At 68.6% G+C, this 57,671-nt stretch carries 48 protein-coding genes and 1 pseudogene (1 of these 49 running past the window's edge); 17 read left to right on the top strand and 32 right to left on the bottom strand.

All coding sequences use genetic code 11. The annotated features are described in order from the left end of the window. The 4 genes in view from EV140_RS11505 to EV140_RS11490 are tightly spaced (at most 19 nt apart) and all read left to right on the top strand, a layout consistent with a single transcriptional unit that may run on beyond the window. A protein-coding gene (locus EV140_RS11505; protein WP_130284077.1) for a DUF4129 domain-containing protein crosses the window boundary here: on the top strand, window positions 1-111 show its 3' portion. It extends 558 nt beyond the left edge of the window; 111 of the gene's 669 nt are visible here — the last part of the coding sequence; its start codon lies off the left edge, out of view; its stop codon occupies window positions 109-111. After that, window positions 108-1,307 (top strand): DUF4350 domain-containing protein, encoded by a 1,200-nt coding sequence (locus EV140_RS11500; protein WP_130284075.1) that lies wholly within the window; start codon window positions 108-110, stop codon window positions 1,305-1,307. Before EV140_RS11505 ends, EV140_RS11500 begins: the two co-directional genes overlap by 4 nt. Then, a complete protein-coding gene (locus EV140_RS11495) occupies window positions 1,304-2,260 on the top strand; it encodes an AAA family ATPase (protein ID WP_130284073.1) in 957 nt (318 codons plus the stop codon). Before EV140_RS11500 ends, EV140_RS11495 begins: the two co-directional genes overlap by 4 nt. A gap of 19 nt (window positions 2,261-2,279) precedes the next feature. Continuing rightward, window positions 2,280-3,623 carry a DUF58 domain-containing protein gene (locus EV140_RS11490; RefSeq protein WP_130284071.1) on the top strand — a complete coding sequence of 448 codons (1,344 nt, stop codon included), beginning with the start codon at window positions 2,280-2,282 and terminating at the stop codon, window positions 3,621-3,623. Window positions 3,624-4,057: 434 nt separating this feature from the next. On the opposite strand, the gene EV140_RS11485 is transcribed toward EV140_RS11490, so the two are convergent. The 3 genes from EV140_RS11485 to EV140_RS11475 form a co-directional block, all read right to left on the bottom strand. After that, window positions 4,058-5,554 carry a catalase gene (locus EV140_RS11485; RefSeq protein WP_130284069.1) on the bottom strand — a complete coding sequence of 499 codons (1,497 nt, stop codon included), beginning with the start codon at window positions 5,552-5,554 and terminating at the stop codon, window positions 4,058-4,060. 14 nt (window positions 5,555-5,568) lie between these two features. Further along, window positions 5,569-5,994 carry a Fur family transcriptional regulator gene (locus EV140_RS11480; protein ID WP_130284067.1) on the bottom strand — a complete coding sequence of 142 codons (426 nt, stop codon included), beginning with the start codon at window positions 5,992-5,994 and terminating at the stop codon, window positions 5,569-5,571. Between the two features lie 89 nt (window positions 5,995-6,083). Then, window positions 6,084-7,079, bottom strand: coding sequence for a stage II sporulation protein M (locus EV140_RS11475; RefSeq protein ID WP_130284065.1), 996 nt, complete (start codon window positions 7,077-7,079; stop codon window positions 6,084-6,086). Between the two features lie 16 nt (window positions 7,080-7,095). Between EV140_RS11475 and EV140_RS11470 the strand changes: the two genes are divergently transcribed. Continuing rightward, window positions 7,096-7,953, top strand: coding sequence for an RDD family protein (locus EV140_RS11470; RefSeq protein ID WP_130284063.1), 858 nt, complete (start codon window positions 7,096-7,098; stop codon window positions 7,951-7,953). Between the two features lie 26 nt (window positions 7,954-7,979). On the opposite strand, the gene ahcY is transcribed toward EV140_RS11470, so the two are convergent. From ahcY to EV140_RS11455, 3 genes are all read right to left on the bottom strand, one after another. Then, window positions 7,980-9,515, bottom strand: coding sequence for an adenosylhomocysteinase (gene ahcY, locus EV140_RS11465; RefSeq protein WP_130284061.1), 1,536 nt, complete (start codon window positions 9,513-9,515; stop codon window positions 7,980-7,982). Window positions 9,516-9,980: 465 nt separating this feature from the next. Continuing rightward, complete coding sequence (locus tag EV140_RS11460) at window positions 9,981-11,417, bottom strand: phosphomannomutase/phosphoglucomutase (RefSeq protein ID WP_130284059.1); 1,437 nt, start codon at window positions 11,415-11,417, stop codon at window positions 9,981-9,983. 73 nt (window positions 11,418-11,490) lie between these two features. Then, the gene (locus EV140_RS11455; RefSeq protein ID WP_096423627.1) at window positions 11,491-11,703 is read right to left on the bottom strand and encodes a DUF3499 family protein; all 213 of its coding nucleotides are present in this window, start codon (window positions 11,701-11,703) and stop codon (window positions 11,491-11,493) included. Window positions 11,704-11,752: 49 nt separating this feature from the next. On the opposite strand from EV140_RS11455, the gene EV140_RS11450 reads away from it, so the two are divergent. After that, window positions 11,753-12,247, top strand: coding sequence for a metallopeptidase family protein (locus EV140_RS11450; protein ID WP_231923931.1), 495 nt, complete (start codon window positions 11,753-11,755; stop codon window positions 12,245-12,247). A gap of 34 nt (window positions 12,248-12,281) precedes the next feature. Here the strand turns inward: EV140_RS11450 and EV140_RS11445 are convergent, their stop codons facing one another. From EV140_RS11445 to manA, 6 genes are all read right to left on the bottom strand, one after another. Next, window positions 12,282-13,772 carry a DUF5719 family protein gene (locus EV140_RS11445; protein ID WP_130284057.1) on the bottom strand — a complete coding sequence of 497 codons (1,491 nt, stop codon included), beginning with the start codon at window positions 13,770-13,772 and terminating at the stop codon, window positions 12,282-12,284. Continuing rightward, a complete protein-coding gene (locus EV140_RS11440) occupies window positions 13,765-16,620 on the bottom strand; it encodes a glycosyltransferase (protein ID WP_130284055.1) in 2,856 nt (951 codons plus the stop codon). Before EV140_RS11440 ends, EV140_RS11445 begins: the two co-directional genes overlap by 8 nt. 62 nt (window positions 16,621-16,682) lie before the next feature. Then, window positions 16,683-17,000, bottom strand: a complete 318-nt coding sequence (locus EV140_RS11435; protein ID WP_130284053.1) for a WhiB family transcriptional regulator — start codon at window positions 16,998-17,000, stop codon at window positions 16,683-16,685. A 177-nt stretch (window positions 17,001-17,177) separates the two neighbouring features. Next, window positions 17,178-18,140 (bottom strand): UDP-glucose 4-epimerase GalE, encoded by a 963-nt coding sequence (gene galE / locus EV140_RS11430; protein ID WP_130284051.1) that lies wholly within the window; start codon window positions 18,138-18,140, stop codon window positions 17,178-17,180. Between the two features lie 39 nt (window positions 18,141-18,179). Then, on the bottom strand, window positions 18,180-20,189 hold the full coding sequence (locus EV140_RS11425; protein WP_130284049.1) for a cell wall-binding repeat-containing protein: 2,010 nt from the start codon (window positions 20,187-20,189) through the stop codon (window positions 18,180-18,182). Window positions 20,190-20,229: 40 nt separating this feature from the next. Continuing rightward, on the bottom strand, window positions 20,230-21,369 hold the full coding sequence (gene manA / locus EV140_RS11420) for a mannose-6-phosphate isomerase, class I (RefSeq protein WP_130284047.1): 1,140 nt from the start codon (window positions 21,367-21,369) through the stop codon (window positions 20,230-20,232). Window positions 21,370-21,487: 118 nt separating this feature from the next. Here manA and EV140_RS11415 point away from each other — a divergent pair, with 118 nt between their 5' ends. Genes EV140_RS11415 through EV140_RS11405 form a run of 3 tightly spaced genes read left to right on the top strand, consistent with a single transcriptional unit; the run spans window position 21,488 to window position 25,301 of the window. Beyond that, window positions 21,488-22,666, top strand: coding sequence for an acyl-CoA dehydrogenase family protein (locus tag EV140_RS11415; protein WP_130284045.1), 1,179 nt, complete (start codon window positions 21,488-21,490; stop codon window positions 22,664-22,666). 35 nt (window positions 22,667-22,701) lie between these two features. Further along, window positions 22,702-24,030, top strand: a complete 1,329-nt coding sequence (locus EV140_RS11410) for an O-antigen ligase family protein (protein ID WP_130284043.1) — start codon at window positions 22,702-22,704, stop codon at window positions 24,028-24,030. Next, window positions 24,027-25,301 carry an O-antigen ligase family protein gene (locus EV140_RS11405; protein WP_130284041.1) on the top strand — a complete coding sequence of 425 codons (1,275 nt, stop codon included), beginning with the start codon at window positions 24,027-24,029 and terminating at the stop codon, window positions 25,299-25,301. The genes EV140_RS11410 and EV140_RS11405 overlap by 4 nt, the downstream gene beginning before the upstream one ends. On the opposite strand, the pseudogene EV140_RS11400 reads toward EV140_RS11405, so the two are convergent. The 14 genes and pseudogenes from EV140_RS11400 to EV140_RS11335 form a co-directional block, all read right to left on the bottom strand. Further along, window positions 25,278-26,207 (bottom strand): annotated as a pseudogene (locus EV140_RS11400) (NAD-dependent epimerase/dehydratase family protein); the annotation flags it as partial. The gene EV140_RS11405 and the pseudogene EV140_RS11400 sit on opposite strands and share 24 nt — an antisense overlap. Before the next feature lie 34 nt (window positions 26,208-26,241). Beyond that, window positions 26,242-28,542, bottom strand: coding sequence for a cell wall-binding repeat-containing protein (locus EV140_RS11395; RefSeq protein ID WP_130284037.1), 2,301 nt, complete (start codon window positions 28,540-28,542; stop codon window positions 26,242-26,244). Window positions 28,543-28,551: 9 nt separating this feature from the next. Further along, on the bottom strand, window positions 28,552-30,276 hold the full coding sequence (locus EV140_RS11390; RefSeq protein ID WP_130284035.1) for a cell wall-binding repeat-containing protein: 1,725 nt from the start codon (window positions 30,274-30,276) through the stop codon (window positions 28,552-28,554). A gap of 113 nt (window positions 30,277-30,389) precedes the next feature. Continuing rightward, window positions 30,390-31,586, bottom strand: a complete 1,197-nt coding sequence (locus EV140_RS11385) for a glycosyltransferase (RefSeq protein WP_130284033.1) — start codon at window positions 31,584-31,586, stop codon at window positions 30,390-30,392. Continuing rightward, complete coding sequence (locus tag EV140_RS11380; RefSeq protein ID WP_157985651.1) at window positions 31,583-32,707, bottom strand: glycosyltransferase family 2 protein; 1,125 nt, start codon at window positions 32,705-32,707, stop codon at window positions 31,583-31,585. Before EV140_RS11380 ends, EV140_RS11385 begins: the two co-directional genes overlap by 4 nt. Beyond that, window positions 32,704-33,843, bottom strand: a complete 1,140-nt coding sequence (locus EV140_RS11375) for a glycosyltransferase family protein (RefSeq protein WP_130284029.1) — start codon at window positions 33,841-33,843, stop codon at window positions 32,704-32,706. The genes EV140_RS11380 and EV140_RS11375 overlap by 4 nt, the downstream gene beginning before the upstream one ends. Then, window positions 33,840-34,973 (bottom strand): glycosyltransferase family protein, encoded by a 1,134-nt coding sequence (locus EV140_RS11370; RefSeq protein ID WP_130284027.1) that lies wholly within the window; start codon window positions 34,971-34,973, stop codon window positions 33,840-33,842. Before EV140_RS11370 ends, EV140_RS11375 begins: the two co-directional genes overlap by 4 nt. Next, the gene (locus EV140_RS11365) at window positions 34,970-36,175 is read right to left on the bottom strand and encodes a glycosyltransferase family protein (RefSeq protein ID WP_130284025.1); all 1,206 of its coding nucleotides are present in this window, start codon (window positions 36,173-36,175) and stop codon (window positions 34,970-34,972) included. The genes EV140_RS11370 and EV140_RS11365 overlap by 4 nt, the downstream gene beginning before the upstream one ends. Then, on the bottom strand, window positions 36,172-37,251 hold the full coding sequence (locus EV140_RS11360) for a glycosyltransferase family A protein (RefSeq protein ID WP_130284023.1): 1,080 nt from the start codon (window positions 37,249-37,251) through the stop codon (window positions 36,172-36,174). Before EV140_RS11360 ends, EV140_RS11365 begins: the two co-directional genes overlap by 4 nt. Continuing rightward, window positions 37,248-39,023 (bottom strand): ABC transporter ATP-binding protein, encoded by a 1,776-nt coding sequence (locus tag EV140_RS11355; protein WP_241971439.1) that lies wholly within the window; start codon window positions 39,021-39,023, stop codon window positions 37,248-37,250. Before EV140_RS11355 ends, EV140_RS11360 begins: the two co-directional genes overlap by 4 nt. Window positions 39,024-39,066: 43 nt before the next feature. Further along, window positions 39,067-40,236: a glycosyltransferase gene (locus EV140_RS11350; RefSeq protein ID WP_130284019.1), complete on the bottom strand. Its 1,170-nt coding sequence runs from the start codon at window positions 40,234-40,236 to the stop codon at window positions 39,067-39,069. A gap of 4 nt (window positions 40,237-40,240) precedes the next feature. After that, on the bottom strand, window positions 40,241-41,230 hold the full coding sequence (locus EV140_RS11345; protein WP_130284017.1) for a Gfo/Idh/MocA family protein: 990 nt from the start codon (window positions 41,228-41,230) through the stop codon (window positions 40,241-40,243). Then, window positions 41,230-42,330, bottom strand: a complete 1,101-nt coding sequence (locus EV140_RS11340) for a DegT/DnrJ/EryC1/StrS family aminotransferase (protein WP_130284015.1) — start codon at window positions 42,328-42,330, stop codon at window positions 41,230-41,232. Before EV140_RS11340 ends, EV140_RS11345 begins: the two co-directional genes overlap by 1 nt. Next, window positions 42,327-42,935 carry an acyltransferase gene (locus tag EV140_RS11335; protein WP_241971430.1) on the bottom strand — a complete coding sequence of 203 codons (609 nt, stop codon included), beginning with the start codon at window positions 42,933-42,935 and terminating at the stop codon, window positions 42,327-42,329. The genes EV140_RS11340 and EV140_RS11335 overlap by 4 nt, the downstream gene beginning before the upstream one ends. An 85-nt stretch (window positions 42,936-43,020) precedes the next feature. Here EV140_RS11335 and EV140_RS11330 point away from each other — a divergent pair, with 85 nt between their 5' ends. Genes EV140_RS11330 through EV140_RS11315 form a run of 4 tightly spaced genes read left to right on the top strand, consistent with a single transcriptional unit; the run spans window position 43,021 to window position 46,578 of the window. Further along, entirely contained in the window at window positions 43,021-43,725 is a 705-nt protein-coding gene (locus EV140_RS11330; RefSeq protein ID WP_241971429.1) for a glycosyltransferase family 2 protein, read from the top strand. Between the two features lie 15 nt (window positions 43,726-43,740). Then, entirely contained in the window at window positions 43,741-44,115 is a 375-nt protein-coding gene (locus EV140_RS11325) for a DUF2304 domain-containing protein (RefSeq protein WP_130284011.1), read from the top strand. A 39-nt stretch (window positions 44,116-44,154) separates the two neighbouring features. Beyond that, window positions 44,155-45,444: a nucleotide sugar dehydrogenase gene (locus EV140_RS11320; protein WP_130284009.1), complete on the top strand. Its 1,290-nt coding sequence runs from the start codon at window positions 44,155-44,157 to the stop codon at window positions 45,442-45,444. Between the two features lie 9 nt (window positions 45,445-45,453). After that, entirely contained in the window at window positions 45,454-46,578 is a 1,125-nt protein-coding gene (locus tag EV140_RS11315) for a glycosyltransferase (RefSeq protein ID WP_130284007.1), read from the top strand. Here the strand turns inward: EV140_RS11315 and EV140_RS11310 are convergent. Genes EV140_RS11310 through EV140_RS11300 form a run of 3 tightly spaced genes read right to left on the bottom strand, consistent with a single transcriptional unit; the run spans window position 46,557 to window position 50,517 of the window. Next, on the bottom strand, window positions 46,557-48,128 hold the full coding sequence (locus tag EV140_RS11310) for a DUF2142 domain-containing protein (RefSeq protein ID WP_130284005.1): 1,572 nt from the start codon (window positions 48,126-48,128) through the stop codon (window positions 46,557-46,559). The genes EV140_RS11315 and EV140_RS11310 overlap by 22 nt on opposite strands. Next, window positions 48,125-49,486 carry a glycosyltransferase gene (locus EV140_RS11305; protein ID WP_130284003.1) on the bottom strand — a complete coding sequence of 454 codons (1,362 nt, stop codon included), beginning with the start codon at window positions 49,484-49,486 and terminating at the stop codon, window positions 48,125-48,127. The genes EV140_RS11310 and EV140_RS11305 overlap by 4 nt, the downstream gene beginning before the upstream one ends. Next, window positions 49,483-50,517 (bottom strand): glycosyltransferase family 2 protein, encoded by a 1,035-nt coding sequence (locus tag EV140_RS11300; RefSeq protein ID WP_241971428.1) that lies wholly within the window; start codon window positions 50,515-50,517, stop codon window positions 49,483-49,485. Before EV140_RS11300 ends, EV140_RS11305 begins: the two co-directional genes overlap by 4 nt. Before the next feature lie 43 nt (window positions 50,518-50,560). Here EV140_RS11300 and EV140_RS11295 point away from each other — a divergent pair, with 43 nt between their 5' ends. Then, window positions 50,561-51,466: a glycosyltransferase family 2 protein gene (locus EV140_RS11295; protein WP_130284001.1), complete on the top strand. Its 906-nt coding sequence runs from the start codon at window positions 50,561-50,563 to the stop codon at window positions 51,464-51,466. Window positions 51,467-51,471: 5 nt separating this feature from the next. Here the strand turns inward: EV140_RS11295 and EV140_RS11290 are convergent, their stop codons facing one another. Together EV140_RS11290 and EV140_RS11285 are read right to left on the bottom strand one after the other, a co-directional pair. Beyond that, entirely contained in the window at window positions 51,472-52,215 is a 744-nt protein-coding gene (locus EV140_RS11290) for an ABC transporter ATP-binding protein (RefSeq protein ID WP_241971427.1), read from the bottom strand. Beyond that, window positions 52,212-53,030: an ABC transporter permease gene (locus EV140_RS11285; protein WP_130283999.1), complete on the bottom strand. Its 819-nt coding sequence runs from the start codon at window positions 53,028-53,030 to the stop codon at window positions 52,212-52,214. The genes EV140_RS11290 and EV140_RS11285 overlap by 4 nt, the downstream gene beginning before the upstream one ends. A gap of 90 nt (window positions 53,031-53,120) precedes the next feature. Between EV140_RS11285 and EV140_RS13655 the strand changes: the two genes are divergently transcribed. From EV140_RS13655 to rfbA, 3 genes are all read left to right on the top strand, one after another. Next, complete coding sequence (locus EV140_RS13655; protein ID WP_130283997.1) at window positions 53,121-54,446, top strand: glycosyltransferase; 1,326 nt, start codon at window positions 53,121-53,123, stop codon at window positions 54,444-54,446. A gap of 377 nt (window positions 54,447-54,823) precedes the next feature. Beyond that, on the top strand, window positions 54,824-55,936 hold the full coding sequence (locus tag EV140_RS11275; protein ID WP_157985650.1) for a rhamnosyltransferase WsaF family glycosyltransferase: 1,113 nt from the start codon (window positions 54,824-54,826) through the stop codon (window positions 55,934-55,936). A gap of 79 nt (window positions 55,937-56,015) precedes the next feature. Then, entirely contained in the window at window positions 56,016-56,897 is an 882-nt protein-coding gene (gene rfbA, locus EV140_RS11270) for a glucose-1-phosphate thymidylyltransferase RfbA (protein WP_130283993.1), read from the top strand. 26 nt (window positions 56,898-56,923) lie between these two features. Here rfbA and EV140_RS11265 read toward each other — a convergent pair. Beyond that, on the bottom strand, window positions 56,924-57,671 hold a 748-nt coding region (locus EV140_RS11265; RefSeq protein WP_130283991.1), incomplete at its 5' end, for an ISL3 family transposase.

Below are 57,671 nucleotides of genomic sequence, written 5' to 3'. Positions count from 1 at the left end.
GACGGCGTGCGCTACCTCGGGCGCGGCGGCGACGAAACGCAGTACCGCACTGTCGCGCGCCTCGACGAAACCCTGGCCGCGGCGCCCTCCCCCGTGGGTCGCGCGCGATGACCGCCACGATCGTCACGCCGACTGCCGGCCGCGCCATCAGGCGCAGCCTGTTCTGGGTCGGGGTCGTCGGCGTCGGCGTCACGGTCGCCGTGCTGATGACGGCACTGAACGGCACCGTGACGGGCAGCGAGCGCTGGGACACGTCGGCCGCCGCCCCGACGGGCAGCCGCGCCCTCGTCACCGTGCTCGGCGAGCAGGGCATCGACGTGACCGTGGCCACCACACGCGCCGCGGTCGACTCCGCGCTGTCTGACGCGCGAGACGCCGGCCAGCGGGTCACGCTGCTCGTCGCTGACGGCCGCGGCATTCTCGACGGCGACAGGGTCGCGGGCCTGACCGGCCTCGCCGACCGTCTCGTGCTCGTCGAGCCCGGCGTCGACACGCTCGACGCGCTCGATTTTCCCTTCGCGACCTCCCGCACCGTCTCCGGGCCGATCGACAGCGATGGATGCGCGCTCGCGGCAGCCACCCGAGCCGGCTCCGTCGACGGCGACGCGATCGTCGTCTACGACACCGACGTCGACGACGCCTGCTTCCGCACGAACGGGGGCGCGGCTGTCCTGACGACCACCGTCGACGGCGCGCCCGTCACCGTTCTCGGCGCCGGCGAGGCGCTCGAGAACGGGGCGATCGAACGCGGCGGAAACGCGGCGCTGGCGCTGGGGCTCGCGGGCGAGCATCCCCGACTGATCTGGTACTCGCCGGGGCCTGCCGATTCCGACGTGGCGAGCCTCGCCGAGTTGACGCCCGGCTGGGTGAATCCGCTCGCGTGGCTGGCGGCCATCACGCTGCTGGTCGCCGCCTTCTGGCGCGGCAGGAGGCTCGGCCCCGTCGTCATCGAGAACCTGCCCGTCGTCGTGAAGACCACCGAAACCATGGAGGGTCGTGCCAGGCTGTACGCGCGTGGCGGCGCCCGCCTGCGGGCACTCGACGCCCTCCGCGTGGGCACTCTGCGCCGCATCGCCCGCACCCTCGCGCTCGGCGCCGGCGCGGGAGTCGACGACATCATCACCTCGGCGGCGGCCACGATCAGCGCCGACGAACGCGCATTGCGAGCCCTGCTCGTCGACACCGAGCCGACCACAGACGCCGAGCTCGTGCGCCTGAGCGACCAGCTGACCGACCTCGAACGGGCCGTCGCGCGCCGCGTGGCGCAGGGCGACGACACAGCCAGCACCGAAAGGATGAACGCATGACCGACACCGCGCTCCGAGAAAAGTTCCTCGCCGTCCGGGGCGAGGTCGGCAAGGCCGTCGTCGGCCAGGACGGGGCCGTCAGCGGGCTGATTGTGGCCCTCCTGTCTGGCGGGCACGTACTGCTGGAAGGCGTGCCGGGCGTCGCGAAGACGCTGCTCGTGCGCACCCTCACCGCTGCGCTCGACCTGAAGACCGCGCGCGTGCAGTTCACCCCCGACCTCATGCCGGGCGACGTGACCGGCTCGGTCGTCTACGACGCGAAAAACGGCGACTTCGAGTTCCGACCGGGGCCGGTCTTCACGAACATCATGCTCGCCGACGAGATCAACCGCACGCCGCCGAAGACGCAGTCGTCGCTGCTCGAGGCCATGGAGGAGCGTCAGGTCACCGTCGACGGCGAGACGCACCTGTTGCCGAAGCCGTTCCTCGTCGCAGCGACCCAGAACCCCGTCGAGTACGAGGGCACGTACACGCTGCCGGAAGCACAGCTCGACCGCTTCCTGTTGAAGCTCGTGCTCGACCTGCCGCCGCGCGACAGCGAGATCGAGGTGCTGAACCGGCACGCCGCCGGCTTCGACCCGCGAGACCTCGCGGCCGCGGGCGTCACGGCGGTCGTCGGGGGCGACGACATCGCCGCCGCGCGCGCCGCCGTGGGCCAGGTTGACGCCTCCAGCGACCTCGTCGCCTACATCGTCGACCTCGCCCGCGCCACGCGCCAGAGCCCGTCGGTCAAGCTCGGCGTCAGCCCCCGCGGCACCACCGCGCTGCTCGCCGCAGCCAAGGCCTGGGCGTGGCTGTCGGGCGCCGACGGCGTCACGCCCGACCACGTGCAGGCCATGCTGTTGCCCGTCTGGCGGCACCGGCTGGCGCTGCGCCCCGAGGCCGAACTCGAGGGCGTCACCGCCGACACGATCCTGCGCTCGATCGTCCAGCAGGTGCAGGTTCCGCTCTAGTGGCGACCTGGGTCTAGTCATGGCTGTCACCGGCTGGTTCGTGCTGCTCGTCGCCGCAGGCGTCGTGCCCGTCGTGCTGCTTGACGAGAGCATCGGTGCCGGCTGGGCGCTGCTCGGCTGGCTCGCGCTGTGCCTGCTGCTCGCCCTCGTCGACCTGGTGCTCGCCGCCTCGCCGCGCGCGGCACGGCTCGAGCGCTCGACCGCCGAACGTGTGCGGCTCACCGAGAGCGCCGACGCCGTGCTGTACGTCACGAACCCCACGACGAAACGGATGCGCGGCATCGTTCGCGACGCCTGGGAACCGTCCGCGGGTGCCCGCCCACCGCGGCAGCGCCTCGACGTGCCCGCCGGGGAACGGCGAGCGGTCCGCACGACGCTCACGCCCTGGCGCCGCGGAGAACGGCGAGCGGCGATGGTGACGATCCGCGCGATCGGGCCGATGCGGCTGGCGGGGCGGCAGGCGAGCATCCAGCTGCCGGGAGCGATCACCGTGCTGCCCGAATTCGCCTCGCGCAAGCACCTGCCCTCGCGGCTCGCGCGCCTGCGCGAGCTCGACGGTCGCACGAGCGTCATGGTGCGCGGCCAGGGCACCGAGTTCGACAGCCTGCGCGAGTACGTGCGCGGCGACGACGTGCGCTCGATCGACTGGCGAGCCACCGCCCGACGCGGCGGCGACCCCGGCGGCGCGGGCGCGATGGGCCCCGCCCAGACCCTCATGGTGCGCACCTGGCGACCCGAGCGCGACCGGCGCGTCATCATGGTCGTCGACTCGGGGCGCACCGCCGCGGCCCGCATCGCCAACGAGACGCGCCTCGACACCGCGTTCGAGTCGACCCTGCTGCTCGCCGCCCTCGCCGACCGGGCCGGCGACCGCGTCGACGTCGCCGTGTACGACCGGCGCGTGCGCGGGCGCGTGCAGGGGGCGCGCGGCGCCGACCTGCTGTCGAAACTCACCGAGACGATGGCGCCCATCGACCCCGAACTGCTCGAGACCGACTGGAGCAGCGTGCCCGCACTCGTGCGCTCGATGACAGCGCAGCGCTCGCTCGTCGTGCTGGCGACGCCGCTTGAATCGCCCGGGGCGACCCGATCGCTGCTCACGATGCTGCCCCAGCTGACCCGCACCCACCTCGTGCTCGTCGCCGCCGTCACCGACCCCGAGCTCGTGACGGCCGCGGCCTCGCGCGGAGACCGGCCGGCCGTGTACCGGGCTGCGGCCGCCGAACGGGCGCTGCTCGACGCCGAACGGGTCGCCGCCGCCGTGAAGCGCCTCGGCGGCGACGTCGTCTCGGCCCCGCCGCTCGAGCTGCCGCCCGCCGTCGCCGACCGCTACCTCGCCTACAAGGCCGCCGGCCGCCTGTAACGCCAGCGAGGGGCCGAGCCCTGCGGCCCCAGCCCCTCCCGGTCAGCTCCCCAACCCCTCCCGGTCAGCTCCCCAGCCCCTCCCGAGCAGCTCCCCAGCCCGAATGAAGGACGGCGGAGCCGAGCCCTCGCGTGTCGGGCGCAACACGCCGGGCAGCGGAGGCAGGAATCCTTCAGACTGCTCGCGGGCCGCCGAGGAGCCGTCGAGGCGCGTCCCGATGCCCACCAGCACCCCCTCTCTCCACGAATGAAGGAACCCGGCCTGTGACCCACCGCGTGTCGGGTGCGACACGCCGGCGCACAGCAACCTGGTTCCTTCATTCGTGCTCTGGCGGCGGGGTCGAGGCGGGTGGGCCCGGGCCGCGGTGAACCGCGCACCGACGGATGGACGCTCATCACCCCACAGAATCGCGGTGAGGGCGGATGCGCCCCCCGCTACTTCGCGGCGGTCGGCTCCGGCACCAGGGTGTCCTGCGCCTCGACGATCGGGTCGAGCTTCGCCGCGACCGCCTCGCCGAGCCAGGCGTCGACGTTCGTCCAGTACTGGATGACCCGCTCGCGCAGTTCGGGGATCGTCACCTTCGAGACGTGACCCGCAATGTTCGCGACGAGACGCTCGCGCTGGGCGTCATCCATCACCTGGTTGACGAGGGTGCGGGCCTGACCGAAGTCGTCGTCCTCCGGGTGCAGCGTCGCCGACGCGCGCACGAGCTCGGTGTCGTTCTGCCAGCCGCCCTCGTCGCCGTACCGCTCGACGTCGGCGTGCGGGCCTCCGAACGAGTTCGGCGCGTACACCGGCTGCGAGGCGGGTGGGAAGGAGTAGGCCATCGCGCCTTCCTTCGAGTAGTGGCCCACCGGGCTCTTCGGCGCGTTCACCGGCAGCTGGTTGTGGTTCGTGCCCACGCGGTAGCGGTGCGCGTCGGCGTAGCTGAAGATGCGGGCCTGCAGCATCTTGTCGGGGCTGGCGGCGATGCCGGGCACGAAGTTCGACGGCGCGAAGGCGGCCTGCTCGATCTCGGCGAAGAAGTTCTCGGGGTTGCGGTTGAGCGTCAGGCGGCCCACCGGAATCAGCGGGTAGTCGCTCTTCGGCCACACCTTTGTCAGGTCGAACGGGTTGAAGCGGTAGCTCTTCGCGTCGTCGTACGGCATGACCTGCACCGACAGATCCCAGGCGGGGTGGTCGCCGCGCTCGATCGCGTCGAACAGGTCGCGGCGGTGGAAGTCGGCGTCCTCGCCGGCGATCTGGTCGGCCTGGGCCTGGGTCAGCGTCTCGTGGCCCTGCGCGGTGCGGAAGTGATACTTCACCCAGAAGCGCTCTCCGTCAGCGTTGATCCACTGGAAGGTGTGCGAGCCGAAGCCGTCCATGTGGCGCCACGAGCTCGGGACGCCCCGGTCGCCCATGAGCCAGGTCACCTGGTGGGCGCTTTCGGGCTTCAGGGTCCAGAAGTCCCACTGCATGTTGTGGTCGCGCAGGCCAGAGCCGGGCAGGCGCTTCTGCGAGCGGATGAAGTCGGGGAACGAGATGCCGTCGCGAATGAAGAAGACGGGTGTGTTGTTGCCGACGAGGTCGTAGTTGCCGTCGGAGGTGTAGAACTTGATCGCGAACCCGCGGGGGTCGCGCCACGTGTCGGGGCTGCCCTGCTCGCCGGCGACCGAGCTGAAGCGCACGAGCGTCTCGGTGGTCACGCCGGGCTGGAACAGCGCCGCCTTTGTGTACTGCGAGACGTCGTGCGTGGTCTCGAAGACGCCGAACGCGCCTCCGCCCTTCGCGTGCACGACGCGCTCGGGCACCCGCTCGCGGTTGAACTGGGCGAGCTTCTCGACCAGGTAGTGGTCGGTCAGGGCGATGGCTCCGTCGCGACCGGCACTGCGCGACTGCTGGTCGCTGGGGGCCGGAGCGCCACTCGTGGTGGTCGTGTGATTCGCGGTCATGCGGATGCTCTCCTTCAGGTGATCGGTGACGTTCGGCATTCGGGGCACAAGCCCCAGAACGTGACCTCGGCCGTCTGGATTGCGTAGCCACCCGTCTCGGACGGCATGAGGCACGGAGCGTGCCCCACAACGCAGTCGATGTCGGTCACCGCCCCGCACCGCGTGCAGACGACGTGGTGGTGGTTGTCACCGATGCGCGTCTCGTAGCGAGCGGGGCTGCGGGCCGGTTCGATGCGCCGAACGAGCCCCGCCTCGGTGAGGTCGGTGAGCACGTTGTGCACGGCCTGCAGCGTGAGGTGCCCCCCGGCGGCCGTCACCATGCGGTGCACGGTATCGGCGTCGGAGTGGGGTGCCTCGGCGAGCCGCTCGAGCACGCGAATGCGTCCGGCGGTGACGCGCAGTCCGGCCGCGCGGAGGCGGCCTTCGGCGGTCGGGGTCATGGTGATCACCCTACCCTCTTTATTTGATTGATTCAAAAAAGCGAGCGGTTCGCGTGTCGGGATGCGCGCATCCCGATCACGACGGATGATCAGTCGGCGACGACCACCCGCGCTCCCCTGCTGATCGGGTCGAGGTCGCCCGTCTCGCCCGCGAGCGCGGCGCGGCGGCCGAGCCCCCACTGCACCCACAAGAACCACGCGAGCGCCACCGTGCCGATGCCGATGCGGATCACGTCGGGCCACTCCTGCCGCGTGACGACGCCCTCGATGACGCCGCTCACGAGCAGCGCGACGACGAGCCCGCCGACCGTCGCGAACAGCGCGCGGCCGTCCTCGGCGAGCGCCTGGATGCGCGTGCGGGCCCCCGGCGCCACCCACGCCCAGAAGATGCGCAGCCCCGCGGCGCACGCGACGAACACGGCGTACAGCTCGAGCTGGCCGTGCGGCAGGATCGAGAGGAAGAACACGTCGAGGCGGTCGAACTCGGCCATGATGCCGGCCGAGATGCCGACGCCCTGCGCGTTCTGGAACAGCACGAAGGCGGGCCACAAGCCCGTAATGCCGAACGCGACGCACTGCGCGGCGATCCACGCGTTGTTCGTGAAGACCTGGGTGGCGAAGACGCCCTCGCTCGACTCGCGGTAGTAGTCGACGAACTCTTGCTCGGCGTAGACCCGCAGCTGCTCGTAGTCGCCGATCGCCGCCACCACGTCGGGGTTCGTCGCGACCCATACCGCGTAGGCGGCGGCGATGGCGACGAAGATCGCCATCACGGCGAGGCTCAGATAGCGGATGCCGTACAGCGCCGCCGGCACCGCTCGCGTCGCGTAGTGCGAGAACTGGGCGACGGGGTCGGCCGCGGCGCCCGTGAAGCGCAGCCGGGCGCGCGACAGCAGGACGCTGAGGCGTGCGGCCTGCGGGGCCTGACCGGCAGCAGTCGTGATCTGCGACAGCTGGGTCGCGCCCGCCTGGTAGCCGTCGATCAACTCGTCGGCGTCGCGCCCATCGAAGCGGCGCTGGCGCGACAGCTCGTCGAGCCGGCGCCATTCGGCGTCGTGGGCGTGTGAGTAGGCGTCGAGATCCATCTGTTTAGATGATGGCATGTCGACCGCGGCGGGAACCCAGAGTCTCAGCCGGCACGACGACGAGCGCGAGCTGCTCACGGGTGAGGCCGTGGCGCTTGAGCTGCGGGCGACGAACGTGATCCTGCGGGCCGCCGGCGCGATCATCGACTACCTCGTGTACGTGCTCGCCACCGTCGGGCTCGTCTGGGCTGCCCTTGTGCTGGCCGCAGGGAGCGGCCTGCCCGACGCCCTGTACCCCGCGCTCGGAATCGCTTGCGCGTTCGTCGGCCTCGTGCTCGTGCCCGCCGTCGTCGAAAGCGCGACGCAGGGCAAGTCGCTCGGACGCTGGGCGCTCGGTTCCCGCATCGTGCGCGATGACGGTGGGGCGATCGGATTCCGGCACGCGTTCATCCGGTCGCTCGTGGGGTTGTTCGAGATCGTGTTCACCGGCGGCGGGCTCGCCATCGTCGTGGGGCTGGTGAACGCGCGCGCCAAGCGGCTGGGCGACCTGGTGGCCGGGACATACAGCCAGTACGAGCGGGTGCCGAAACACGAGCCCGCCGAGTTCGGCGTGCCCGTCGAGCTCAGCGAGTGGGCGGTCACGGCCGACGTCGCGCGCATACCCGACTCGCTGTCGCGGCGCATCGCCCAGTTCCTGCGCCAGGCCGACGGGCACACGCCCGCCACCCGGCAGCGGCTGGCCGCGGCGCTCGCGACCGAGGCTGCGCCGTTCGTCTCGCCACTGCCGAGCGTTGAGCCCGAGCTACTGCTGGCGGGAGTCGCGGTGCTGCGCCGCGAGCGGGAGGCCCGGGCGCTCGAGCTGGAGCGCGCCCGCCTCGACGACCTCGCGCCGACGCTCGGCGCGCTGCCGCACGGGTTCCCCGACCGCGGGTAGAGCGACCGCGCCGCAGGACGTGCCGACTAGTAGCGGTAGTGATCGACCTTGTACGGCCCATCAGGGTCCACGCCGATGTACTGCGCCTGGCGGTCGCTCAGGCGCGTCAACTTCACGCCCAGCGCGTCGAGGTGCAGGCGCGCGACCTTCTCGTCGAGCAGCTTCGGCAGCACGTACACGCCTACCGGGTACTCGGCGATCTTGGTGTGCAGCTCGAGTTGCGCGAGCACCTGGTTCGTGAACGACGCGCTCATGACGAACGACGGATGCCCGGTGGCGTTGCCGAGGTTCATGAGGCGCCCCTCGCTCAACACGAGGATCGAGCGCCCGTTCGGCAGCCGCCACTCGTGCACCTGCGGCTTGATCTCGACCCGCTCGGCGCCGGGGAGCGATTCGAGCCCCGCCATGTCGATCTCGTTGTCGAAGTGGCCGACGTTGGCGACGATCGCGAGGTGCTTGAGGCTCTGCAGGTGCTCGACGGTGACGACGCCCTCGTTGCCGGTCGCGGTGACGAGGATGTCGATCTCGCCGATCACGTCGTCGAGCCTCGCCACCTGGTAGCCGTCCATCGCGGCCTGGAGGGCCGTGATCGGGTCGATCTCGGAGACGATGACGCGCGCGCCCTGGCCGCGCAGAGCATCCGCGCTGCCCTTTCCGACGTCGCCGTAGCCGCAGACGAAGACGGTCTTGCCGCCGATCAGCACGTCGGTGGCACGGTTGAGGCCGTCCGGCAGCGAGTGGCGGATGCCGTACTTGTTGTCGAACTTCGACTTCGTGACCGAGTCGTTGACGTTGATCGCGGGGAAGAGCAGCTGCCCGTCGCGGTGCAGCTCGTACAGCCGGTGCACGCCGGTCGTGGTCTCTTCGGTGACGCCGATGATGGATTCGGCCGTGCGGGTCCAGCGGGTCGGGTCGACGGCGAGGGATGCGCGCAGCGCCTCCACAATCACGCGCCACTCGGCGCTGTCGCCCGGCTGCGCGTCGGGGACGGCGCCCGCGAGCTCGAACTCGCGGCCCTTGTGCACGAGCAGGGTCGCGTCGCCTCCGTCGTCGAGGATGAGGGTCGGACCGACGGGGTTGCCCTCGGCGTCGACGCCGAAGTCGAAGATCTGCTGCGTCGCCCACCAGTACTCGGTGAGCGTCTCGCCCTTCCAGGCGAAGACGGGCGCGCCCTGGGGTGCGTCAACGGTGCCGTGGGGCCCGACCACGACGGCGGCGGCCGCCTCGTCCTGCGTCGAGAAGATGTTGCAACTCGCCCAGCGCACGTCGGCGCCGAGGGCGACGAGGGTCTCGATGAGCACCGCCGTCTGCACGGTCATGTGCAGGCTGCCGGCGATGCGGGCACCGGCCAGCGGCTGGGTGGGGCCGAACTCGTCGCGCAGGGCCATGAGTCCGGGCATCTCGTGCTCGGCGAGGCGGATCTGGTGGCGCCCCGCCTCGGCGAGGGCAAGGTCGCGCACGGCGAAGTCGAGGCCGTTGCGGGTGGTGACGGTGGCGAGCGGGCCGAGGTCGGCGGGGCGCGCGGGCGCGGTCGGCGCGGGCGCGGCGGTGTCGGAAGCCATGCCCACATTCTCGCAGGAGATTTCCCCGGATGCGCTGGGCGTGCATCCCGCGTGACGGCGCGTGACGGACGACGCCCCCGCGCGTCAGTTTGGGCGCCAAGCGGCAGAACAGACTGTCGCCCTGTGCGCAGAGTGCCGCATAGTCGATCCTGCCGCGCGGGACGCGGAACGTGACGTCGCGCGGGTTCGCGCAACTCGTGCACGCGCACACCGGCTCGAGTTGCGCACACGCGCACGCCGTGTGCGCCGATCCTGACAGCAAGCGACCCGGTCGCAGGGCCGGGACTGCGTCGAAACAACGGTTCGCGCCGAGACAAGGCCGCGCGAACCCTTGTTTCGACGCAAACCCTTGCCTCGGCGACCGCAGGCATGGGGACGCGCGGGAACGGAAGGATAGGCGGCAGCGCGCACGTCGCGGGGGAGCGCGCGGCAGGCGCGTCCGCGCCCGCGCAGACCCCGCGCAGCCTAGGCGCGGATCAGCGTGAGCACCTCGTCGCGGATCGCCTCCATGATGGGCTGCGTCGACCCCTCGGCGTTCAGGCGAAGGAGCGGTTCGGTGTTCGACGGGCGCACGTTGAACCAGTACCAGCCCGCGCCAGCCGGCCCGCCGTCGAACGTGCCGGTGAAGGTCAGCCCGTCGAGGTCGTCGATCTCGGCCCGGCCGGTGAACGCGTCGACGATGCGGGTGTACGCCGCGGGCACGTCGTCGACCACCGAGTTGATTTCGCCGCTCGCCGCGTACGGCGTGTACTCGGCAGCGAGGCGCGACAGCGGCCCGTCGTAGACCCCGAACTGGGCGATGAGGTGCAGCGCGGCGAGCATGCCGTTGTCGGCACCCCAGAAGTCGCGGAAGTAGTAGTGCGCCGAGTGCTCGCCGCCGAAGATCGCGCCGGTCTCGTGCATGACGTCCTTGATGAGCGAGTGCCCGACGCGGGTGCGCACCGCCTCGGCACCGACCGCCTCGATCGTCTCGGGCACGATGCGCGACGTGATGAGGTTGTGCACCACCGAGATGGGCCCGGCCTCCCCTGCGGCGCGCACGCGTTCGACCTCCCGGCGCGCGACGATCGCGGCCACCGCGCTCGGCGTCACCGGCTGCCCGAGCTCGTCGACGACGAAGCAGCGGTCGGCGTCGCCGTCGAAGGCGAGCCCGAGGTGGGCGCCGTGTTTGACGACAGCCTTTTGCAGGTCGACGAGGTTCGCCGGCACGAGCGGGTTCGCCTCGTGGTTGGGGAAGGTTCCGTCGAGCTCGAAATACAGCGGGATGATCGTGAGCGGCAACGCAGGAAGCCCCGCTCCCGTGCCGAGCACTGCGGGCACGGTCATGCCGCCCATGCCGTTTCCGGCATCGACGACGATCGTCAACGGTCGTACGGTGGACAGATCAACGAGCTCGCGCAGGTATGCGGCGTAGTCGGCCAGCACGTCCCGTGTTGTGAGCGATCCGAGGCGGTCGGCGGGCAACGCCTCGACCCCTCCGGCGTCGAGGTACGCCTGGGCCCGGTCGCGAATGCCCGCAAGCCCCGTGTCGAGGCTCACACCCTGCGCGCCGGCGCGGCAGAACTTGATGCCGTTGTACGTGGCGGGGTTGTGGCTGGCGGTGAACATGGCGGCGGCGATGCCGTCGCGGCCCGAGACGAAGTACGTCTCGTCGGTCGAGCACAGCCCCAGGTTTTCGACGTGGGCTCCTCGGGCGACGGCGCCGCGCGCGAACGCCTCCGTGAAGCCGGGCGACGAGTCACGCATGTCGTGGCCGACGGCGATGCGCTGCCCGGCGGCGCTCAGCTCGTCGACGAAGGCGGCGCCGAGCGCCTCGACGACCTCGTCGGTGAGTTGCGAGCCGACGAGACCGCGCACGTCGTAGGCCTTGATGAATGCCGAAAGGTCAGGGGTGGTCTGCACGCCTCTACGCTAGCGACTCGGGCCCGGGCGCGGCCGATCAATGTTGGACCGGGCGGGCCCGGGGTTGAGGCTCTCAGCCGACCTCGCCGAGCGCCGAGTACCGCACGATGTGCCAGCCCTGCGGTGCCGACAACCGCTGCGAGTGCTTCTCGCACAGGTCATAGGTGTGCGGTTCGCGGCGCTGCGCGAGCGGCCCGAGCACGGCCATCGAGTCGGCGTAGTCGTACGTCAGCGTCGAGATGGCGGCGTTGTTGCACGCCACTTTGCTGCACTGCCGGGAGGTCATCGGGTTCAGCATACGGCGGGGCTCGGACATGCGCGGGTACGCTGGCGGCATGCCCTCCTCGCGCGCCGGCGACCCGCTGTCGGGTCCATCCGCCACGGGCGGAACTCCCAACGGCGGCGCTCCTGCCGGCCGCGCCGCGCAGGGCCGCCGCCGCGCCCGCCACGGCAAGGCCGGTCGCTCGCAGCTGCCGGGCGCCCAGCTGCGGCCCGTGCACACCCGCCGCGACCTGTTCGAGCAGACGGTGCGGGCGACGGCCGAGTATCTGGTCGACGAGTGGCCGACCGAGCTGTCGGGCCTGCGCATCGACGTCATGCCGATGCCCGAGCAGCCGCCGGGGGTGAACGGCGTGGCGCGGTGGCGCTCGATCCCCGCGCAGCAGCGGGTGATTCTCTTCCGCATCCCGATCGAGCGCATGAGCCGCCTGCACCGTGACGACGACTGGCACCGCCGCATGATGATCGAGAACTGCGTGTTCCGCGCGGTCGGCGAACTGATCGGCAAGGACCCGTGGGATCTCGCCCCCGACCGCTTCCGCCACTGGTAAACGCCACGGGCCGGCGGCGGCGCGGACAGACGCGCTACTGCGGCAGGATGACGAGCGGCGGCGTGGCCGCCCGCGGGGCGAGGATGCGCGTGGTCGCGATCGCCGCATCCCCCCGATAGCTGACGGATGCGCTCACGTCGCCGCCGGCGATCGTGATGCGCAGCGGCGTACTGCCCGCGACGGGCAGGCTCACGGCCCCGCCGGCGGGCACCTCGATGAGGCGCCCGTCGAGGTCGACGGTGGCGCCGTCGGCGGGCGCGGCGAGGTGCAGCCGCGCTGTCGTGCCGGCGAGGTCGCCGACCGTGCCGAGCGCGGTGATGCCGTCGGGGAGAAGCGGGGAGGCGGAGATCCAGTGCTGATCGATCGACGGCGCAACGCCCCCGACCGGCCCGGGTAGCACGTCGGGGTCGGCGTCGACGACGCTCACCCGCACTCCCGCGACGACGGGCGCGCTGGCGTCGACGAGGAACGCCCAGTCGCCGGCGGGCAGTTCGGGCAGCGGCAGGTCGAGCACCGTTCCGCCCTCGAGCACCGCGATGATCGGCGGAATGATGGATGCTTCGGGCTCGGCATCGACGGCGCCCGCGCGAACGAGGCGCACCGTCACGTCGGCCCCGTCCTCGCCCGGGGCAAGCAGTCGCAGGGTGGGCAGCAGGTCAGGCCCGACGGCCGTGGCGCGCTCCTGCACGCGGTCGGGGTCGATGATCGGCACGCCGGGGATCACGAGCCGCGTGGCGGCGGTCTCGGCGGCGGTGACGACAGACAGCCCGCCGGGCTCGAGCCCGCGCACGGTGCTCGTCTGCAGTGTCGCGGTGACCGAGCCCGCGCGGGCCGTGACGCTGACGATCGGCGACGTTTGGTCGACGGCGAGTCCGCCGAGCGCGACGACGCGCTGGAAGCCGCTCGGCACGATGATTCCCGTGGTGCCGGGGGCCGTGATCGCGCCGCCCGCGCCGTAGAGCGCCAGGTCGATGGTGGCGTCGATGGGCCCGGGGTTCGCCACGGCAACCCATGTGGTGCGCCCGACGGTGGTGTCGCCGCCCACGAGCCACCCGGTGCGGCTCGCGGGCGCGCATTCGGCCGCCGCGAAGCCGAAGATGTCGGGGGTGCGCACGCTCACGCTGTCGACGGCGGCGACGAGCTCGTCGGGGGCGGAGACGGGCAGGGTGACCGCGGCGGGCGGGTCGGCCGCGACGAGCGGCGTCTCGGCGGGCAGTTCGCTCGGCAGCGCGTCGCTGCCGTCGAGCGCGGCGACGGTCGCGCCGGTGCCGGCGGTCACGAGGCGCGGCATGGCGGCCACGGTGAGCTGGGGATTGTCGCCCGGCGTGAGCCCGAACACGCCGCCCGGGCAGGCGAGCGTCTGGTCGGAACGGTCGGGCGTCACGGTAATGGCGACAACGTCGGGGGTGACGGTCGGGCCCGGCACGAGTAGCGCCGCCGCCCCGAGCGCGACGGCCGCCCCGGCGGCGAGCAGGCTGAGCCCGGCCCGCCCCGAGGCGAGTGCGATGCGGCGCGCGTCAGTCATCGGTGTCCTCGTCGAAGGTGGCGGCCGGGTCGTCGATCGTGCCGTCGGCACTGCGCTCGCGACGCGGACGGATGCTCGTGGGCACGGCCAGCAGGACCGTCAACGCCAGCACTCCGAGCTGCACAGCGAGGACGGTTCCGGCGAGCGGGTGTGGCTCAGGCCCTGCCGCGCGGTCGTCGTCGTCTGCCGCGACCCGCCAGAGCCGCCCGGCATCAGTGTCGCCGACGGGCACGAGCACGGGCGTCGCGTCGAGCGCGGCGGCCACGTCGCCGATGCGGTACGCACGCTCGTCGGCTCCGTCGTCGCCCTCAATCACGGCACTGGATGCTCGCAGCAGCACGTAGCGCACGTCGCGGCTATCGAGGTCGCGCTCGAGCGCCCGGCCGCTCGGCGCGGCGAGGTTGCCGGCGAGGGTGGCGAGGGCCTGCAGTTCGGCGTCGTCGGCGCGGCGGATCGTGCGCTGGTCGATCAGTGTGGGGCCCGCACCCCGGTCGATGCGGGCGGCGAGTCCCTCCTGGCGCGGGGTGAACACGAGGGTGCCCAGGCGGGGGTCGTCGCTCGCGTCGGCGGCGACCAGCGCCGGTAGCGTGCGCGGCTCCGCCAGCGGGGCGACCGCGGCGGAACCGAGCAGCACGGCGGCGAGGGCCGGAACCGCGATCGCCGTCGCACCGGTCACGGCGACGATCCCGGGAATCGCGCCGGCGCGACCCAGGCGGTCGAGGCCGATGCCGGCGGCGAGCACCAGCCCGAACCAGTACAGGCTGACCGCTGGCCCCACGTCGAGCCCTACGGCCCGGCCGTCGGCGGTGGTGAGGGCGATGCCCGACGCGACGATCGCGGTGACGAGGCCGAGCGCAGCGAGGCCGAGGGGCGCGAGGGCGCGCATCCCGTTGGGAAGCGCCGGCGCGAGCAGGCCGAGCACCGGGATCGCCACGACCGGAATGCCCACGACCAGGGCAATGAGTAGCGGGGACGGGTCGGCGGGCAGGAAGGTCGCGAGCGGGCCGAGCACGGGCGCGAGGTCGGGCCACCCCAGCAGGATGCCGGTCGGCGACGCCGGGCCGGGGGCGGCGGCAAGCCCTGGGTCGGTGAGCAGCGCGAGCAGCTCGCCCCGCAGCACGCGATCGGCGATCAACGGCGCGGCGAGAACGCCGACGGGCACGGCGAGCGTGAGCAGGCGACCGATCGTGCGCGGGCGCACCACCATGGCAGCGACCCACACGAGCGCGAGGGCCGGGGCGATGCTCGGCGCCGCGGCGACCAGCACGGCGGTGAGTAGCCCGGTGACGGCGGTCGCGCTCCACGAGGAGGGGAGGCGCACGGCGGCGGCCACCAGCCACGGCAGGACGAGATGCACGATGAGCGCCGATAGCCGGGCCTCGGTGAGCGCCACGGCCAGCGCGGGAGCAGCGGCCCACAGTACAGCCACCGCCGCGGCGGGGCCGGGCCGCTTCACGAGCGGGGCGGCAGCCCACCATGCGCCCAGTGCCGCGAGCGGCAGAGCGACCGCCCACAGCACCACCAGCGCGAGCGACGGCTGCCACGCCGTGAGCGCGGCGAGCGCCGCCAGCACGAACGCGAAGGGGTCGGCCGCGCCCTCCGTCGTCACCCGTACGCCGTCCGCGAGGGCGCCGATGTCGGTGGCGAGCGGCGCGAGCGTTCCGCCGCCGAGGGCGGCGGCCCCGAGCAGCGGCGCCGTCGCCACCAGCCCGACGATCGCGGCACCGGCAACAGCTGCGACGCCGCCGGGGGCGAAATCGGGGCGATCGATGCGCGACATCTCTGCCTGGCCGAGGCGAGCATCCCGGGCGATCGCCCGACGGCGACGCACCTCGCGCGGATCGAGGCGCAACGGCTCGATAGCGGCCCAGCCGACCTCGCGGGCCCGCGCGAGACGGCGGCGAGCGCGAGGGACGGCCGGGCCCGAGAACGCGACGGCGAGCGCAGCCAGGAGCTCGCCCAGCACGAGCGTCGGACGCTTCGCGAGCAGGTGCCCGATCGAGCGGGCGAGCGCGAGCGGCACCAGGCTCAGCCAGTGCAGCGGCACGGCGGCGACCGGGGCGTAGACGAGCCGGCGGTGCAGCTGAGCGGTGCGGCGCCAGCGGGCGGCGGTGCGGGCGCTGACACGCGGGACGCGACCGGGTTTGCTGAACTCGGCGCTCGACTCGTGGGCGAACACGCGCGCCATCGGCACCCCGACCACGCGGTGGCCGGCGAGGCGGATGCGCACGCACAGGTCGAGCGCCGTGTCGACGTGGGCGAGCGCGGGGTCGAAGCCGCCGACGTCGCGCCAGACCGTGCGGCGCACGAGAATGCCGGCCTCGCCGACCGCCAGCACGTCGCTCGTGCGGTCGTGCTGCGCCTGGTCGAGCTCGCGCTCGGCGAGCGCCACCGAGGAGCCGGTTCGCGTCAGCGTCTCACCGAACTCGCGGATGGTGGTCGGATGCTCGCCGTCCATCACCTTGGGACCGGCGACCGCCACCGACGGGGCCACCTCGACGGCGCCCAGCAGCCTCTCGAGCGCCCGCAGGTCGGGTGCGGTGTCGTGGCGGAGCATCCAGAACCACTCGTCGACGCCGCCGTACGGCGACGTCGTCTGCTCGGCGAGGGGAACCTGGTCGGTTCCCGCCATGACGAGCTGCCCGAATCCGGCCGAGGCGTTCGGGGCGGTCACGTAGTGGGTGGGGGCGGCGTCGGCGAGCTGGGCGGTGACGGCCGCGTCGTCGGCGGCGTCGACGATGACGAGCTGGTCGGCTCGGCGGGTCTGGTGGGTGAGCGCCGTGAGCGTGTGGTCGAGTGCGTCGCCGCCGCGGCGGACGACGAGCACTGCTGTTACGCGGGGCTGCACAGAAGGAGCCTAGGCGCGGCGGCGACCGTCACCGGTCGCCACACGCGGGGCGGCAGCCTTTGTCAGGCGCGGCGACGCAGCTTGCGACGCTCGCGCTCGCTCAGGCCGCCCCAGATGCCGAACCGCTCGTCGTTCTTCAGCGCGTACTCGAGGCACTCGGTACGCACCTCGCACGAGGTGCAGATCTTCTTCGCGTCGCGTGTTGACCCACCCTTCTCGGGAAAAAACGCTTCGGGATCAGTCTGGGCGCACAGTGCGTCTGTCTGCCACGCGAGTTCGGCATCATCGTCGATGGCACTCGTGCGGCGAACGCCGGGCACTCCCAGTCGAACCGGGTCTACGTACCAATCGGCCGGTACGGTGTTGCGGTATTCGCTCATCAGTGGTGCTCCCCTCCCCCGTCACGACCCCCGGTGCGGCGGGATGCCCCTAATTACACTCGTGTAGTTCCCTCGCGTCAAGTCGCGAATCGTAAAAGGGTGAACCCGTTATCGAGGGTTGCGACGCGCCGGAATGTGTGCCTACGTCGATGTGCGGCGACGCGAGGGTGCCGCGGGCTATTGCGCGGCCCGACGGGCCGCCCACGCGGAGGCGACCATGTCATCCAGCGTGTGGCGCATCCGCCAGTCGAGGTCGCGAGAAGCGCGCTCGCCGCTGGCGACGATGCGCGCGGGGTCGCCGGGGCGGCGCGGAGCCACCTCGGGGTCGAAGGCGATGCCGGTGACGCGCGCCATCGCATCCATGATCTGGCGCACCGAGACTCCGTCGCCCGAGCCGAGGTTGTAGGCAGGCTCGATGCTCTCGCCGCGCTCGAGCCTGCGGGCCGCGGCAACGTGGGCGAGCGCGAGGTCGGACACGTGGATGTAGTCGCGCACGCACGTGCCGTCGGGCGTCGGGTAATCGTCGCCGTTGATGCGCGGGGTGCGACCCTCGACGAGGGCGTCGAACACGAGCGGAAAGAGGTTGTGCGGGCTCGTGTCGCGCAGGCTCACATCGCCCGAGCCGACCACGTTGAAGTACCGCAGGCTCGTGTGCCGCAGGCCGGCGGCGTCGCCCTGGTCGGCGAGCAGCCACTCGCCGATGAGCTTCGACTCTCCGTACGGCGACGCGGGGGCCTTCGGGGTCTCTTCGACGACGAGCTCGACATCGACGTCGCCGTAGACGGCCGCCGACGACGAGAACACGCACGCGTCGACCCCGTGGGCCTGCATCGACTCGAGCAGCGTGACCATCCCCGTCACGTTCTGCTCGTAGGTGTGCAGCGGCCGCTCGACGCTCACGCCGGCGTACTTGAACCCGGCGACGTGGATGACCCCGGTCACCCCGTTCTCGCCGATCGCGCGATCGACGGCGGCGCGGTCCAGGATGCTCGCCTCGATAAACGGGACGCCCTCTGGCACAAAGGCGGCGTGGCCGCTCGACAGGTCGTCGAGGACGACGGCGCCGAGCCCGTCGTCGAGGAGCGCGCGGACGACGTGGGCACCAATGTAGCCGGCGCCTCCGGTGACGAGCCAGGTCATGGGGTCAACGCTACCGGTGCGGGTGGCGCAGCGGCGCCGTCACCATCGTCGGGGGTAGCTCACCCAGTTCGCCAGGTTCGACGAGTGGATGTACACGACGGTGGTGCCGCCGAGGATGACGCGGTACCAGAGCCGCGATGAGTAGTCGGCGTGAACGCGGGTGCCCGATGCAACCGTGCGCGTCGTGCCGGAACCCGGGCCGCTGTATGCGGTGACCGTCGCGGTCGTCACGAGGTTGAGCTTCGTGTAGCTCGCTGCCGCGCCGAATGCGCCGTTGAAGTGCTCGTACACGACGCGGGCGATGGCGGCGATCCCCGCCGCCGTCGCGTTGCGACTGCCGATGACAGCGATCGTGTGCGTGTGGCGCGATCCGATGACGATCCCCGCGTCCGCTTCGATCATGCCCGTGGAGACGTGCAGCTGGCCGGTCTTGTTCGCGATGGGAATACCGGCGGGGGCTCCGTGCGGAATGCGGTCGCGCCAGAGTTGCGTCTCGAGTTGGTCGATGAAGAAGCGGGTCGACGCGGCACTCAGCAGGTTTCCGTTGTGCAGTCGCGCCAGCAGAAGTGCGACGTCACCGGTCGTCGTGTGCTTGCTCGTCCACTGCCGCCCATCGGCGCCGCGGCCGGCGTACACGGTGCGTGAGAAGCCTTCTGCGGCGAAGAAGTTGTTCAGGTTCTGCTCGCCGATGAGGGCGACGAGATCCCAGTGGCACAGGTTGTCCGAAATGTGGATGGTGACGCGGATGCAGTCGCGCACGTTCACGCCGGAGCGTGTCGGGGTCGTCATCGACAATCGACCCTGATCGACACGCTTCAACACCGCGTATACGGCGAACAGCTTCATGACGCTCGCCGGCTCTTGCATGGTGGCGCCGCGCACGTTGACCACGGCGTGGACCCCGGTCGTCTGCCGCACGCTGACGGAGTACGTTCCGGGGAGGCTCGAGAGCCGGTTGGTGATCTTGTTGGTCAACTCGGCCTGCGACGCGGCACGAGCATCCGCGTTCGACGTGCACGCCGCAAGCGAGCCGACAGAGCCGCCGAGCACGGCGGAGCCGCCCAACAGCGTGACGCGCGACGCACCCAGCCGACTGACGATGTCGTCACGCACCGCGGGGGGAAGGCAGGTGGGCACCGACGAATACAGCGGCGCACCGACTCGACCGGCGAATGCTGCCCCCGCAAGCGCGTCAGGGAAGTCGATGCCCGTCGCGACGAAGACACGCTCGGCCGCCGGGAACGCGTGCTCATTGATCGCGACGGCAGTGCCGTAGCGGTCATCTCCGGCGAGCCGCATGACGTCACCTCCGCGAGCGCGGAGACCGTTCTCGATGCCGGCGCTCACGACTCCGGTACCTCCGGCGATGCGCACCGTTGTCGCCCCCACGCGGTTCAGCGTCGTGCGTGTTGCGGCGTCCAGCGACGACGCGAGCCCATTGACGAGGAGGACGGGACCACCCACCGAGCCCGCAGCGGCGGATGCGGCAAGGGCGTCGGAGAAATTCGCTCCGGTGGCCACCCACGCCGTTTCGGTGCCCGTGAAGTAGCGCTCGACGATCGCGCGTGATGTCGCGTACCGGTCGGCCCCGGACACGCGCTCGACGCTCACGCCGAGCCCGCGAAGCGCGGTGACGACGTCTCCGGTCACAACACCCGTGCCCCCGACGATTACGACGCGCTGCGGCGTGAGCCGGCGAATCTCATTCGCCGTGGCGGCAGGCAACGTGCGGGTCGCGGTGAGAAGGAGCGGCCCGCCCTGCACCGAAGCGGCGGGCGCGGCGGACAACGCATCGGCGAATCCGGCGCCCGTGGCGAGGAAGACGATCGGAGCCCCGGACGGGTATGCCTGTTGCGAAATCGCGGCAGCCGTCGCGTAGCGGTCTGCGCCGTGAAGCCGGTCGACGCTGGCAGCAGCGGCGGGAGCCGCCGGGTTGACTGCGATCACGGCGACGAGCGCGGCAAGGAGCACGACCGCGATCGCGGTCCTGCGTAATCGCGCCGGTTGCTGCATAGCCACCCCCTCCGGCGCGCTCAGGCTAGCGGTCACCCGGCGAGCCTGCGGGACATTCACACACCCGCGCGTGGCGTTAGTCGTTCACGCTCGCGACGACGACCTTGCCTGATCCGCCGACCTCGTACGGCCCCGCAGAAAGGTACAGCGCGTCGCCTCGCGTCACGGTCTGCTGCCCGTCGACGCTGACCTGGCCGTCGAGACAGAGCAGGATGCTCGGCCCCTCTCCCCCGATCAGGACGCCGTCGCCGAGCGCCTCCCCCTCGACGACGGTGAGGGCGAAGTCGGGCACGTCGGGTCGGAACACGCTGAAGCCCGGTTGGGTAACGTGTGGCTCAAGTCGGGGCGCGGGGAGCGGTCGAGCGTCCAGCACGCTGAGCAGCTCGGCGACATCGACGTGCTTCGGCGTCAGTCCTCCGCGGATCACGTTGTCGCTCGCCGCCATCACCTCGATGCCGAGGCCCTCCTGGTAGGAGTGCAGATTGCCTGCCGGCAGGTACAACGCCTCACCGGGGCGGAGGACAACGGTGTTCATCAGGGTCGAGATGGCAATTCCGGGGTCGCCCGGGTAATGCGCGGCGAGGCGCCGCACGGTGGCCCACGTGCCGTGAGGATCGTCCGGGTGCGCGACTCCCGCTCTGTTCGTGAGCGCCGAGACGAGGCGATCGATCTCGGGGGCGCCGCTGAGCATCCACGCAACGGTGTCGGCGAGGGCCCCGTCGCCCCCCAGTCGGTCGAGCAGGTCGAGAACGCACGGGTCATCGATCGCCGCGAGTTCGCTGCGCGTGTCGACGACCGGCCGAAAGCCGCTCAGCGCGATGAACGGGTCGCTGAGCGCGTAGATCAGTTCGGGCTTGTGGCGGTCGTCCTTGTAGGAGCGCCGCGGGTCGTCCAGCGCGATCCCCTCCTGGTTCTCGCGCGTGAAACCCTCGACGGCCTGCGCGGGCGTGGGGTGGGCCTGGAGGCTCAGCGGCTCGGCCGCCGCGAGCACCTTCATGAGGAAGGGAAGTCGACCGCCGGGAAGGCTGGCGGTGACCTCAGCGAGGGTTCGCCCGACCGCGGGCCGATCAACGACGACGGCCGGTGAGGCCGGGTGATCACCGAGCCAGTACTCGGCTTCGGGGCCGCCCGAGGGTGCGGTGCCCAGGAGTTCGGCGATGGCCGTCGTCGACCCCCACGCGTAGTCGCGCGGCGTATTGGCAATGCGGACGATCACGCGTCGAGCCTAGTCACGGTGGACAGCCGACAACGACGGATGCTCGTGCTCGCACTCGAGGTGCCCCCTGGCCACAAAAGCCCGCCGCTTCACGGTCGCGGCCCGCCATAGTGGGGCCATGACTTTCGAGCCCCTCATCAGTGACTTCTACGGTTTCGAGGCGCAACTGCGCGACCACGAGAAGCACGCCCTGGCCGCCTTGCGTGCGGACATCGAGCACCACCTCAAGCCGCTCGTGAACGACGCATGGGAGAAGGCGGAGTTTCCGCGCGAGATCATCGATGTGCTGCACAAGCACCCGACGTTCGGCGAACTGTGGGACGAGACCCGCACCGGCGACTACTCGGCGCTGTACGGCGGCTGGACGGCCCTCGAGCTCGCGCGCATCGACGCCAGCATCGCCACCTACGTCGGCGTGCAGAACGGCCTCGCGATGGGGTCGATCGGGATCTGCGGTTCAGACGAGCAGCGCTCTGAGTGGCTGCCGCGCCTGCGCAGCGGCGAGATCATCGGAGCGTTCGGCTTGACCGAGCCCCTGTCGGGGAGCGACAGCGCCCAGGGTCTGCGCACGACGGCGACCCCCGACGGCGACGGCTGGGTGCTGAACGGCCAGAAGCGCTGGATCGGCAACGCGACCTTCAGCGACATCACGATCATCTGGGCGAAGAGCACGGAGGACGGGCAGGTCAAGGGCTTCATTGTGCCGACCGACACCCCCGGCTACGTCGCGACGAAGATCGAGCGCAAGCAGGCGCTCCGCATCGTGCAGAACGCCGACATCACCCTCACCGACGTTCGCGTGCCGAACAGCCTGAAGCTCGAAAAGGCCGAGTCGTTCAAGAACACCGCCAGTGTTCTGCGCCTCACCCGCGCCGAGGTGGCCTGGGCCGCCGTCGGCACCGCGATCGGCGCCTACGAGGCCGCCGTCGCGTACACGAAGGAGCGCCACCAGTTCGGAAAGCCGATCGCGCACCACCAGCTGGTGCAAGACCTGCTCGCCCGCTGCCTCGGCAAGATCACGGCGTCGATTGCCCTGTGCGTGCGCGTCTCGCAGATGCTCGATGCCGGCGAGCAGCGCGACGAACACGCGTCGATGGCGAAGGCGTTCGCGACGACGTCGATGCGAGAGGTTGTCGCGCTGTGCCGCGAGGTGCTCGGCGGCAACGGCATCGTGCTCGACTACGACGTCGCCCGCTTCTTCGCCGATGCCGAGGCCCTGTATAGCTACGAGGGCACCCGCGAAATGAACAGCCTCATCGTGGGCCGCGCCATCACGGGGGTCAGCGCCTTCGTCTGACGGACACACCCCACTCCGCCGATAGGCTTGAGCCCATGAATTGGGTGCGAGAAAGTCGTGTCGCACTCACCGCCCTGACCCTTTTCACCCTGCTTGCCGGCGACTTCTGGCGGTACCTGCTGAGCTGGTGGGGCTGGGGAATTGTCGTCGCGGTTTTGCTGGCCGGGTGGATTGCGCTCGCGATCAAGACGCGCGTTAATCCGCGACGGATTCCGATCGCGCTCGCCGCGTTCATCCTGGTTGCCGCATTGTCGACGATCTGGTCGGCATACCCGCTGACGACCCTGCTCGCCGTGTCGACAACCGTCGCCACCGTGTTCGTCGGCGTCATCATGGCCGCAACCGTCTCGCTTGAGCAGCTGCTGCGCGCGCTCGGTGTCGCCATTCGCTGGATCATCGGGCTCTCGCTGGTGTTCGAGTTCGTCGTCGCGGCAATCGTGCGCGGGCCCGTCCTGCCCCTGTGGGTCGACTACACGCCCCCGATTCCTCGCGCCTTCTACTGGTCGCGCGCCGAACTCTTCGAGGTGTTCGACGGCGGCCGCATCCAAGGCATGGTGGGCAACGCGAACCTGTTGGCGACCGCGGCCGCGCTCGGCCTGATTGTGTTCGCGATCCAACTGGTCGACCGCCGAGTGCCCGTGGTGACCGCGTGGTTCTGGGTGGGCGCCGCCGGTCTCACTCTGCTTCTGACCCAGTCGGCAACGATCACCATCGCGCTGGCGGGCTGCGCCTTCACTCTCGGCGTGATCATGCTCGCCCGACGCCTCGACCGGCGACGGCGACGGATGCTGTACACCGGCTCCGTCGGAATCGGCGTCGTCGGCACGGGCACCGCCATCGCCCTGCGCGAACCGCTTCTCGAACTCCTTGGCCGCAGTAGCGACCTCACCAATCGGCTCGACATTTGGGAGTCCGTCATCGGCTTGTGGGCCGAGCGCCCAGCGTTCGGGTGGGGCTGGGTGAGCTACTGGGCGCCGTGGGTTGAGCCATACAGCGACCTCGCCGTCATCAACGGCGTTACCTACCTGCAGGCGCACAGCGCGTGGCTCGACGTCGCAATGCAACTCGGCGTGGTCGGGCTCGCCCTCTTTACCGTCGTGGTCGTGACGGCGGTGTTGCGCTGCGCGTCGTGGTCAACCGATCCCGCAGAAGGCGAACTGGCCCACACGCCCGCCCTTCGGCTGCTGCCGGCCCTCATCATGACTCTGCTCGTTGTGCAGAGCTTCGCCGAGTCCCGAATGCTCGTCGAGGGAGGGCTCGTGCTCTTCACCTTCTTTGCCGTCGCCTCGATGCGGGCGGGGCTTCCGCCGATCGCTCCGTCGCCGCGGGTTTCGGTGGGCGCGCCCGGCCGGGCATCGCCATGAACCCACCCCGCGCAACCGTGATTCGGGCCGTCATCGGCTCGCCCCGATTCAGCCAGGCCCTCACCGAAGCGATGCTGATCAGTGCGGTGGCCGGGAGCGTGTTGCGCGCGCTTCTCGGCTGGCCTGGATACCTCGCAGTAGTGGTGGGCCTCGTGGCGCTCGGACTTGCCTCGCTGACCGCCCAGCCGGAACGCATCGAGTGGCGCGGCACCCTGCCGATTTCCCTCATTGGGCTGTTCAGCGTGATGGCGGTCAGCACGCTGTGGAGCGCGTATCCGGGTGCCACCGTGCAGGGCGTCGCTTACGCACTGTGTTTCGGCGTCATGGGGGTATACATCGCCCTCGTTCGCGATGCGATTCAATTGGTCCGCAGCGTCGGAAACGTTCTGCGGGGCGTGCTGACCGTGGGCATCGCGCTCGAGATCCTCTCCGGTGCTCTATTGGATGCTCCGATCACCTTCCTCGGAATCGCGGGCAACCTCGCCGCCGGTGGTCCGATACAGGGCATCGCGGGAACGCGGAACGCCCTCGCCTTCGTGGCGGCGCTGGCCATCATCACGTTCTGGATCGAATACCGCACTCGTTCGGTGTCGAGCGGTGTTGCGACGTATGGGCTCGCTCTTGCCTGCCTCAGCCTGCTGTTCGCTCGTTCCCCTGTGAGCTGGTTCGTGCTCGCGGCTGTGCTGATCGCCGGCCTCATCCTCGTAGTGGTACGCCGCCAGCCGGCCCGCGCCCGCAGACGCACCCTGGCAGCTCTGCTCATCACCGCGGTGGTTGGCATCGCGATCGGGTGGGCCTTCCGCGGTCGACTTGTGGGAATCGCCGACGCCGCCATCGACGTGCAGTCGCGCACCAGTGTGTGGGCACAGATTCAAGACCTCGTCGAGCCTCGCGTGCTCGAAGGCTTCGGCTGGGTAGGTCCATGGCGTCCCGAACTATTTCCATTCGCCGCGGTGCGTGACGCGTTCGGCGAGCGCCCGCCATCGGCGCTCAACGCCTATGTCGACACCGTGTTGCAGCTCGGAGTCATCGGCGCTGTCGTACTCGGCGGAGTTCTCGCGCTCGCCGTCGTGCGGGCGTGGCTTGTGGCATCGCAGCGCAAGAGCACAGTGTATGTGTGGCCGGCTCTCGTGCTGGTGCTTCTCATCACAACGAGCGTCACTGAGAGCTATCTTCTCTTCGAGCTGGGACTTCTGTTGCTCGTGTTGAGCGTTATGGCCGCCTCTCGTAACAGGTCCTGGCGACAGTTACTCGCCCCGCGCGACGGCTGAATCGAGGACATCGTTGATCGAGTGTCGGGCGCGCCAACCCAGGGCACGCCTGATCGCTGCCGTGTTTCCGACGACCCTCGGCGGGTCACCCTCTCTGCGTGGAAGAACGATCGCAGGCGGACTTCCGGGGAGCCGCGCGCGCAATCCGTCAACGATTTCACGGACGCTTGTTCCCACCCCGGTGCCGGCGTTGAAAACGCGATGCGGCTCGCGTTGCCGGGGAAGCGCATCCAGTATCGCGAGGTGCGCGTCTGCCACGTCGGCCACGTGGACGAAATCGCGGATGCAGGTGCCGTCTGGCGTGTCGTAGTCGTCGCCGAAGATCCGCGCGGGTTGCCCGTCGCGCAAGCGCCCGAGCACCATGGGAATGAGGTTGAGGCGTGCGGTATCCGCGAGGTCAGGCCACTGCGATCCCGCAACGTTGAAGTAGCGCAAACTCACCGCGCGAAGGCCATGAGCGCGTGCCGCAGCTGCCACGAGCCACTCACCGATCAGGTTCGTGCGGCCGTACGGGTTCGCCGGCGCGAGGGGCGCGTCTTCGTCGACGTCCGCGGTGGCCTCGCCATAGACGGTAGCTGAAGACGAGAAGACCAGGTCGCGCACATCACCATCTCGTGCGGCCTCGAGCACCGCCACGAGGCCGCGCGTGTTGGCGCGGTTATACGAGAGCGGGTGCTGCACCGAGGCACCGGCCTGCTTCCGCGCCGCGAGGTGAACGATCGCGATCACGCCGTGATCAGCAACGACACTGCGCAACACACGGGTCGCCCCTGGTTCCGCCAGGTCTCCGTCGAAACTGGGGATGCCCGCAATGCGATCCCGACGACCGGTCTCGAAATCATCGACGACGACGGGCGCATCTCCGCGTTCGCGAAGCTGCCGCACAATGTGCGCCCCGATGTACCCGGACCCACCGGAAAAGAACGCTCACCCCAGAAGCCTAGGCGCAGGGGCGGAGGCGTCCCACATCGCTGGACAGGACGCCCGTACCGCCGAGCAGCGTGACGCGGCCAACACTGAGAGAGCGCATGTGCGTGATTATGTCGCGCGGCACGCACGTCGTGGGGGCGATGTACATGGGGGCACCACGCACACCGGCCAACACACTGCCGGCGAGCGCGTCAGGAAAATTCAGGCCGTAGGTGACAAGCGCATCGTTCGCGCTGCCGCGGACCGCTTGCTGGTTGATCGCCAGTGATGTTGCGAAGCGGTCAGCACCAGCAAGACGCGTCACGGAGGCAACCGTGCGCAACGAGGTCACCACTCCCCCCGAGACGACCCCCGTGCCGCCGGCGACGTAGATCTGCGACACACGCATGCGGGTGAGCAGAGCGCGCGTCGCGGAATCGACGCTTGACGCAGTGCCCGGCACGAGCACGACCGGTGCCGCCCGGTTAGCCCCAGCGGCGCCGGCTGACAGCGCGTCGGCGAACCCAGCGCCTGTAGCAATGTAGGCCTCCGACGCGCGCGGGAAGGCAAACTCGGCGATCGCTCGTGAGGTTGCGTAACGGTCGGCGCCGCCCAGCCTGGTCACCGACCGGGACGACGCGAAGGACCTCAGTTCCGTGGCAACCGCTCCAGACACGACGCCTGTTCCGCCGACGACGATGATGCGCTGCGGGCGCAGCCGGTTGAGCTCAGCGCGAACGACCGAGGGGATGCTCGTGGGCCCCACCAGCAGGACCGGCCCGCCCAATTGCACGGCGGCTGGCCCGGCGCTCAACGCGTCGGGGAAGCTGAGTCCGTTTGCGACTACCACAACGGGAGCCCCGGACGGGAAGGCGGCGCGGGAGATCTCGACGGCCGTCGCGAAACGGTCAGGACCGGCGAGCCGTGCCGTGCTGAAATTCCACCAACTGCCGGTGCGGGCCGCGGAAACTGAGCGCTCTCCCCATCGAGCACGCACACTGTAAGAGGTGACGCCGTTCGGGAGATTCGGTATCGATACCTCCCACGATCCGTTTGACGCCACGGTCGCGGTGCGCGTCACCGAGCCGTTGAATGTCACCTGAATACGGTGCCGCGGGCCGCCGTGCTGCAGGGCGCCGCGCATGGTGGAACCGGTGAAGCTTCCCGTCGTCGATGGCGTGGTCACGAGCGGGGTCGCAATGCCGATCGACGGCTCCCACGCGCCCTGGTACAGCGTCTCGGCGCTCGCCCCGCTCGACGCGTAGAGCGGGGCGAACACTCCGAGACTGCCCGATGTGCATCCGCCCTGCGAATTGCTGGCCGACGTAACACCGATCGCTGTCGTGCCCGTCAGGGCGGCGCCGCCGCTGTCTCCACCGAGCACGCAAATGGAGGCGACAATGCCGTTCACGCGGTAGGCGGCCGGGTCGTCAGCGTTGCCGACGAGCAGGTTCTGGTTGACGGCCGTGATGGTGCCGCAGGTCCAGCCTGTTGTGCCACCCGACTTGCAGATCGGTGCACCCACGACCGCTCGAGTCGCATCGCGCACGATGACCGGCGCAGACGACAACGGGCTGCCCTGCCCGCCGCCCCAGGTAGCGACCTCCGGTCGTGATGTCCAGCCCGAGCGCGTAACACCCACAAGGCCGTGATCCCATCCGCCCGCCGGGCCGTTTCCCCCGGTCACGTGAGAGTTCGGTACCGGCTCACCGACGTTGACGAACGGCGTGCGGAAGTTGCCGGGAGAGACCGCGGTCATGATCGAGCGCGTCCCCGAGAGGTCGCCCTCGCAGTGGCCAGCGGTCAAGAACTGCGGCGCTCCGGTGGCTGTGGCAACGCCAGGAAAACCGACGGAGCAGCGGAAACCCTCTGGGCCTTCGCCCGGGAAGAAGTAGGGCAATCCACCGCGCAGGTCATTTGCGGGAAGAAAGATCTGGTCCGAGTAGTCGGGCACGTCCGGTTCGCCGACCTCAGCGACAAATCCCAGCTCTGTGACGGTCTTGGCGTCCCTGTCGTCCTCGATGTAGACGATGACTTCTCCGTCGCGCAGCTCTGCACCACGGACGTCAACCGAGTTCTCGAGATTGTCGAGTGCGTCAGCGACAACTCGGGCCTGTTCGGACAGCTCCAGGAACGACTGAAGGCTGATGTCGAGGTCGCGTTCGACTGCCGCTGCCAACTCAGGCGGCACATCAACAGCTATGGATTCGTCGGGCGAGACTGCCTGCGCTGGGAGGAAGGTGAGGTCGGATACGACCAGGATGACGCCGGTGATCGCAGCACACGCCGCGGTAGCGGCATGTCGAAACGTCCACCCACCTCGACGTGTCATGAACAAACCTTAGCGACAGGGCTGCAGTGACTGAGGCGGATTGCCGATGATGGTCGGCCCGCCCACGATGGTCACCTGCATCACCCCGGCCGACGCGAGGTGGCCGGCGGACGCACCCGGCAGGCAGGTGCCCGGACTCAGGTGGAGCGCTGCCCCGCGCGCTCCTGCAGCCGCGGCAGCGGACAGGGCGTCGGGGAAGTTGGTTCCGCTCGCGATATACGCACTCGTCGTGGTGGGGAACGCGTACGCGTTGATGGCCGCGGCTGTCGCGTAGCGATCCGCGCCACCCTGGCGCTGGACGGAGTTGACCGTGCTCACGGAGCGAATCGAGTCGACGAAGGAGCCGCCGGGCAGCACTCCGCTTCCGCCCACCAGGATGACCGTCCGCACCCCCAGGTCGCGCAACAGTTCACGCGTCGGCTGGGGCATCGAACTCGACCCCGGCGGCACGAGAACGATCGGGCCCCCGAGAGCGCCCGCTGCCGCCGACGCAGCCAATGCGTCGGGGAAGTTGGCACCGCTGGCGACGAACGCAATACTTGCCCCCTCGGGGAAACCGGCGCGGGCGATCGCGTTCGCGGTCTCGTAGCGGTCGGCTCCCGAGTCTCGTCGAACCGACAGTGCGAGGGCACGCAGCTGGTCGGCGATAGCCGTCGGGATCACGCCCGTGCCACCCACAATAACGATCCGCTCAGGCGCGAGTCGCCGAATCTCGTCTCGGACGTTGGACGGCAGTCCCGTCGATGGCGTGAGAAGAAGCGGCCCTCCGGCGCGGGCGGCAGCGGGCGCCGCGGCCAGACCGTCAGGGAACGACGAACCGACGGCGACGTACACGGTGGGCGCGCCCGTCGGGTACGAATCCTTCGAAATCTGGATGCTCGTGACGTAGCGATCCGCGCCGTACAGGCGGGTCGTCGTCGCGGCAGGCGACACCGTGCCCGTCGGTGAGCCGAACCATTCCGAGTAGAAGCGCCAGAAGTTGCGGTTGCCATACGAGGAGCAAGAGTCGCCGACACCGCGCAGGTTAGACATCGCTGCCTGGTTCGGAGTGTAGGGCGTGTAGTTGTAAAGTCCGGCGGTCGCTGCATTCCGAATGGTGACGGATCGCGAACCACAACTGCGATTGGGGTTGTACAAGACCTGCTGAGTGCCAATGCGGTGCCCGAAGGAGTTCGGGTGCAGTCGATACCGCTGGAACTGTGCGGCCGCGTTGATCACCTGATTGAAGAAGCCGTCAAAGGCTGGGTCGCACCATCCAGGACGGTCAGCAATATCCGGGCACCCGTAGCCCATCGCGCGGCTAACGCGGAACGCCGTAGGGTTCCGCATGGTCACGAGACTTTGTTCCTTCTGCAGCGTGACCAGAATGACTTTCGCGCTGATGTTGCACGACTGCTGCACCTTGAAGATGATGCGCGAGGCTCGCTCGTTCTCGGCGCCCTTGTAACCCTGAGTACACCGCTCGGTGACGGGCATATCTCTCGTCGTCTGGCGATAGACGTTCAGGCAGTTGGTATTGAGACAGGTCCCGATCCGCTGGTCGAGGAACTGCTGAATCTGCGCCTCGGTCATGGCGGCGCCGTCGTAGAAGAGCTCGTCGCTAATGATGTATCCGGGGTCGAAGTCAGAGGCGTTCAGTGCATCTGCAGCGTCAGGCTTTTCTGCCGCGACGATGAGTGTGCCGACCAGCAAAGCGCTGGCGGCTACGGCGACGATGCGGCCTAGCGAGCCCATAGTGATTCCCCCCAAATCGTCGCGCCCCCCGGCGCGCGACTGTGTCAGGGTAACCCGAATGTGCGTCGGATGGGGCTGAAGTGGCCGGAGTGGCGTTCGTTGTTCGAATGGCGTTATGAAGCCGAGGCAAGAAACGCGGCCGAAACAACCCTCGCTGACAAGGTTCCGTCGTGGACGCGTCGCGCGAACGCGGGGCCGGCTGCAGCGAGCTCGCGGGCGTCGTCGCGGTCGCTCACGAGGGAGCTGAGCCGCGCCTCGAGGTCATCGGGCTCGATGGACAAGAGAGGCGGACGCTCGCCCGCGAGCATCTCGACACGGGAGACGACATCGTCGTCGAGGCGAGCGATGACGACTCGGCCGGCCGCCATCGCTTCGACGGCAGCGACCGAGTAAATGCCGAGCCGCACTTGGTCGATCACAATGTCGGCTGAGCGAACGAGGGCGGGCATGTCGGAGGCGGGCACCCCGGAAACGGGACGGTAGTCGATGAGGCCGGCCGCGTGCATCCGCTCGAGGGTGGGCTCGATGAGGGGCGTTCCCTTGATGCGCGGGCTTGTGGGGGCGTGCAGCACCACGGGCCGCGGTCGCTCAAGCGGCGGCTCGGTGGCCGCCCACCGAGCAGGGTCGACCATGACCGGCATCCACTGCGCGTCGGCGTGGTCGCGCAGCAGGTCGGGCGTCGTTACGAAGACGGGACCGCCCGTCGCAGCGATGAGGCGCGCGTAGCGGTCGGCGCCCTCCTGCAGCGCGTCGCGAGCATCCCAGTCGTCGTCGTGAAACGGCGAGAAGCGACTGTATTCGCGATGGATGCGCGGGCTGCGCAGATCGCTTCCGTGCGCGAGATGCGCGACGCGTACGCCTCGCTCGCGCAGCGCCGCGATCTCGCGCGCCACGTCGAGGTCGAAGAGCGTGCCGAAGAGGGGTCTGCCCGACTCAAGGATGGCGTGGCTGTAGCGCTCGGCGATCGCCGAGAATTGGCGGCGTCGCCAGCGGCTCGACAAGCGCACGATGTCGCCGCTCACCGCAATGTCGGCGGGGAAGCCGAACGTGTCACCGGCGGGAAGCTGGTGAACATTGATGGCCGCGACGCCATCGAGCTGATCCAGCGCACGCGCCAGCAGGTACCCCTGGGCGGCGTAGTTGGTTGCTCCGACCACGACACGGGTCGGGGCGTCCAGTCGCGGGGGCGGGGCGGGTGCGTCAGCGAGCTCGTACCGATAGCGGCGTGGGCGCAGGCGCACGGCGAGCGGCTCGGGCAGCCGGTCGACCGCCGCTCGCAGCGCTCCGCGCAGCCGTCTCACCACGCTCATGAGACCGCCCGTCGACGGCGCGCCCGGCGGTCGCGGCGCACGGTGAGCCATGACGCGAGCATCATGCGTGCCGGGGCTTCCGTGTCGAATACAAGCCTGAGACGCCGGGGGGCAAGGGTCGCCGGGGTGCCGTAATGGCCTCGGCGGGTCGCGAGCTGCAGAACCCGGTCGACGCTCGCACCGCTCGCCGGATCAAGTGCGTCGAAGAGGTCGCGATCGGCGCGCGACAGTCGGTCGAGCGCACCGGGCGCCGACGCCTCCAGCGCGACGATGACGTCGTGCAGGGCCTGCCGCTCGGTGTCGGGCCAATCGTCGGCGTGTGGGCGCACCGCAAACTGTCCCAGCACGTTGACTCGCAGGGTCTTCACGACGATCGATCGGCGGACGGCGAGCGGCTGGCTACGGAACCACCTGCTGTCGATGACGTCGTCGATGAAGGCGAGCGCAGCATCCACAGTGCGGGGGGCAAGCGTCACCCGGTCGCCCGCGTCATCGTGCACCAGGTAGGCCGCGCCGCGATGCCGGGTCACGTGCAGCTCAGAGAAGAAGAGGCGAGCGCTGACCAGCACGTCTTCGCCGGTCGCGATCCCGCTGCCGAAGCGCACTGTTCCGATGGCATCGCGTCGCAGCAGACCGAGTGGAGCGCTGCGGTAGGCGAGCCGATCGGCGACACCGTCGAGCCGGTCGTCGCGCCCCAACCGGCTCGGGGGCGTCGCGACGATGCGGTCACGCGCACCCCGACGCACGATCGTGGGCAGCACAACGTCGGCATCCGTTTCGGCAGCGCGGGCGAGCCAGTCGTCGATAACCCCCGGTTCGAGTTCGTCGTCGCTGCCCATGATCGCGACCCACGGCGCGGTCGCCGCGTCGAGGCCCGCATTGAACGGGCCAGACGGGCTGGGGACACCGTCACGGTGTTCCACCAGGCGAACGCGCGGATGCTCGGACAACTCCGCCAGCACGGTCGCGATCTCGTCGGGGCTGATGTCGTGACATACGACCGTCACGCGCGTGCGTTCGGACGCGGCGAGCGCCGATCGCACCGCGCGGTCGATCGGCCGCGTCGTCGTGTGCACCGCGACGACGAGGTCGACCTGGTGGTCGTCGTGCGCCGCACTCACGGCGCACCCCGCTGCGGCAACGCGGCGACGGCTGCGGCCCACTTCTCGACCTCGAGTGCCGCCGAGAGGGGGGCCGCCGCGCGGTGGGCGGCAGCCTTGAACTCGCTGACCCGCTCAGAGGAGAGGCCGTCGAGCGCGCGCTTCAGCGAGTCGGCGGTGAAGTCGCCGCAGACGATGCCGAGGCCGCGCTCATCGACGATGGCCGACATCTCTGGCGAGGGCCCGACGATGATGCCGAGCCGCGCCTGCACGTAGTCGAACAGCTTGTTGGGTAGCGCCCAGCGGTAGTTGAGTGTGGTTGGAGGCAAGACGAACACGCCAACGTCGTACTGCGCGATGGTGTCGATGAGCGCGGCATACGGCACGGGGTTGTTGAGTCGGCAGCGGGCGGTGCCGGCGCAGCGCTCACGCAACGTCTCGAGGTACGCCGGGTCGTTGGCGGTGAGGAAGAGGTCGAGTGTGACGTCGGTCGTGGTCGATTCCACCGCGTCGATCATGAGCTCGAGCGCGCGGTTGGGCAGGGCCGCACCGCTGTGCACGAGGCGGATGGGGTCAGCAACCGGTGTCGGGGAGCCGTCGCGGTAGGGAGTTGCATTCGTTACAACGGTCGGCGACAGGCCGAATTCAGTTCGGTAGGCACGCGCGAGCCCACTCGACACGGTGCTGGTGGAGGCGGCGCGCGCAACAGCGCTGCGGAGGATCCACCGCACGAAGGGCGCCACGAACAGCCGCCACCGCGGCAGCTCCTCGCGCTGCCGAGGCGCGTACTCGTGCAGGTCGACGTGCACGCGGCGCGGGTCGACGAACCGCATGACCAACGGCACCGTGTCAACGTCGTTGGCGATCGCCAGATCGATGGATACGCCGGACGTCTCGAGCAGGGATGTCGCGGCGGCGACGGCGGGGTTGGTCCAATAGGCGCGGCGGTACTGGCGCAGAATCAGTGCGAGACGGGGCCAGCGCCACGCTGGCGCGTCGTCGGGCACGCGCAGATGAACACTGACTCCCTCGGGAGCCTCGCCGTAGCCGAGCGTCACGACCTCGTAGTCGCCGCGGAACCGCTCGATCTGCTTGAGCACGCGGGCGTCGCCGACGAGCGGCGACAGGGACGCGATCAGGAGGCGGGGACGTGTCATGCGGACACTCCGATGCGGGCGGTGAGCGCGCGCGTCCACGGTTCTTCGGCGGCCTCGGCCGAGAGCTCGTGGGCAGCGCGGTCAGCGGCGGCCTTCCACGACGCGACCGTCTCGGGGGTGAGGGCGTCGAGGGCATCGACGAGGGCGTCGACCGTCGGGGCGGCGGTAACGACACCGAGCGCGTAACGCTCGACATAGTGCTGCATCTGGCTCGACGGGCCGATGATGACGCCGAGGCGCGCCTGGACGAAGTCGAAGAGCTTGTTGGGGAGCGCCCACTCGAAGTTCTGCGTGGTCGGTGGCAGCACGAACACCCCGACGTCGCCCCTCGCGAGAGTGTCGCCGAGTTCGGCGTACGGGACGGCGGGGTGCACGGTCACGCCGGCAACGGCCCGTGCCCGCTCGCGCAGCTCGTCGAGGTAGGCGGGATCGTTTGGCATCAGATAGAGGTCGAGCGTGACCTCGGTCGACGTGCGGGCGACGGCGTCGATCATCAGGTCGAGGTGGCGGCCTCGCTGGGCGACCCCGCTGTGCACGAGCCGGATGGGCGACAAAACGGGTGTCGGCTGACGCTCGGCGTAGGGGGTGGCGTTGATCACCACGTCGATGTCGTCGCGTCCACTGAAGGTGGCGTAGGCCTCGCGGATGATCGGCGCGACCGTCGTCACCGACCCCACGCGAGCAAGCTCGCGGCGGGCGATGCTGCGATACAGGGGCGCCAGGTACCGGCGCCAGCCGGAGTCGTGCGTCAGCAAGCCCGGCGTGTACTCGTGCAGGTCGGCATGCACCCGTTCGGCGGGGAAGAGCGCGAGCGCGAGCGGTACCGCGTCGAGGTCGTTGACGATGACGGCGTCGGCGCGTTGGGCCGCCAGTGCGGCGCGCGCCCACCGCATAGCGGGCGCGTTGCGGAGCGCGCGTCGCCGCTGCCGCAGCACGAGCAGCCGCGGGTTGAGCGGGTATAGCCCAGCGCCGTCGGGGATCCGGTGGTGCGCGACGACGTCGTCAGGCGCTGGCCCGTAGCCACAGGTCACGACGTCGCCGAGGCGCGCCGCGAGACGCACCTGCTTCAGCACACGCGCATCCGTCACGATCGGCGAGAACGCGATGATGACGATGAGCGGGCGGGTCACGCGTCCATCCTGCTCGATGGGGGCTCGAGGCCGAGCGCGTCGGCGAGCGTGGCGGCGGCTCGGCGCCCGTCATGTACCGCCCGCACAAAGGCGGGACCGGCCGCGGCGCGCTCACGCGCGACCGCCGGATCGGCACACATCGAACGGATGCTGCGCTCCAGCTCTGCGGCGCTTGTCACGCTGATTGGCAACTCGAATCCGGTCTCGTTGCGCACGACGTCACGGACCTGCTGGCTCGGGTCGCCCACCACGACGCGGCCCGCCGCCATTGCCTCACAGGCGAGGACACCGTAGAGACCGAGGCCGACTTGATCGACGACCACATCGACCTCGGCGACGATCGCGGGCAGCGCACCGTGGCTCATGCCGGACACGCGCCGGTAGTCGATCACGCCGTCGTCGGCGAGTTGGCCGAGCACGCGATCGATCACGGCCGACCCCTTCAGTGCGGCGCGGCTGGGCGCGTGCATGACGACGGGGCGCCGGTCGCGAGAGAACGGGGCACCGTCACCGCGCCACGCCTCGACGTCGACGACGAGGGGAAGCCAGCGCGCGTCGGGGATGTCAAGCAACAGGTCAGGAGTCGAGACGAGCGACGGTGCCGGCACCGCACCGCGCAACCGTGCCGAGGCGTCGACGCGGGCACGCAAAGCGCGGTGCAACGATGGGCCGACGGCGCCGGTGGCGAATGGCGACTCAGCGCTTCGGGCTGCGTGTGCGTCGGGGTCGCGAACATCGCTGCCGTGCCACACGTAGGCGAGGTGGGCGCCCGCGCGGCGGACGCGCCGGGCGTCGTCGACAACGTCTCCGCGGATCCCGCCGGCGAAGATCGGTCGCCCGCCCTCGATCAGGACGTGAGTAGCCTCGTCGAGCACCTGTCGGCGGTGACGTTTCTGCCACCGAGCGGACCACGCAAAGACCGGAGCGGGGATCGCGAGATCGACCTCGTGTCCGAAAGCAGCTCCCCGGTCGACCGCGAAAGACCGGGCGCTGACCCCGGGCGCGTGGCGACGCAGGCTCTCAGCCCACGCGGCGCCCTGCCCCGCGGCGTTCTCGGCGCCGATGGCGATGCGGGTGACCGCCGTCGAGTCGAGTTCGAGCCGTGGAGGGAGGGCGCCGGGGTCGAACCGACGCCCCTCTGGCAGGAGTGCGGCCAGCACTGGGTCGGGGATGATCGCACTCGCGCGCCCCACCAGCGTCATCGACCGCCTCCCGGCTCGAGGCGGTAGCGCATGAAACGGCGCAGCACCGCGTCGGTGCGCAGGCTGTCGACGAGGCGGGTCGGCAACACGCGGGTGCGCCACGACCCCTCGTCGCGCTCGCGGTCGCGGTCGACCACGTCGATCCACGGAAGATCGTGGGCGAGCGCCTCGATCACGCCGCTCTCTGCCCGCGACAGTGCCGCCGCATACCCCGGCGCGACGTGCGACAGTTCGCGAGCGAGTCGAGCGAGAACGGTTCGCTCCCCCGTCGTCGGCTCGGCCCCGTGCCGTCGGGCGACCGCCCCGATCACGTGCACGCGGGCGATCTTCACGGCGAGCGACCGGCGCACTGCTCGCGGGTAGGCACGCACCGCGGGGTCGCCGAGGACGAGTTCCACTGCCCGCAATTCGTCCCCGAGCGACCGCAGTGCGGCGGTCACCCGGTCGGGCGCGTCGGCGCCGATCACATAGGCCGGCGCGGCAGCGTCGTAGTCGATTCGCGCGCCGCCGGCCCAGAGGCGCGTGCTGATCGCGAGGTCTTCGCCGCTGGAAAGCCCTTCGGTGAATGGCGCGCCGTCGGCGAGCATGAGTTCCCGGCTGACGACGGCGAGTGGGGCCGTGCGCGTGAAGAGGCGATCGCGCGCCGGGTGCAATCGGCGGGTGTGTCGCCACCGCGGCAACGGGGTCGACACGCGCCCACCATCGTCCCGTCGGATCGGCAGGATCACCACCTCGGCGCCCTCCGTCGTCCGCGACAGGGCGGCCTGGAGGGCGCCCGCTTCGTAGTGGTCGTCGGAGCCGATGACGGTCACGTAGCGCGCGGTTGCCGCGAGCATCCCGGCGTTCATGGGCCCCGCGGGGCTCGCGATGCCGTCGTGGTGCTCGATGACACGCAGTCGCTCGTCGGAGATGCTGGCGAGACGTGGCCTCAGCGATTCCGTCGCGATGCCGTGGGCGACCACGGTCACCCGCACGGGGAGCCCGGTGTCGGCGAGCGCTGAACCTACCGCCCGCTCCACGGGTCGCTGGGCGGTGTGCACGGCGACGACGATGTCGAGAAGCGGTTCGTCGGTCATTCGGTGGCAAACCCGGCGAGTTGCGCTTGCACCGCGAAGTCGGGCACGGCCGCGATCAGCTCGGCGAACGTGCCCCTCGCCTCGACGCGGCCGTCCGCCATGAACACGACCTGGTCGCTGTCGCGAATCGTGCTGAGCCGGTGGGCGACCGCGACGACGGTGACGTCGCCGCGGAGCGCACGAATGGCCTGCGCGACGTCGGATTCGGTTTTCGTGTCGAGCGCGCTGGTGGCCTCGTCCATGACGAGAACGAGTGGGTCGTCGTAGAGGGCACGGGCGATACCGAGCCGCTGACGTTGCCCACCCGAGAGAGCCATTCCGCGGTCTCCGACGCGAGCGTGCATGCCGCCCGGCCGGGCCTCAACGGTGCTCCACAGCTGCGCGCGTCGAAGCGCGGTCTCGATGCGCGCTTCGTCGAGCTCGCCCGACCAGGTGAGCGCGACGTTCTGCGCGATGGTGCCGTCGAACAGGGCCACGTCCTGCGGCACATAGCCGACGCGTGACCGCCAGGCGGCCATGACGTCTCGCAGATCCTGCTCGCCCACACGCGCCTCACCGCTGGACGGCACGAGCAGGCCGAGGATCAGGTCGACGAGGGTCGACTTGCCCGCGCCCGACGCCCCCACGATTCCCACCGTTGACCCCATCGGGATGCTGAGGCTGACGTCGCGCAGAGCCGGTGCGTCAGACCCGGGGTAGGTGAAGCTGACGTCGGTGAGTCGCAATTCGGAGGGCTCGGCGACCAGGGGCTCACGGCCGATCGTCTCAGCGTTCGCGACGTAGTCACGGGCCTCCGTGATGTCACGCACGACGGCGTCGACCTGGGGCACATTGGCGTGCGTTGTGGAGACAATCGACTGGAATCCGGTCAGCGAGGGGATCATGCGGAAGCCGGCGACGCCGAACAGCGCGACCGCCGCAAAGGCATCAGCCGCGCCGCCGGTGGCGTAGGCCACACCCCCCACGAGCAGAAATCCGCCGACGAGCGCGGCATCGAGCACGAAGCGGGGCACCATGCCCAGGAAGCTGATGTTGGCCCGGGCGCGGGTGGTGTGAATGCGATTGTCATGGACGACCTTCGCGACCTCGGGGGCCTTGCCGGCGAGGGTGATCTCCTTCAACGCCGAAACCATGTCGGTCATCAGGGTCGCGACCTTGAACGAGTAGTCGCGGTTGACCCGGCCGGCCTGCACGGCACGACGTGACACGACGTAGTAGAGCAGCGCGGCGATGAGGCCGAGATAGCCGATCGTGATCGCCGCGGTGACGGGCTGGGCGATGACGAGCACGATCAGCACCGCGACGAAGGTGGTGATGAGACTCGGCAGCGTCGAGATCGGGATGAGAAACCCCGCGGTGACGTTGGCGATGCCGACGTCGGCGAGCCGTACGAGTTGAGCGGTGTTGCGCTTCAGCCGTTCGGTCCACGGGGCTCGAATGTACGCGTCGAAGAGGCGGTCGCCGATCTCGAGCTCGAAGGCGGCGAACCGCCTCGTGGCTCGCCACTGCAGCACGATCGACAGGAACGACTTCAGAATGATGAGCCCCGACACGACAAGCAGGATCCACACATACCCGCTCGGCGGCACCTCGCCGACCAGCGGCAGGGTCACCGGCTCGCCGGCGACCATCGAGGTGAGCGACAGTGCGAGCAGTGCGAGTGCACCGATATCGAGGACGGCGAGTCCGGAGGTGATGACCGTGTAGGTGATGAGGAACGCACGCGCCCGGTCGGGCAGGAGCGGCATGATGCGCCGCAGCGTCGTGTACATCAGCTTCACGGCAGGGCAGCTTTCTCGTCGTCGGCGCGGTGTCTCATCGTCCCACAGCGCCGCGCGCACCCGGGCGCACGACGTCCGCAAGCACATCGGTGATGCGCTCGGCGATGGCGGTCATCGATACGGTGCCGGCCGCCCACGCGGCGAGCTGCGCACGCTCGTCCGGCGTGGCGGGCTCCGCGAAGCGCGCGCGAAGGTGCGCGGCCACCGATTCGATGTCGTAGGAAACGCTCGCCCCGAAGGGGCTGGCCTCCGCGAAGTCTGAGCCCGGACCGTTGCCCGTGAACAGGACGGGCGTGCCGCAGGCGACCGCCGCGTACAGCTTTGTCGGGAAGGCGAACTCGTAGCCGCCGGTGGGCTTCACACTCGCCACGGCGACTGCGGCACCGCGAAACCAGGCTGCGGCCTCGGCCGGTGACACCGAGTCGAGAAAGTGCACGCGACCCGGCGCGATCTGATCGGCCCGGCGACGCATCGCGGCGCGGTCGGTTCCCGAACCGAGGAAGACCAGGTGACCCGTATCGACCGCGGCCATCGCCTCGACGAAGATGGCCGCACCGTGAACCTCCGACGCGGTGCCCGCGTACAACGCGTACGGCTCTTCGCGCTGCACAGCCGGACCGGCGACCCCGTAGGCACCCACATCGATGCCGTTGCCGACGAGTCGCACTCGATCGGCCGGAACCCCGAGCTCGCGCACTCGCGCCGCGACCGGTGCGGACACGGCGAGTAGCGCCGCGCATCCGTTCCAGACATAGCGTTCGAGGCGGCGAACGGCACGCACGACGATGTCTGAGATTCCCGCGCTGGCAGCAGCGTCGGCGAGGATGTCGGCCGCGTAGTACACGGCGGGGATGCGCCGCAACCGCGCGACGGTGCGCACCGCCGCACCGGTGGTGGGAGGCGGTTCGACGACGATGACGTCGGCGCGGCGCGTGGTCAGGAGGCGCCACACCAGCGGAATATCGAAGCTCAGGTACGGCAGGTACCCGCGCACGAATCCGTCGCGGTCGCGCAGCACCGGTGCTCGGCGTACGCGCACTCCGGGATACTCGCGCTCCGTACCGCGCAGCGCGCGCGGAACGCGGGCGGTCACCACCTCAACCTCGTGCCCGTGGTCGGCGAGGTGCGCCGCGAGTGCGGCGAGCCGTTGGGGAGCGGCGCCGGGCTCGGGCGCGTAGATGCGCGAGGCGATGAGTACCCGCATGGCGCTAGAGGGTCACGACCTCGCCGCGACGTGCCGAGTCGAGCATGCTTTCCACGACGGCGAGGGTGCGCAGCCCCTGGCGCATCGTGACGACGTCGGTGTCGTGCCCGAGGACGGCGTCGCGGAAGTTCTCGAGTTCGACCCGCAGGGGCTCGCGCTTGGCGAAGGCGTAGCGAATCATGTCGCCCTCGCTGACGCCGCGGAACACCGTGACCGACTCCCATTCCAGGGGAATCGTGCCGTTGGCGTAGAAGGTGAGGTCGCCGGTGGAGGTGTCGGCCACGAGCGCTCCGAGCTCGCCGGTGACGATCGTCACGCGCTCTTTCATCGGGCTCAGCCAGTTGACGAGGTGGTTGACGACGACACCGTTTTTCAGTCTGCCCGTCACGGCGATCATGTCTTCGTGCGCGCGGCCGCTCTTGTGCGCGGTCTGTGCGAACACCGTCTCGTAGTCGCTTTGCACGACCCATGCGGTGAGGTCGACGTCGTGCGACGCGAGGTCTTTCGCGACGCCCACGTCGGCGATGCGCGACGGAAAGGGGCCCTGGCGTCGGGTGGCGATCTGGTAGACCTCGCCCAACTCGCCCGCGGAAAGCCGGCGGCGCAGCTCTTGCAGGGCGGGGTTGAAGCGTTCGATGTGCCCGACGGCTCCGACGAGTCCCGCCCGCTCGAACGCGTCAACCATGCGCTGTCCGGCGTCGACGGTGTCGGCGATGGGCTTCTCGACGAGCGTGTGCACGCCCGCCTCGGCGAGGCGCATGGCCGCATCCTCGTGAAATGCGGTGGGAACGGCGACGACCGCGATGTCGATACCGGCGGCGATCAGTGCGTCGATGTCGGGAAGGATCGGCAGGTCGCCCGCCACGCCGTGCGGGTCGCCCCCGGGGTCGGCGATCGCGATGAGGTCGACGCCGTCGAGCTCGCGCAGCACGCGGGCGTGATGCCGACCCATCATGCCGACCCCGAGCAGGCCAGCTCGCAACGCGTCAGCCATCAGGCACCCGCCGTCGCGACGGTGTTCACGGCGCTCACGATGCGCTCGAGTTGTCTCGCGGTCAGAGCCGGATGCACGGGCAACGACACGACTTCGGCTGCGGCCCGCTCGGTCTCGGGCAGGTCGAGTCCGGGCGCGTACGGCGCGAGCGACGGCAGGCGGTGGTTCGGAATCGGATAGTAGACGCCGCTTCCGACGCCGTGCTCGTCCCGCAGCGCCTCCGCGAAGCCGTCCCGATCATCCGTCACCCGAATCGTGTACTGGTGGTAGACGTGCACGGCGCCCTGCGCGACCGGGGGCGTGACGACGCCGCGCAGCTCGCGGTCGAAGTACGCAGCGTTCTGCTGCCGCTTCGCTGTCCACCCCGTGAGACGCGTGAGCTGCACGCGCCCGATGGCGGCGTGAATGTCGGTCATGCGGGCGTTGAAGCCGACGACCTCGTTCTTGTATTGCTTCTCCATGCCCTGGTTGCGCAGTAGCTTCGCCGCGCGCACGAGCTCGGGCGTGTCGCAGGCGATCATGCCGCCCTCGCCGGAGGTCATGTTCTTCGTCGGGTAGAGGCTGAACATGGCGAACCGGCCCCAGGTGCCGACGAGCCGGCCGTCGAGCGAGGCGCCGTGGGCCTGGGCCGCATCTTCGTAGATGTCGAGGCCGTGCTTCTCGGCGATGGCCGACAGCTCGCGCATGCGGGCGGGATGCCCGTACAGGTGCACGGGCATGATCGCCTTCGTGCGGGGGGTGATCGCCGCCTCGACGGCGGCCGGGTCGAGGCCGAAGGTCTCGGGTTCGATGTCGACGAAGACCGGGGTTGCGCCTGTCAGCGCCACTGAATTGCCCGTGGCGGCGAACGTGAACGACGGCACGATGACCTCGTCACCCGGTCCCGCACCGGCGGCGAGTTGGCCCAGGTGCTGGCCCGCGGTGCCGCTGTTGACGGCGACACAGGCGCGCCCCGCGACAAGCTTCTCACCGAACTCTCTCTCGAACGCCGCAACCTCCGGGCCCTGCGCGATCATGCCCGAGCGCAAGACTCGATCGACGGCGCGGCGCTCACGCCAGCCGATCTGCGGCTTCGCCGCGGGGATCAGGGGTGCAGTCACGCCGGCTCCTCCTCGATGAGAGCGCCGTCGCGCTCGATGTAGCGGTTGCCCGTCTGCGGGCACACCCAGGCGTCGCCGTCGTCGACCAAGCGAACACCAGCGCGCCCCACCCAGCCGAGTCGCTTGGCGGGAACACCGGCGACGAGGGCGAAGTCGGGCACGTCGCGGGTCACGACGCTACCGGCGGCGACCGTCGCCCAGCGGCCGATCGTGACCGGGGCGACGCACACGGCGCGCGCCCCAATCGACGCGCCCTCTCGGATGCTCACCCCGACCGGCTGCCAGTCGCTGGCGCTCTTGAGGCTGCCGTCGGGATTCACCGCGCGCGGGTAGGTGTCGTTCGTCAGCACGACGGCCGGGCCGATGAACACGCCGTGGCCGAGTTCGGCCGGTTCGTAGACGAGCGCGTAGTTCTGCACCTTGCAGTTGTCGCCGAGTCTCACACCGGTGCCGATGTAGGCGCCGCGACCGATGACACAGTTCTGGCCGAGCACCGCGTTGTCGCGCACCTGTGCGAGGTGCCACACCGACGACCCCGCGCCGATCGTGGCCGACTCGGCAACGTCGGCGGTGTCGACGATGCGCACGTCTGCGGGTGTGCTCACGGGGTGTCGCTCCGGGGGTTGACGGGGTCGGTGGCGGCGCGATCAGCGCCTCGCCAGCGTAACGCGCTCTGACAGAATGACCGGTATGCCCGAACAGTCGTCGACGCCTGCCTCCGTCGAGGCGCTCGCGACGACGTGGGCCGTGATTCCGCTCTACAACGAGGCGGCGGTCGTCGGCGACGTGATTCGGGAACTGCGCGAGAGCATCCCCAATGTGGTCTGCGTGGATGACGGATCGCGCGACGGCTCCGCCGAGATTGCCGAGGCCGCCGGCGCCCGCGTGCTGCGCCACCCGCACAACATGGGGCAGGGGGCGGCGCTGCAGACCGGCATTGCCTATGCCCGCACGCAGCCCGGCTGTCAGTACGTTGTGACGTTCGACGCCGACGGTCAGCATCGCGTGGAGGACGCACTCGCAATGGTCGGGCTCAGCGAGCGGGATGGGTATGCGATCGTGCTCGGTTCACGATTTCTCGACGACCGCACTGACCCGGGGTTTCGGAAGCGGCTCGTCCTCAAGCTCGCCGCAGCGGTGACGAATGCCGCAACAGGCATGACCCTCACCGACGCCCATAACGGCTTGCGGGCTCTGCGCGTCGACGCCGCGCACGTCGTCAACCTGCAGCAGGATCGCATGGCGCACGCGAGCGAAATCGTCGCGCAGCTCGGCCGCAGCGGGCTTCCGTGGGCGGAGTTCCCCGTACACATTCGGTACACCGACTACTCGAAGGCCAAGGGGCAGTCGATGCTCAACTCGATCAACATCGTCGTCGATCTTGTGATCCGCTAGCGGAGGAGGCCCACCGTGTGGTTTCAACTCGTTCTTGTTGTCGCGCTGGTTCTGATCGGCGCGTATTTGCTGCTGTCGAAGCCGGGGGCGCGGCACCTGGCGGTGCGGCGGGTGATCATGCTCATCTCGCTTCTCGCCGGTGTGACGGTCATCATCTGGCCGGGCCTGCTCACCCAGCTCGCCCGCCTAGTGGGGGTCGGTCGCGGCGTCGACCTGCTCTTCTATCTCGCCCTCGTGGCCGGTCTGCTGTACGTCGTCAACGAGTACAAGCGCTCGGTCATGCTCGCGCGGGCCAACACGCATCTCGCGCGTGAGCTCGTGCTCACCGAGGCCCGGCTCACGGATCGCATCAGTGCGCTCGAGGCAAGGCTCGACGAGCGCGCTCCCTAGACTCGATACGCGCTCGCTCCCCACTCGCAAAGGATTCTCGTGAAGATCGCCGTCATCGCCCTCGGCAAGATCGGCTTGCCGCTCGCCGTGCAGTTCGCCTCGAAGGGGCACGAGGTGACCGGCGTCGACGTCAACGCCGACACGGTCGCCGCCGTGAACGCGGCCCGCGAGCCGTTCCCCGGCGAGGCAGGCCTGCAACAGGGCCTCGAGCTGACGGTCGGTGCCGGACGCTTGCGGGCGACAACGGACTACGCGGAGGCGATTCCCAATGCCGATGCCGTCGTGATCGTCGTGCCGCTTTTCGTCGATCAGGATGCGCGCCCCGATTTCGGCTGGATGGATTCCGCCACCCGCTCGATCGCCGAACACCTCACACCGGGCACGCTCGTCACCTACGAGACAACCCTGCCGGTCGGCACGACCCGCACGCGCTGGAAGCCGATGCTGGAGGAGGTCTCGGGCCTCACCGAGGGGCGCGACTTCCACCTCGTCTTCTCGCCTGAACGCGTGCTGACGGGCCGCGTGTTTGCCGATCTGCGAAAGTACCCGAAGCTCGTCGGTGGCCTCTCGGCCGACGGCGCCGAGACAGCGGTGCGCTTCTACGAGCAGGTGCTCGATTTCGACGACCGCCCCGACCTGGCCCGCGGCAATGGCGTCTGGGATCTCGGCAGCGCGGAGGCCGCCGAGATGGCGAAGCTCGCCGAGACGACCTATCGCGATGTGAACATCGGGCTGGCGAATCAGTTCGCCCAGTACGCGGCGACGGCGGGCATCGACATCTATCAGGTGATCGAGGCGTCGAACTCGCAGCCGTACAGCCACATCCATCGCCCGGGAATCGCCGTCGGGGGCCACTGCATTCCCGTGTACCCGCGGTTGTACCTCTGGAATGACCCGGCCGCGACGATCGTCCGCGCCGCGCGGGAGGCGAACGCGGGTATGCCCGACTACACGGTCGGCCTGCTCGAAGGCGTGCACGGTTCGCTGCAGGGGCAACGCGTGGTCGTGCTCGGCGCCGCCTACCGCGGCGGGGTCAAAGAGACGGCGTTCTCGGGCGTCTTCGGCACGGTCGAGTCGCTCACTCGCCGCGGCGCCGACGTGCGGGTGCACGACCCGCTCTACACCGACGACGAGCTCACCCGCCTCGGCTTCACGCCGTACGCGCTGGGCGACGAGGCAGAGGCCGTTGTGATTCAGGCCGACCACGCCGAGTACCGCACAGTGGGCGCATCCGACATCCCGGGCGTGCGCACGGTCGTCGACGGCCGGCGCATCTCGAACGCCGACGCCTGGCCGAACGCCGCCTACCGCGTCATCGGAATCGCGTAAGCGGCCCGTATGCGCATCGCGGTGACGACGGGGCTGCTGCGCATCCCTCCCACCTATTTCGTCACGCAGCACGCCGAACGCCTGGTCGCGTCAGGCGATCACGAGGCGCGTGCGTTCGCGCGCGCGAGCGATGTTCGGGATGCTCGGCTCGGTATCGACGTCGTCAGCGCGGTTTCTGAGGCGCGCGGCTCGTGGCGCACCCGCGCCCTGCGTGCCGTTGCGGCCGCACGACCGCAGCGCCGAGCGATCGAGGCGTACGAGCCCACGCTGGTGCACCAGCACTTCGCCACCTGGGCGCACGGCGCGCTCGACGCGGCGCAGCGTCTCGACGTACCGTTCGTCACGACCGTGCACGGCTACGACGTCTTCGCCGCGGATGCACGATCGGCCGCGCCGGTCGGTCGTTTTCACCGCTCGAGCATCGACCGGGTGACACGCGAGGCGACCCGCGTGCTCGCCGTGAGCGACTTCCTGCGCGGGCGCGCCGAGCAGGCGGGGTTTCCCGCCGACCGCCTGTTCCGGCATTACCAGGGAGTCGACACCGACTTCTTCACCCCGGGTGACGAAACAGACCGCGCCGACGAGCCGATCGTGCTGTTCGTCGGCGCGCTGGAGCCCCGCAAGGGCGTTCTCGACCTGGTGACCGCGTCGATCGCCCTGAGCGCTCGGGGGCGTGCCCACCGCCTGGTCATCGTGGGGGACGGGTCACAGCGCGCGCTGGTCGATGCGGCTGCAGCCGAACACGACCACATCGTGGTCACCGGCCCCCTCGACCGGCACGGCGTGCGCGACCTGATGCGCGCGGCCGAGGTGTTCGCGCTGCCGACGCAGCGCGACGGCTCGTGGCGGGAAGCGGCCGGCCTGGTGCTGCTTGAGGCGCAAGCCTGCGGTACGCCCGCGGTCACCTACGACAGTGGCGGCGCGGCCGAGATGGTGCGTGACGCGTCGACGGGCTTCGCTGTGGCGGAACGCGACACGACCCGGCTCGGCGACGCGATCGACACGGTGCTCACTCTTCCCTCCGACGAGCGACGAACCTGGCGCGCGCGCGCCCGCGAGTGGGTCGTCTCAGACCGCAGCCTCGCATCGAGCACCGCACACCTTCTCGACCACTACCGCGCCGCGACCGGCTGAGGCGCGGCGAGCGCCCGGGTGACGACGCCGGCTACTCCGACGAAGGCGAGGGAGCCAACCACCCACACCACGGTCGGCCCGACGGGCATCCATGCCCACCACCATTCGAGCCCGGCGTCGAGATTCGGGCCGGGTTCGTCGGTTCCGGTGACGTACCGCCGCAGGTTCATGTGCAGGGCGACGACGTGGGCCCCCGCGACGGCCGCGACGATCACCCAACGCTGTGCGCGAGTGAGCGCGAGGGGGCTGTTTTCGCGACGCACGAGCAGCAGCACTCCGAGCAGCACGATCAGCGGCAACAGATAGCGCGGCTGCACGTGGTCGGGCACCATGGTGCCGCCTGCCTGCAAGACGTAGACGGGCACCGCCCACAACGCAGCAACGACGACCGCGACCGCGCCGATCACCCGGGCCCCGGCGCCCCGCAGTGCGACGAAGCCGAGGGCAACGAATGCGGCCATGCCCGCCAACGGCACGACCGCGGGCATCGATGTGTCGAGCCAGCCGAGGCCCCACTGCCCCCACGCGCCCGCCCAGATGAAGGGCACGTTGAGCACGTTGTAGAACAGCAACCCGACACCGCCGAGCGCCGGCTCGGCGGCCTCGTGAATCGCCACGGAGACGGCACCACCGTCGGTGCCGGTGGCGTCGCGAATCGGACCTCCGAATCCTCCCGTGCCGCTGGACGCTTGACCCGCCGTGAGGAAGAACGCGAGCGCCACAACGCCCATGACGGCGGGGAGGATCGCGTCGAGGACGAAACGTTTGGTGGGAGCCGCGGCGAGGATCCCGATGACGGCGATGCCGAGCCCGGCGAAGACGGCGGCATCGGCGCGCGAGCCCGCCGCCATGAGCACGCCGACGACGAAGACGGCCGCGAGTCCGAGTTTCTGCCTTCCCGACGTCTCGAAGTAGCCCAGCAGGGCGATGGCACTCGTCGCGACCCCGAACATGGCCCAGGCGCTGGGGTTGTTGGTGCCGAAAAGGAAGACGCCGAGCGGAACCATCGTCACGAGCAAACCCCCGTGCAGCGCCGGCACCAAGCGGGCGGGCAGGAGCAGGTGCAGGGCGGTCGCGACGCCCAAGAACAGCGCGATCGTCAGCGCCCGCATCGCGAGCGCGGCCGCTTCCGCGTTCGCCCCCGTGAGGAGCCCGTTCACCGCGTAGTACAGCGGCGGATACTCCCCACCGAAGTTGCCCCGCGATGTTTCGACGATCTCGACGGCTACGCCCGGCCCGACACCCGACCAGTCGAGGGTGCCCGACTGGCACGCCGCGCTTTCCTCCGGGTCGTAGGCGAAGCAGGCCGCTCCGAGCAGGGGCCGCGGCACCTCGCGCGTCTGGGGGGTCGATCCGTCGGCGCACAGCTCGTCGACCGCGGGCCCCGCGCACCAGGTGCTGACGAGGTGGAAGTCGTCGTCGGGCCCGGCGCCGATCGGCGAGGCGAGCGCCCACGATCCGAGCGTGAGGGCGGCGAGGAGGGCGAGCATCCCGCCGGGAACGCCCGGACGCCGCCACGCGGCCCGAAAGCGCTCGCGCAGGCGATTCACGACGATCTCCGCAAACGGCGACGGATGCGCGCGGCGACGTCGCGCGCGCCGGAATGCTTCAGGTGGTGGGCCGCCATGCGCAGGTCGTGCCCGAGCCCGGCGGAACGCCGCGTACGACTCGCCCCCGCCCCCATGCCGGAGCGCCCCGGCGTGTAGTCGGGGGCGTGCCACGGCTCGGCGCAGTACGCGACGAGCGGTGCGAGCACCTCCGGCCACGTGAACTGCTCGCGCACGCGGGCGACGTTCTCGCGCCACACGGCGACTTCGTCGGAGTCGACGGCGAGCACTCGTGTGATCGCATCGGCGAGCGCCTCCTCGTCGTTCGGCGGCACGACGACGCCCAGATTCTCGTCGCGCACGAGGTCAGCGAATCCGTCGCCGTCAGTGACGACCATGGGCAGCCCCGCCCACAGGTAGTCGAGGATGCGCGTGCGGAAGGCGAAGGTCGTCTCAATATGGCGGTGGTGGGTGCTGACCCCCGCGTCGGCGTCGACCAGGTAGGCACCGCGCTCGTCGTAGGGCACCCACGTGTCATTGAAGACGACCTCGCGGCCGTCGACGCCGAGTTCGACGGCGAGGTCGTAGGCTTCGCGCACGATGCCCATCTCGTCGACGCCCGGATGCTTGGTGCCAAGGAATACGAGTCGCACGCCCGGCACGCGCTCGCGCACGGCAGCGACGGCGCGAATCAGGGTCAGCGGGTCGAACCAGCTGTAGACGCCGCCGCCCCAGATGAGTACGCGGTCGTCGGCGTCGATGCCGGCGATGCGGCCGCGCAGTCCGTCTCCCGGAGCGGGCGGCGTCGTCGACAGTCCGAACGGCGCGAGGTCGATGAGCCGACGCAGGTCGCCGTCGCCGTCGTACGTGACGGGGCTGATGCGGCCAAGCGAGGCGAGGTGGCCGAGGTAGAACAGACGTTGCCGTTCGCTCGCGCACAGGAGGTAGTCGGCGCGTCGCAGCTGATCGTTGAGGGCGTCGCGGGCGCCGGCGACCCGGAGGTTCCAGGTGGCTGCAGGCAGCTCGCGACCCTGCTCGAGCATCTCGAGGTGCATCGGGTCGTAGACGTCGGCCACGAGGTAGCGGTCGGTGCTCGCCAGCGTGCGGAACTGCCCGAGCGCGTGCCCCTGGAAGAACACGACGTCGGCCCAGCGCTCGTGCACCCGAATACCCGCCTCATCCCCGGGAGCGACGTGGCTGAGGGGTACGCCGGTGTCGGCGCGGTCAGCACGGGTGGTGCTGACGAGGCGCACCTCGTGCCCGTGTCGTTGCAGTTCGAGCGCGATGTTCCACGCCCGAATAGCGGGCCCCGCCATGCGGTCGCCGACGGGGTCGCCCGTCACGATCAGGATGCGCGTCACCGCTTCTGCCTTTCCGTCGCCGGTTGCAGAAGGTCGCGCACGATGTCGATTCCGCCGCGACTGTAGCGGCCGTAGCGGCCGCGCACCGCCGCGCCGATGATGGCGGGAACGCGCAGCGGCCGGGCTGCCGGGTAGTGGGCGCGCGCGGCCTCATGGGCGTGCTTCGCCTCCGCTCGTGCGAGCCGCACGGCGGGGGCGCCCTTCTCGCGCAGGCGGTCGGCCAGCTGTTGGGTGCGCTGTGCGAGTCGGGGCTGACGTTCGTCGCGTGGCTCGGTGAGCTTCGCCCACCGATCGCTCATTCTCGGGCGCCGGGCACCGATCTGGTTGGCATCGTGCTGCCGGTAGTCGATGAGCGGTCGGGGAATCAGCCGTACGGCGCCCGCCTGCTCGCTCATGCCCGCGGCAACGGCGGCGAGCCACTCGTCGTGCACCCACTCCCCCGGAATCGGCAGCGCGGGTTCGAGCAGTCCGCGCCGCAGGACGACCGTCGCGCCGGTCACGAGATTGCGCCGCAAGAGCGCAGCCTGAGCATCGCCAGCGACGAGGTCGACCTTCTCCTGCGTCGTGATCTCGAGGGCACTCAGCAGCGTGCCGCCAAGCGGGTTGCCGTCTTGATCGATGAGGCGCGCGTCCGTGTGCACGAGCTGCAGCTGCGGGTCGTGCGCGAAGCGGTCGACGACGACGGCGAGTTTGTCGGGCATCCAGACATCGTCTTGGTCGCTGAGCGCGATCAGGTCGCCGCGCGCGTGCGCGAGGGCGTCGGCGAAGTTGGCGGTGACGCCGAGCGGGGGCGAGTGGCGGCGCACGCTCAGCTCGGTCGTCACTGCGGAGTCGGCGGCTTGGGCCTCCGCGACCAGCCGTTCGACGATTTCGACGGTGCCGTCGCGCGAATCGTCGTCGCCGAGCACGATCTCGATCGGCGACGGTCGTTGAGCGAGGATGCTCTCCACCTGTTCCGCAATGAAAGCCGCCCCATTGTGCGTGCACATGACAACCGACACTGTCAGCGGTGCGGTGGGGGCTGCGGTCACCCCGCCAGCCTAGGTGAGGGCCCGGGCTAGGATCGGGAGCACCATGGCTGAATCGAGCGACGAGTCGGGCGCTCGCCCGGGACCCCGCGTTGGGGTGGTCACGGTCGCCTTTCGGTCGAACTCGGTACTCAAGAAGCTGCTTGCGTCACTCGCGGGCGCGTCGAGAGAGCCCCTGTCGGTTGTCGTGGTCGACAACTTCCCTGGCGACGATGAGTCAGCGGCCCCCATCGCTCACCGGTTTGGCGCCACCTATGTCGCCCGGCCCGAAAATCCAGGCTACGGCGCGGCGATCAACGCTGGCGTCCGGCTCCTGCCGAAGAGCATCAAATGGGTGGTGATCTGCAACCCCGATCTCGAATATAAAGCCGGCACGATCGATGCGCTACTCGCCGAGGCTTCGACAGATCCGACTATCGGCAGTGTCGGTCCCCTGGTTCGAAACCCTGACGGTTCCCCTTACGCATCGGCCCGGCGCATCCCATCACTACGAACGGGAGTCGGCCACGCCCTCTTCGCCAATGTCTGGCCTGCCAACCCTTGGACTCGTACCTACCGGCACGAGCACAGGCCCGAGTTCGGCACGCGCGACGCCGGGTGGCTTTCCGGAGCGTGTTTGCTCGTGCGCCGCTCAGCATTCGAAGAAGTTGGCGGCTTCGACGAGGGATACTTCATGTACTTCGAGGACGTCGACCTGGGCTATCGACTAGGCAAAGCTGGCTGGCGAAACGTTTATGTCCCTGGCGCAGAGGTCGTTCACATCGGTGGGCATGCGACCAAAGCACATTCCAAAATCATGATTCGCGCGCATCATGACAGTGCCCGGCGATTTGTCCGCCGAAAGTACTCAGGCATCTGGTGGCTTCCAGTGCGCGGGGCGATCAACGCCGGGCTATCGATTCGCTCGCGAGTTCATGAGTTCATGGCAAGTCGACGTAGTAGACATGCTTGATCGGCTCAGGACCCGGCGGCGTCGAGGTGCGCCTGATATTTCTGTGTGACTTCGTCAGCATCCCCGACCGCCGCCAGCCTTCCCTGATCGAGCCAAGCAACCTGGTTGCACATTTCTCGAACTTGCGCCAGAGAGTGAGTGACCAATATCACTGTTCGTCCTGATTTAGTGAACTCAACGAACTTATTTTGTGACTTCTTCTTAAAGGCGCCATCACCAACCGCGAGAACCTCGTCCACGACCAAGATGTCAGGCTGAACATGGATTGCCACCGAAAAGCCAAGGCGAACATACATCCCAGATGAATAATTCTTCACTGGCTGATCGATGAATTTGCCGACTCCTGAAAATTCGACAATCTCGTCAAAGCGGGAAGCGACCTCCTTCTTTGACAACCCGAGAATAGAACCATTGAGGAAAACATTCTCACGTCCAGATAATTCAGGATGAAAGCCAGAGCCAACCTCGAGAAGTGAAGCTGCCTTGCCGTTCATCGTGATGGAGCCCCGATCGGGATGGAGGATCCGCGCAAGGCACTTAAGCAGGGTGGACTTGCCGGAACCGTTTCGACCGATTAGCCCAAACGTAGCCCCTCTGGGCACTTCAAAACTAACGTCTTGAACTGCCCAAAAGTCCTCCGCGATCGACTTCTTCCCACGCATGATTGCCGCTTTTAACGACTGGTTTCTTTCTTTGTACATGCGAAACTTCTTGGAAACGCGATCCACAATGACCGCACTGTCGCTCACAGCAGTTCCGCCAAGCGCTTTTCGTTGCGCTGAAAGATCATATATCCCAATCCAAAAATAACACCAGCCCAGCCCACACACCAAAGTGCATCGTCCCAGGCGGGTAGACGGTTGTCGTACAGAATATTCCTGAACACTTCGACGAATCTCTCCATCGGATTCAGGCGATACACGTCAATGATCCACATGCCGTACTGTTCCGCTCCTTCGCGGACCAAACTAATCGGATAGATGATGGGAGTGAGATACATCCACATCTGGAGAATGAGCGCAACAAAGTGCTGCGTATCTCGAAAATGAACGTTGAGAATCGCTAGCATCATTGCGAGGCCCGAAGCGAAGAGAGCAAGCAAAACCATCCACAGGATGAGAAGTGGCAAGAAAGGTAGTGGCATTCCCCCAAATATGGTTAGCGCCAGTGCCAAGACGCCGAGTTCCATCGCCCAGGTGACGCCGGTTGACAATGCGACCGAAAGAGGGAGATGCATACGAGGGAAGTAAACCTTCTTGATGAGGTTGGCGTTCGACACAATTGATGTCAACCCGCCGTTTACCACCCGAGTGAAGTACAGCCACGGCAGAAGACCGCACATCAGCCAAAGCGGGTACAGGTTCAATCCGCTCGGGTCGCCCTCAGCAGGGCGGGCCCGGAAAATGAAGCTGAAGACCACCGTATACACGAGCATCAGCACAATTGGGTTGATCAACGACCACAGCTGGCCGAGGACGGTTCGACGGTACTTGCCACTCACCTCCCGCATCGTGAGGTTCGCGAGTAGCTCCCGAGAGGCGAGGAGCTCCTTCAGGTAGGCCATCCTCACCTCTCTCGTTCGACGTATGCCACCCGCAGATAATAGGGCACGCTGCGATGTACTGGCCGACCAAGCGTGCCCTAAGGTGGGGCAGTGCGGATCCTTGTTGCCAATCACGCTAACTCGCTCGATCATCTCGGTGGAGCGGAATTGTCGTTGCTCGCGCTGCTTGAGGATTGGCAGAGCCTCACGTGTGCTCCCGAGATCTTGGTCGTGTCCCCTGGACCGCCGGGCACCTTCAGTGCGCGCCTCGGCCAGCTTGGGATCGCGGAGATTTTCGTGACAAACGGCAGATGGGTTCTTCCGCCTTTCGAAGCGAACCCAGCGGGCCGCGCCCGATCCGCTCGGGAAGGCCTATCAACGCTCGCCGTGTTGGACGATATTGTGTCCAGCTTCAGACCGGACGCCGTGGTGACGAACACCATCTCAAGTCCGTGGGCAGCAATTGCTGCCGCGCGCGCAGGTGTCCCGCACGCCTGGATGGTTCGTGAGTACGGGGACCTAGATCACGGTCTTGTCTTCACGCTGGGTGCGGAAAGCACAAAACGTCTCATCAATGATTTGTCAGTTTTTGTAATTGCGAATTCTCGCGCGGTAGCAGAACATTTCCGTCGACCTACAAATGACGGGTCCACTCCGCTTGTGATGTATCCAAAAGCACCCCATTCTCTGCCCGAGGTGACCCCACCCGACTACGACGGGGGAAGAATCAACATTTTGGCTATCGCGCGCGTGACCCCCACCAAGGGACTTGGGATCTTGCCTAATGCTGTGCGGATACTCAGAGACTCGGGCACTGACGCTCGGATCACGATCGTCGGTTCGGAGGTACATCGCGGCTATCGATCACAGTTGATCCGGTCAGCACAATCACTTCAAGTCGACGGACAACTCGTCTTCAAGGACGAACAATCCGATATCTCCGCAGACATCACCGCTGCACACGTTGGCCTGTCGCCGGGCCCCTGGGAGGCGTTCGGTCGCACTACCGTGGAATATATGAGTATGAGCCGGCCGGCGATCGCCTCACGAAACTCGGGGTCCGCAGAATTGCTCCGTCCCGGATTTTTTGGGCAGATCTTTGATCCGGAATCCCCTACCTCGCTGGCAAATGCAATTCGGTGGTACTCAGAACAGCCAGCTAGAGTTAGATCTGAGGGGCAACGAGGTAGATCTGCGCTTCAAGAGGCTGGCAGCGGCACTCTTGATTCTGCTGGCTTTATGGAGCTAATTGTCCGCCGTTTGAATGAACGTGAACCGGAACGCGAGGCTCTTGCTCGCAACGCCGAAAAGGAAGTGGTATCCGCGACTCGGTCAATCTCGCGGCGCGTGCCAAACGTCCTCGAATTTCCTGTTTCGCTGGCATTCCGAGCTAAGCGGCGACTCTGGCCATCCTCAGCAACCACGTGGTCTCGATAGACATCACGAGGTCAGATGTGCGCGCAAGTCCTGAAGGTGCAAGTAAGGTGTAATCGTGACGTTTCGTTATTGGGAGTGACCGATGGGAGGGGTCACGATAGCTTAGTCAATCAGGTAGGACGAGTGTGGGGGGGAACCCGTTGGCTGACGTGATCAGGGGGCTGAGGAACTTGATCCGCCTAAACCAGGCGTATCTTCGCTCCTCTGATTTCCGTCGATCGGTTCAACCTTGGACTTCGGCCCCGCAAGGAGTGCAGCGGAGCACTGCAGCCCTAGACCCTGGGCGGGTTGGAGAAGAGACCAGCAAGCGAAGTGCTATGGAGGGCGTGAACGCGACGCTCCGCGCTCAAGCCCATCGCGGTTTGAGCGAGTCGGCGATGTCCCTCCTCGATATCGTGCCCGATGAGTCTGTCACTCCTGCTCTCAACATTCTTCTGCCCGAGCTCCACCCTGGACGCGTGTTCGCCGGCGTAAGCACCGCACTGGATGTCGGAAACGAGTTAGCTCGCAGCTTGGGCGTGCCGGTGCGCGTCATAACCCTTAGCGGACGTATCGTTCATCGGCACGTTGCTTCGACCGAACGCTACTTGCAAGAGCGATTCGGAAGTGGGATCGAACATGTTGTTCGGGCTGGGCTCGTTGGACTACCCGTCTCCGAGAATGATTACTGGCTTTGCACCCACTGGGTCACCGCGCATGCAGCATCCGTAGCATCCATGGACGGCGTAATTGATTCGAGTCGCACGATCTACTTGATCCAGGATTTCGAACCGGGCTTCAACGCGTGGTCGACCAGCTTTGAGGTTGCGCGTGATACTTACCATCGTGGATTCACACCGCTCGTCAACTCTCAGCCCCTCGCCGCGTACCTGTCCCAAGAAGGAATCGCTGTTCCAACGGGTTCTGTATTCGCCCCCCACCTAAACCTTGAAGCGCTGCAACGCGTGAGCGAGAGAAGAGAGACAAACGTTCATCGGCTGTTGCTTTACGGCAGGCCGAGCAAACCGAGGAACATGTTTGATCTCGCGATTGCTGCGTTGAGACGCGCGATCGCAGAAAGTCCTCCCGGTTTGGAGAAGTTCGATTTTGTTTCCGCAGGGGAATACCATCCGGATATCGATCTGGGGCGCGGGCACACACTTAGAAGTGTTGGCGTGCTGGATTGGGATGGGTACCTCGACCTATTGGCAGCCAGTACTGTCGTATTATCACTTCAGGCTAGTCCACACCCTAGCCACCCGCCTCTAGAAGCTGCCGTCTCAGGAGCTCGAGCCGTGACAAATGATTTCGCGGGCACTCGAAGCGGACTTCATTTGAACCTGAACGCAGTGCCAGCGGACCCTGAATCACTGGGCTCGGCGCTCGTGGAAGCGATCGCAGCGGATCTCGTCCAAGGTACTGGACCGTACGACGGAGACTTTGGGGGTCGCCTCGGCGCCCCGATGAAAGACGCCATCAGGAACGTTGTATCGCTTCTGGGCCAGAAGTGACCAGACCAATTCCAACACGCATGAGGGATCGACAACGCCAAGCGACTGCGCGTGAATGCGTTAGGAAAGAGGAGGAAGATTGAAAGGCATCGTTCTCGCAGGAGGATCTGGCACACGGTTGTGGCCCATAACCAAGGGCATATCAAAGCAACTAATGCCGATTTATGACAAACCAATGATTTATTACCCGCTTTCGACACTAATGATGGCAGGAGTGCGTGACGTTCTCGTAATTACTACACCAGAACACAACGACCAATTTCGGGCGTTACTTGGAGATGGTTCGCACCTGGGTATGAAAATCGAATACGCCATCCAGCCCGCACCGGAGGGACTCGCTCAAGCATTCCTAATTGGGGAAGCCTTCATAACAGACAGTACTGTCGCCCTCGTGCTGGGAGACAACATTTTCCACGGCACGGGACTTGGATCGTCCCTGCGACAGAATGCGGATCTGGAAGGCGGTCTCGTTTTTGCATACCACGTGTCAGATCCAACAGCTTACGGCGTGGTCGAGTTCGATTCACATGGCCGAGCAATATCCATCGAGGAAAAGCCCTTCTCGCCGAAAAGTAGTTTTGCAATCCCCGGATTATACTTCTACGATAACTCAGTCGTCGAAATTGCAAAGTCGATTCGACCGAGCGCGCGGGGCGAACTCGAAATCTCCAGCGTAAATGAGCGCTACCTCGCCGAAAATAAGCTACGCGTGCAGGTCCTGGACCGGGGCACAGCTTGGCTCGACACCGGAACCTTCGAATCGATGATGCAGGCATCGGAGTATGTAAGAGTGATTGAGGACCGCCAAGGATTCAAGATCGGCTGCATCGAGGAAGTTGCTTGGCGCTCCGGCTGGATTACTGATACGGAACTTGAGGATCTCGCGTCGCCTCTTCGCAAGAGTGGCTACGGAGACTACTTGATGACACTTCTCGGCGAAAGAAAAACAGACTTGCCTTAAGAGGCTCTTCGGACTTTCGGTGGGGGTCATGGGGTGAGGCCGCCGGCGGCGAGGAGCATGCGGAGGCGGTAGTTGTCGCGGTTGCGGAACCCGCGGGCGAGGCGCCGGTGGAGTTCGATGATGCCGTTGACGGCTTCGGTGCCGCCGTTGTTCGCACGCCCGGTGGTGAAGTACGCCAGGAACGGGTCACGCCACCGGCGTAGCGTGCGGCCCAGCCGTGCGATCTCGGGGATCGGGCAGGTGTGGAACGTGTCGACGACCTGCTCGGCGATCACCCGCCCGGCGGTCAGGTCCGTCTGTCGGTAGGCGTCGCGCAGCTGCTGCGCGCACTGCCACGCCACTTCCACCTCGACGTGCTCGTCTCGGTGAGCGAATGCCGCGTCCAGGCGGGCCTGCTGTTTGTCGGTGAGGTTCTCCCTCCCGGCACGGAGGATCGTCTGGATCCCGTAGAGCGGATCGCCCTTGCGACCGCGATGCCCGAGCGTGGTCTGCTGCACGCGGCGGCGCACCTCGTCGACGGCGGCGGTACCGAGCTTGACGACATGGAACGCGTCCAGCACGGCGACGGCGTCTTCGAGCTCGTCATCGATGGCGTTCTTGTAACCGGCGAACGGATCCAACGCCGCGATTCGCACGCGGCGGCGGAACGCGTCGCCGCGCTGTTGGAGCCAGCTCGCGTACGCCTTCCCCGACCTGCCCGGCACCAGATCCAGCAACCTGGCACGCACCCGGCCATGCTCGTCGCGGGACAGGTCGACCATCCCGGTCAGCTCC

It is taken from the genome of Microcella alkaliphila, from assembly GCF_004216855.1.
GTDB classification, from domain to species: Bacteria; Actinomycetota; Actinomycetes; order Actinomycetales; family Microbacteriaceae; genus Microcella; species Microcella alkaliphila.
The sequence above is the reverse complement of the archived record's forward strand: the minus strand, read 5'-3'. Positions and strand labels throughout refer to the sequence as shown.

Bases quoted from the DNA above. Each gene is read 5' to 3' on its own strand.
- EV140_RS11500 (WP_130284075.1), top strand. From the start codon at position 108: ATGACCGCCACGATCGTCACGCCGACTGCCGGCCGCGCCATCAGGCGC.
- EV140_RS11495 (WP_130284073.1), top strand. From the start codon at position 1,304: ATGACCGACACCGCGCTCCGAGAAAAGTTCCTCGCCGTCCGGGGCGAG.
- EV140_RS11490 (WP_130284071.1), top strand. From the start codon at position 2,280: ATGGCTGTCACCGGCTGGTTCGTGCTGCTCGTCGCCGCAGGCGTCGTG.
- EV140_RS11485 (WP_130284069.1), bottom strand. From the start codon at position 5,554: ATGACCGCGAATCACACGACCACCACGAGTGGCGCTCCGGCCCCCAGC.
- EV140_RS11480 (WP_130284067.1), bottom strand. From the start codon at position 5,994: ATGACCCCGACCGCCGAAGGCCGCCTCCGCGCGGCCGGACTGCGCGTC.
- EV140_RS11475 (WP_130284065.1), bottom strand. From the start codon at position 7,079: ATGGATCTCGACGCCTACTCACACGCCCACGACGCCGAATGGCGCCGG.
- EV140_RS11470 (WP_130284063.1), top strand. From the start codon at position 7,096: ATGTCGACCGCGGCGGGAACCCAGAGTCTCAGCCGGCACGACGACGAG.
- ahcY (WP_130284061.1), bottom strand. From the start codon at position 9,515: ATGGCTTCCGACACCGCCGCGCCCGCGCCGACCGCGCCCGCGCGCCCC.
- EV140_RS11455 (WP_096423627.1), bottom strand. From the start codon at position 11,703: ATGACCTCCCGGCAGTGCAGCAAAGTGGCGTGCAACAACGCCGCCATC.
- EV140_RS11450 (WP_231923931.1), top strand. From the start codon at position 11,753: ATGCCCTCCTCGCGCGCCGGCGACCCGCTGTCGGGTCCATCCGCCACG.
- EV140_RS11445 (WP_130284057.1), bottom strand. From the start codon at position 13,772: ATGACTGACGCGCGCCGCATCGCACTCGCCTCGGGGCGGGCCGGGCTC.
- EV140_RS11435 (WP_130284053.1), bottom strand. From the start codon at position 17,000: ATGAGCGAATACCGCAACACCGTACCGGCCGATTGGTACGTAGACCCG.
- galE (WP_130284051.1), bottom strand. From the start codon at position 18,140: ATGACCTGGCTCGTCACCGGAGGCGCCGGCTACATTGGTGCCCACGTC.
- EV140_RS11415 (WP_130284045.1), top strand. From the start codon at position 21,488: ATGACTTTCGAGCCCCTCATCAGTGACTTCTACGGTTTCGAGGCGCAA.
- EV140_RS11410 (WP_130284043.1), top strand. From the start codon at position 22,702: ATGAATTGGGTGCGAGAAAGTCGTGTCGCACTCACCGCCCTGACCCTT.
- EV140_RS11405 (WP_130284041.1), top strand. From the start codon at position 24,027: ATGAACCCACCCCGCGCAACCGTGATTCGGGCCGTCATCGGCTCGCCC.
- EV140_RS11395 (WP_130284037.1), bottom strand. From the start codon at position 28,542: ATGACACGTCGAGGTGGGTGGACGTTTCGACATGCCGCTACCGCGGCG.
- EV140_RS11390 (WP_130284035.1), bottom strand. From the start codon at position 30,276: ATGGGCTCGCTAGGCCGCATCGTCGCCGTAGCCGCCAGCGCTTTGCTG.
- EV140_RS11385 (WP_130284033.1), bottom strand. From the start codon at position 31,586: ATGAGCGTGGTGAGACGGCTGCGCGGAGCGCTGCGAGCGGCGGTCGAC.
- EV140_RS11375 (WP_130284029.1), bottom strand. From the start codon at position 33,843: ATGACACGTCCCCGCCTCCTGATCGCGTCCCTGTCGCCGCTCGTCGGC.
- EV140_RS11365 (WP_130284025.1), bottom strand. From the start codon at position 36,175: ATGACGCTGGTGGGGCGCGCGAGTGCGATCATCCCCGACCCAGTGCTG.
- EV140_RS11360 (WP_130284023.1), bottom strand. From the start codon at position 37,251: ATGACCGACGAACCGCTTCTCGACATCGTCGTCGCCGTGCACACCGCC.
- EV140_RS11355 (WP_241971439.1), bottom strand. From the start codon at position 39,023: ATGTACACGACGCTGCGGCGCATCATGCCGCTCCTGCCCGACCGGGCG.
- EV140_RS11350 (WP_130284019.1), bottom strand. From the start codon at position 40,236: ATGCGGGTACTCATCGCCTCGCGCATCTACGCGCCCGAGCCCGGCGCC.
- EV140_RS11345 (WP_130284017.1), bottom strand. From the start codon at position 41,230: ATGGCTGACGCGTTGCGAGCTGGCCTGCTCGGGGTCGGCATGATGGGT.
- EV140_RS11330 (WP_241971429.1), top strand. From the start codon at position 43,021: ATGCCCGAACAGTCGTCGACGCCTGCCTCCGTCGAGGCGCTCGCGACG.
- EV140_RS11315 (WP_130284007.1), top strand. From the start codon at position 45,454: ATGCGCATCGCGGTGACGACGGGGCTGCTGCGCATCCCTCCCACCTAT.
- EV140_RS11295 (WP_130284001.1), top strand. From the start codon at position 50,561: ATGGCTGAATCGAGCGACGAGTCGGGCGCTCGCCCGGGACCCCGCGTT.
- EV140_RS11285 (WP_130283999.1), bottom strand. From the start codon at position 53,030: ATGGCCTACCTGAAGGAGCTCCTCGCCTCTCGGGAGCTACTCGCGAAC.
- EV140_RS11275 (WP_157985650.1), top strand. From the start codon at position 54,824: ATGTCCCTCCTCGATATCGTGCCCGATGAGTCTGTCACTCCTGCTCTC.